Source organism: Thiomicrorhabdus immobilis, assembly GCF_021654855.1.
Classification (GTDB): Bacteria; Pseudomonadota; Gammaproteobacteria; order Thiomicrospirales; family Thiomicrospiraceae; genus Thiomicrorhabdus; species Thiomicrorhabdus immobilis.
Map to the genome: position 1 here is coordinate 1 of NZ_AP024202.1, position 57671 is coordinate 57671.

Here is a 57671-nt window from a genome sequence, read left to right on the forward strand (position 1 = left end):
AGCAGTGTCGTTATAGATTAAAAGTCGGTGTTTGAAAGTCTGCATGCCACTTAAGAAGTCGAGCAACAGATTTTCTATAGATTCTTTTGAGGATACAATTTTGTCATCACTTTGGACCCAAAGTCTTAAACACTTAGAAAACGATCTCAACGACCAGCAATTTCACACTTGGATTCGCCCTCTTCAAGCCATTGAAGAAGAGTCTGTGATTCGTCTATTAGCTCCGTCCACTTTTATTTTGGATTGGGTAAATAAAAAATTGATGGACAACATTCGTCAAGCCGTTGCCATCGCTGCACCGACTAATACTCCAGATGTGCAATTGGAAATTGGGGATTACGCATTGGAAGCGCTGGATGATCCAGAACCGACCGTGCCACAACCACTGCAAACCAAATCCAAGGAAGCGGCCAAACCTGAGGCCAAGAAAGACAGTGCGGTCACCAACAAATCGGGGATTAAGCACAATCTTAATACCAGTTTTACGTTTGAGACCTTTGTTGAAGGTAAAGCCAACCAGTTAGCCGCCGCCGCGGCACGCCAGGTGGCAGAAAATCCTGGCGGTAGCTATAACCCGTTTTTTATTTATGGTGGTGTCGGTTTAGGTAAAACCCACTTGATGCACGCCATCGGCAATAAGCTGATGAAAGATAAGCCTGACGCTCGCGTAGTTTATCTGCACTCTGAACGTTTTGTAGCCGATATGGTCAATGCGTTACGTCATAATAAAATTGATGAGTTCAAACGCTTCTACCGTTCATTGGATGCTTTATTAATCGATGATATTCAATTCTTTGCCAATAAAGAGCAATCTCAAGAAGAGTTCTTCCATACCTTTAATACCCTGTTAGAAGGCAACAAACAAGTCATCCTTACCAGTGACCGCTTCCCTAAAGAGGTAGATGGCCTTGAAGATCGCCTGAAATCGCGTTTTGGCTGGGGCTTGACCATTGCCGTTGAACCACCAGAATTCGAAATGCGTGTGGCTATCTTGCTTAAAAAAGCCTCTGAATTTGGTGTGGTACTGCCTGATGATGTGGCGTTTTTTATTGCCAAGCGCTTGCGTGGTAACGTGCGTGACCTAGAGGGCGCCCTAAAACGTGTTGGTGCTTATGCGCAGTTCACCCAGCAAGCCTTAACGGTTGAAGTGGTCAAAGAAGCGCTTAAAGATTTGCTGGCTTTACAGCAAAAAATGGTTACCCTAGAAAACATTCAAAAAACCGTGGCGGATTATTATAAAATCCGAGTAGCGGATATTTTATCGAAACGCCGTTCGCGTAATGTCGCACGCCCAAGGCAGATAGCCATGGGGATTGCAAAAGAGCTCACCAATCACAGCTTACCTGAGATTGGCGATGCGTTTGGCGGTAGAGACCACACCACGGTATTACATGCAGTTCGTAAGGTTAAAGAGTTGCGTGAAACCGATCATCATATTGATGAAGATTTTAATAGTTTAATTCGTATCATTACCAACTAGGACTCAAAAGGGCACTTGGCATGAAAATCACTTTAACTCGTGAAAATCTTTTAAAAGTTTTGCAAACCGTAGGCGGAGTGGTCGAAAAACGCCAAACCATGCCTATTTTGGGAAATATTTTATTTCAAGTTTCAGAAAACACCTTAACCGTCACCGCATCCGATTTAGAGATTGAAACACGTGCTCAAGCTGAACTAGAGTCATCTGAAGTCAGTCAATTCGCGATTACCCTTCCAGCCATGAAGTTAATCAATATCGTGCGTTCTTTACCGGATGGTTTGACCATTGTGTTAGATTTTGAAGAGTCTCGTTGTACTTTATCAGCCGGCCGTTCACGTTTTAAACTCTCCACTTTACCTGCTGAAGATTTTCCTACCATTGACCTTTCGCAAGCCGATATGTCTTTTGCGATGTCTCAGCACCAGTTAAAACAACTGATTCACCATTCAAGTTTTGCGATGGCGAGCCAAGATGTGCGTTTTTATCTGAATGGTATGCTGTTCGATATCAGTAACCAATCGTTACGTGTGGTGGCAACGGACGGACACCGCTTATCAACTTGCGCTACCGAATTGGCCATTGAAGGCCTAACGCCAACCCAAGCTATTTTGCCAAGAAAAGGCGTGTTGGAACTCTCTAAGCTAATTGGTGATGACGATACCTTGATTGAATTCGCGCTAGCTAAAAACTACCTCACGGTTCAATTTGAAGAGACGGTATTCACCTGTAAATTAGTGGATGGCCGTTTCCCGGATTATCGTCGTGTAATTCCGCAACATAATGACCAGCTTGTACAAACAGACCGTGAATTGCTACGCAGTTTATTACAGCGTGCTTCGATTTTATCGAATGACAAATTCAAAGGGATTCGTTTGGTATTGAGCAATAATTTGCTTGCCGTTAATGCATCCAATAGTGAACAAGATGAGTCGCATGAAGATATGGCCATTGACTACACCGGTACTGAGATGGAAGTCGGCTTCAACGTTAACTACATTTTGGATGTCCTTAACTCTATGCAAGAAGATTGCGTGACCATGCTGATGAAAGACGCCAATAGTAGTTGTTTGATTGAGACCACTACCGATGCGTGTCATTGTCAGCATGTAATCATGCCAATGCGCCTCTAGTATTGAGGTCTTTTGCCGATAAGGCTGCCACTTCCGCGTTAGAAAACGGTCATGTACAAATTGTACACTCCCTTTTTTCTGCCTTGAATTGACTAGCCTTATCAACAAAATCCCTCCAAACCCACTAGTTAAACATCAATCTCCACTCACTTTTCCCAACCCTCTTTTTAAACCAACCAGCAACCTAGCAAACATTTATGAATAAACCCCAGCTCGTCAGGATAGCAACCTATACCTCCGTAGTGATTGCCACTTTACTGCTTCTGCTTAAGGTCTATGCTTGGTGGTATACCGATTCGATTAGTATTTTGGCCTCATTATTGGATTCGGCGATTGATATTGCCGCATCGGTCATGATTGTTTTTGCGGTGCATATCGCACAAACCCCAGCCGATAAGGAACACCGCTTTGGCCATGGTAATGCGGAACCGCTCGCTGCTTTGGCGCAAAGCGTATTTATCTCCGGCTCGGCGATTTATCTCATCATCTATTCAATCGAACGCTTTATTCACCCTCAAGCCATCCAATCGGCGGATTTGGGATTGATTGTCATGGTGATCTCCCTGATGGTCACCTTGGGGTTATTGAGCTTTCAACGTTATGTCATCAAAAAAACTCAATCTACCGCCATCAAGGCTGATTCATTGCATTATCTATCGGATGTGCTTGCCAATATACTGGTGATTATCACCCTATGGTTCAGTGCCATCCAGTGGCTAGACCCACTGCTGGGTTTTGCCATCGCCGCTTGGATTTTTTACTCTGCGGTTCGTATAGCCATTGAGGCGGGTAATCAACTGCTTGACCATGAACTCCCTCAAGCCATGCGTGAAGAGATTAAACAAATCACGCTCGATACCACTGGGGTTCTCGGTATGAACGACCTACGAAGCTACCAGTCAGGGCCGAATAAATTTGTGCAGTTTGATTTAGAGCTTGATGACAATCTCAGCCTATTTGAGAGCCATAAAATCACCGAAAACGTCACCAAAAAACTCAGACATCGCTTTACCGATTTAGATGTCATGATCCACCAAGAACCGGCTAGCTTGAAACATGACAAATCTCACCATAACTGGGGTAAGGAGTAGCGTGACACAGTTAACCGAACTCAGCATTCAAAACTTTCGTAATTGTGCTTCGGCTCAATTTGAGTTTAGCCATGGCTTGAATTTGATTATTGGCAATAATGCAGCAGGTAAAACCGCGATTATCGAGGCCATTTGGCTACTGGCTACCGGGCGTTCTTTCCGTTCACAGAAATCGCATCACCTGATTCAACATAACAACTCTTCAGCGACACTGTTTTGCCAAACCCAATCCAGTCATAATGCAAACGATACCCACAAGATCGGTGTCCAAAAAACATTGGATAACACCCTACTGAGAATTGATGGTGAGACCGTTAAATCACACGGGCCGATTGCCAAACTATTGCCTATCCAACTGCTCACGCCGGAAAGTCATAAACTATTGGAAGAAGGGCCTAAAGCACGACGTCAATTTATGGACTGGGGATGTTTCCACCAGTCTGACGTGTTTATGAGCGCATGGCGTAATTATCAACGTGGTTTAAAGCAACGTAACCACGCCTTGAAAAAACGTCTGCCTAAAGAGCAAGTGCAATTGTGGGATCAAACCCTGGTGGATAGCGCCTTAAAAATAGATGAGATTCGTCAAGACTATTTAGAGGCTCTAACCCCTTATTTGGTGACGTTTTGCCAAGCGTTAATGCCAGAAATCGAATCTGAGGTGGTTTGCCAATATCGTGCTGGCTGGCCCAAAAGTAATGAAGATTTATTGGCTTTGTATCAAGGTAACTTTACCAAGGACTTGCAGCTAGGCCATACCCAATACGGTGCGCATCGTGCCGATATCCGCTTTAAGTTCAACAATCAAGAAGCGATGAATATTTTGTCACGCGGCCAACAAAAGTTGTTTGTCTGTGCGCTATTATTAGCTCAAGCCAGTTTGCATGAAAAGGTGGTGAACGAACCGGTGATCATGTTGATTGATGATTTACCTGCGGAGCTTGATGAAATTCACCGCACCAAACTGCTGGAACTATTACAAATCCTAAATATCCAACATATTATCACCACCACTTCAGAGGATTTGATTCCCGTTCTCAATCCTGACACTTACCAGGCCTGGTCAATTCAAACTGGCAAAATAACAGCCAAATAAGCTTATAGGCTTACCACCTAAATACCTGGTGATGGCTCTAAAAACCCACCAGGCTGGCAATAAATTCAACTTATTCTAGTTTCATTAATTTCTATAAGGTAAATTACTAGTTTTGCTAAAATGTTTTTGCAAAAAAATATAATAATAATCAGAAAAGGATATTTATGTCAGACCCAGTTGAAACTCCTCAACCAGTAGCAGCGTCAGAAGCCCCACAAGCTGAAATTAGCACTACGGTTCCAACCATTATCTATGTGTTGTTTTTGGCTAATTTCATTTTGCCGTTTACCAGCCTTATCGGCGTCATTATGGCGTATGTCAATAAAGGCGACGGCAATTTCCTAGACTCGCACTACCAGTTTCAAATCCGCACGTTTTGGATTGGACTGTTATATGCCATCGTAGGAATCTTATTAACCGCTGTTTTAATCGGTTGGTTAATCCTGTTGTTCTATGCCATTTGGATTATCGTCCGTTGTGTTAAAGGCTTTAAATATCTTGGTAAACAACAGCCAATGCCTGACCCGACTAGCTGGATGTTTGGGTAATATTTTCACCAAAAAAATGCACTAAAAAGGTCGCTCTGCGACCTTTTTAGTTTCTAAACCCTACCTAAACAATTTTTAACATTTTTTAAGATAATTCAACCCCTCTTAAACACCCAAACAGCATGACTTATATTGAATTTTCAATCCATTTTTTATTACTTTTATTACAGCACCCTTAACTTCATTTCTCACTACGCCAAATAAAGCATTATTTTCTTCATAAAAACAATATGTTACATCAAGCAAACACACGCCATATTGATTTCGCAAATTGGGGTGTTTTATGGTAAAATTTGACAACTATTTTAGTGATAAAAATAACCTGAGATTTTGAGTTTAAAAGCACTTTCAATCTCCATAAAAGAAATCGAGTTTTATGTCTGAAGAAACGCAATACGATTCCTCCTCCATCAAGGTATTAAAAGGCCTTGATGCGGTCCGTAAACGTCCTGGAATGTACATTGGTGATACCGATGATGGTTCAGGTCTACACCACATGGTATTTGAGGTTGTTGATAACGGTATCGATGAAGCCTTAGCAGGTCACTGTGACAAAGTTGTGGTCACCATCCATACCGATGGTTCTGTCTCTGTAAGCGATAACGGTCGTGGTATTCCGGTTGGCATTCACCCAGAAGAAGGGGTTTCTGCCGCTGAAGTCATTATGACGGTTTTGCACGCTGGTGGTAAATTTGATGATAACTCGTACAAGGTATCCGGTGGTCTTCACGGGGTAGGTGTTTCGGTGGTAAACGCCTTATCTGAAAAGCTCGACTTGATCATCAAACGTGAAGGCCATATTTGGAAGCAGTCTTACACGCATGGTGTGCCAGATGCTCCACTTGCATCGGTAGGTGAAACAGACCAGACTGGAACAGAAATCCGTTTCCTACCGAGTAAAGAGACCTTTACCAATGTGACCGAATTCAGCTTTGATTACCTGTTGAAGCGTCTACGAGAACTCTCTTTCTTAAACTCTGGTGTACACATCGAGTTAGTGGATAAGCGTGATGACCGTCATGAAGTCTTCCAGTTTGAAGGTGGTATCAAAGCGTTTGTTGACTATATCAATACCAACAAGCCGGTTATTCACGACAACGCATTCTACTTCTCAACCGTTAAAGACGATATTACCGTTGAAGTGGCGATGCAATGGTCAGAATCTTACCAAGAGTCGATTTTCTGTTTTACCAATAACATTCCTCAGCGTGATGGTGGTACTCACCTTTCCGGTTTTAGAGCGGCATTGACCCGTACTTTGAACAGTTATGCGGAATCGGAAGGCTTAAACAAAAAATATAAGATGAACGTTTCCGGTGACGATGCTCGTGAAGGTCTTGCCGCGGTTATCTCGGTAAAAGTGCCGGATCCTAAGTTCTCATCTCAGACTAAAGACAAACTGGTTTCTTCAGAGGTGAAGTCGGCGGTTGAAACCGCAATGAACGAAAAGCTTGCTGAATTCTTGCTAGAAAATCCAAAAGACGCGCAATCGGTATTCGCTAAGATTGTCGATGCAGCACGAGCACGTGAAGCCGCGCGTAAAGCCCGTGAAATGACACGTCGTAAAGGCGCTTTGGATATTGCCGGTCTACCAGGTAAACTGGCTGACTGCCAAGAAAAAGACCCTGCTCTTTCTGAACTGTACTTGGTGGAGGGTGACTCCGCGGGTGGTTCAGCCAAACAAGGCCGTGACCGCCGTACTCAAGCAATTTTGCCGCTTAAAGGTAAAATCCTTAACGTTGAAAAAGCCCGTTTTGACAAGATGCTGGCTTCTGCCGAGGTAGGCACCTTAATCACCGCTTTAGGCTGTGGTATTGGGCATGATGAGTACAATATCGACAAATTACGTTATCACCGCATCATTATCATGACGGATGCCGACGTGGATGGATCCCACATCCGCACGCTACTGCTAACGTTCTTCTACCGTCAGTACCCAGAGTTGGTTGAAAAAGGTTACATCTACATTGCCCAGCCACCACTCTATAAAGTGAAAAAAGGTAAGCAAGAAACCTACTTGAAAGATGATGGCGAACTTGAAAGTTACCTACTTCAGAATGCCATTGACGGTTCTGAACTGGTTACCGAAGAAGGTGCGCCAAGCATTAAGGGGCTAGCGTTAGAAACGCTCTCTAAGAGCTACTTCAAGACCAAACACACAATCGATCGTTTATCTCGTCGTTATAACTCGGTTTTCTTGAATATGCTGGTGGACAATCCGGAAATCAATAACGATGTCTTAAATGACTTAGATGCGCTAGAAAGTTGGATTGAAGGTATTTTACCGGCCTTAAAAGCCAGTGGCGAAATCAACAAAGTTGATTACAACCTGACGGCGGAACCGGCAACGGAATTAGACAGTAAAGGCAAGTTCCAAATTCGTCTACAACAGCGTGAACATGGAACTTTAAGCATGCAAGTATTTGATGCCGAGTTCTTTGCCTCTAAAGACTACGCACAAATCGTAGACTTAGGTAAATCATTACAAGGCCTACTTTCTAATAGTGCTTATATTCAACGAGGCGAGAAGAAACAGTCTATTTCTACCTTTAGCGAAGCGGTTGATTGGTTATTTGCCGAAGCCAAACGTGGTCAAAACATCCAACGTTATAAAGGTTTGGGGGAGATGAACCCAGAGCAGCTTTGGGAAACCACCATGAACGCAGAAGCACGCCGTTTACTTCAAGTGACCGTACGTGATGCCATGATTGCCGACCAAGTCTTCACCACCCTAATGGGAGATGAAGTTGAGCCGCGTCGTGATTTCATTGAGTCGAATGCATTACAAGTAGAAAACTTAGACATCTAAAACAAAACGTCGCTAAACGTATTTATTTTTGAAAATTGGGCGCATTTAGTTTCTAATATGCGTCACAAGTCTAAAGCTATAAAGAATTTATAAAGAAAAACACACAGTTACCAGGCCTGGTAACTGGTTAAATTTAGGAGACAGTTTATGTCAGTTCAACACCCTATCGTAACTGTTACCGGTTCATCTGGTGCAGGTACTTCATTCGTAAAGCGTGCTGTAGAGAAAATCTTTGACCGCGAAAACCTAAACGTAGCAATCGTTGAAGGTGATAGCTATCACAAGTACAGCCGTGCTGAAATGAAAGAAAAAGTGGCTGAATCAAAAGCGAACGGTGGCCCAGTACTTACTCACTTCTCAGAAGCGGCAAACGAGTTTGCTGAACTAGAAGCACTTTTCAAAGAGTATAAAGAAACCGCTACTGGTAAGCGTCGTTACTACATTCACAGTGACGAAGAAGCGGCAGAACATAATGCACGTTTAGGCGGAACCAATTATCAGTCTGGTGAATTCACTCCTTGGGAACCAATCCCAGAAGGAACTGACGTACTTTTCTATGAAGGTCTTCACGGGATGGTTAAACGTATGGATCACGGTCCAGAGGAAGGTATGCACAACGTAGCACAGTATGTTGATTTAGGGATTGGTGTAGCACCATCTATCAACATCGAGTGGATGCAGAAAATCTACCGTGATACAGCAGAACGTCCATATTCAGTACAACAAGTACGTGACACCATTCTTGAGCGTATGCCTGACTACATCGAGACAATCGTTCCTCAGTTCCACCGTACACACATCAATTTCCACCGTGTACCGTTAATTGATACGTCTGATCCATTCTCAACCATGTCTCCAGACGCACCAATGGGACCAGCACCAGAAGATTCATTAATCATCTGTCATGTTCGTCACCAGGATGTCGATCTAGAAGCGGTTAAAAACCAAATTGAAGGTGCGTTCTTACAAAATGCTGAAACGTTAGTTTGTAGCGGTTCACATATGGTTCAAGCGATGGATTTAATGATGACTCCAATCATCCAAAACCTAATTGCTAAAAAACGTGCTGCAATGGCAAAATAAACTAACCTTTATTAGCTTAGTTTAATTTGTACATGAAAAAACCCCATTAATTTGGGGTTTTTTTATACCTAAAATTTGACCATGACCAAAATCCTGCCCCGTTGAATTTAACGCAGGATTGCCATTTTGCTTTCAAGCCTGACTTCTCGTTGTAACCTACTCTCTATCTCTTTTTTAACCTTATCGATATGCTGTGTATCGATATCGTGGTCTGATAATAAAGTGACCGAGATATAAAGCGGCTTTTGACTTCTAATGGTTACATCCTGTAATTCAACTCCTCCCACATGCCAACCCTCTAAACTTGAAACAATGTTTTGCCTATCCACCAATTTAGCAAAGGCAAAACTCAATGGAATACTAACAATCAAGACAAAACCTAATGCATAAGCGACACCTTTTTTAGCCAAATGAAACGGGCTAAAACCCATCACCAAAAACGTTAAGGCGGCCGCCAAAACAATACCAAAAAGGTTGGTGATGAAGAGTAAAAATGCACCAGAAAAAGTTGACCAACTCAACCAAGCAATTCCGATAGCCGAAACCGCTAGTGGAGGTACAAGAGCGACCGCAATGGCGACTCCCGCTAAACTTTTAGCAACCTCAGAACGCGCATTTGCATAGGCCGCGGCAATGCCGGAGATAATCGCCACGGCCAAATCCAAAATAGTTGGACTTAATCGTGCTCCGATTTCACTATTTATTTCCTGCAAAGGCGTAATCAAACTAAGCAAAATACCAAAACCTAAGGCAAGTATCATTCCAATGGATAAGGTCTTTAAGCTCGAAGATATTAAGTCAATATTTTGTCGCAACACCCCCATCGATAACGAGATAATCGGAGCCATCAACGGAGCCAAAATCATCGCTCCAATAATCACAGGAGCAGAATTGGCAAACAACCCAACTGTCGCTAAAAGCGTCGAAAGCACCATTAAAACCAAATAAGATTGACTAACTTGTGAGTTTTCTTTTAAGTTTACAAAAGTCTCTTTGACCTCATCTTGATCAATATGATGAATCCAGGGTAGCGGTCTTTCAATCAACTCCTTTACAGCCTGCCCTTTAGGTAAACTAGAAACACTTACTGATTCTTTTAACTCTTTGACCTGTTCTTTAATGGGCAGCCTTTTACTCAACACCTTAAGTGAATTCGGCTTAACAACGACATCTACCGTTTCAGCAGTATAAGCAACGGCATCGACCGTATAAGGAAGTTCACATTGGCCAGAAATATGGATTGTTTTAGTTTTGATATGCCCGATATAGTTTGCTAAAGCTTGGGCGCCCTCTTTATTTGGAAAAAGACGGGAGAAGAAAAACCTCACGACTTCCGAGATACTTCTTGGCGCCAAGATAATGGTATTTAAGCTAGCCTTATCTTGCTCTGTTTCACCAATCACTTTTTTAGTGAAATCACTACCACTAGGCCTGTAAACAATGGTTATACCCAAAGCGGCAGTATTAACCGTTGCCCCCTTCTCTGTTGTTAATTTGAAAGGTAACAGGCTGGTCTTACTCAAACTCAGTGACATCAACGTTAGATACTTAAGCTTACTCCATAAACTGTTATCAATATTGGAAGCCGGTCGCATCATCGATGGATGCCCCAACATAACCGACCCTAAAACAAGGCGATCATTACAGAACAACAAGTCACTCAATACGGGTTCTTCAGCCGATTGGATATCCGCTAACGATTCTTCGATTTTTTTGGAAATGGGGAAGGTACGATAGAAACGATTCATATCTGGATGCGGTAAAAAACCGACATTCCAGTTATGTTCCGAAGCAAAGGGAATCAACTCATAGAGATCACTGTCTCCAAGCCAAAATAATACATTGGCACCATCAGGAAGCGAAAGCTTTTGCTTGTTTTGATAGGCTACAACGGGCCAATTTTCATCTAAAAAAGGACGGATACCACTTTCAAAAAGCGCTAATTTTTGTTCATCAAAAACAACCGTGTAGTGAGCGGTATTGGTCATAAGCATTCCAATCCATTTGTCAGTAATAACTTGATTATATGCGGATAATACGCCGATAAAAAATTAAGTGTTTAAATACCTGGTCAGAGATTAGTGTGGGGCAAGTTGAAGAGGGAATGAATTAATGGGGAAACAGAAGAGGAGTAGCATGAAGAAAATTAAGGGTGCTCACTGCACCCTCAATATTAGAACTTTTTTAGAAACGGTAAGTCACACCCGCTTGCAACATTGGTAAGAAATCATAATCAGCCACATCATCTTTAAGTTTGGCTTCTTCATCTTTCAAAGCATCATTAAAACCAGAACATGAACCAGGTACACTCTCTGTACAAGTACCACTAATACCTAAATTGGGTGAACCTGTAAAGAAAGCGCCAGCTTCAAACATAAACCCAAATCCTTTAGTAGGAGAGTGTCCCCAACCTAAACTCAATGTCGGTGCATTATCCCAAGCAAAATTAGCATTTACCGTAACATCACCACTGAAAGTATCGTTACCAACTGTTACACTTCCAGATTCACTACCATTGGCTTTCAACTCAAAATTATTAATGGCGTAACCCGCTGAAAGAAAAAATCCATTGGCAAATGGATGATAGTCTAAAGCTAAGCGGTGAATACCACCATCAGCCTTTACCTTATATAGAATTTCTGTATCAGATGACTTTTCAGAAACTCCCATGCCACCAGATAAAGCACCGCGGACTTGTAAAGATTGAGTAATAGGGTAAGAAAGTTCTAATGTAGCGCCAGAAAACGCACCGTAGTTTACCGCCACCCCAACATTATCCATTGCAATAACCGATTGAGAAGCAACCAACATAGCTCCTCCTAACAACGTGGATAAAACTTGTCTTTTCATAAATCTGTTTCCTTGATAAATTTCCAGAAATTATACTTATTAATACCCACAAAAACAGGTAACTACGAATAAAAATCGTCAATCTTACGTCTATCTCGTTTGGTTGGCCTGCCCGCCCCTTTTTCTCGATAACCCACCAAAGCCATATCGGCCGTGGGTTTTCTTTGGTTGAGCACTTCGTTATCGAGTTGATAAAGGGTTAAGGCTTGTTCCGCAGAACCTCGTTTGTCACTGACAACTAATACCGTCACCTCAACCTGGCGGTGTACTTGGGTGATTTTGAGTTTATCGCCAACACTTAAGGTTTTACTTGGTTTGGGTTTAAAGCCGTTCAGTTCAACCTTTCCGCCTTTAATCGCCTCCAAAGCGACTCCACGGGTTTTAAAAAAACGTGCGGCCCATAACCATTTATCAACTCTGAGTTTGTCCATAAAAAATTAAACCAAGTCTTCCAGCCAATCTTTAGGCGTTAAATAATTATAAATATTAGACTCTTCACTCCCTGGCTCTGGTTGATAGTCATATTTCCAAGTCACGACAGGCGGCATCGACATCAAGATGGACTCAGTTCGGCCTCCCGTCTGTAGACCGAAAATCGTACCTCGGTCAAACGCTAAGTTAAACTCGGCATAACGACCACGACGATATAATTGGAAATCTTTTTGACGCTCACCATATTCCATCTCTTTGCGTCGAGCGACTATCGGACGGTATGCCGTGATGAAGTGATTGCCGACTGATTGCATAAAGTCAAAACACTTATCAAAATCCCAACCAAAGGTTTCTGTATTCAAATCATCATAGAAAAGTCCACCGACACCACGGGTTTCATCCCGGTGTTTCAAATAGAAATACTTGTCACACCAGGCTTTATATTTTGGATAAATTTCTTCACCGAAAGGCTCACATGCCAATTTTGATTGCAAGTGCCAGTGCACGATATCGTTATCAAAAGGATAATAAGGTGTTAAATCAAACCCGCCACCAAACCACCAAACAGGCTCTTCACCCGCTTTTTCAGCGACAAACAAGCGGATATTAGCGTGAGAAGTGGGTACATAGGGATTACGAGGGTGAATAACCAAAGACACACCTAATGCTTGAAATGAACGACCCGCCAATTCTGGACGATGCGCGGTAGCAGATGGTGGTAATTTTTTCCCTTTGACGTGCGAAAAGTTCACACCACCCTTTTCAATCACCGTACCACCTTCCATTACCCTGGTACGGCCACCACCAGTCAGACCCATGGCACCTTCTTCGCCATCACGTTCCCACTCATCAATAATAAAGTCCATAGATCCATCTTCTTCAGCAAGCTGAGAACAGATATCGTCTTGTAAATTAAGTAAGTAGGCTTTTACGGCTTCAATATTGATGGTTGTGGCTGACATAATAAATCCTTTGAAAATGAGTCCTTCCATTTTAATCTGAATCAACCAGGAAAACCATGCTGTGAGCCATTTAACCTAATCTTAGCTAGTTATCTTGACAACATATCGCGACTCAAGCGGGCATGCTTTGTAATCTTAGCTCTTTTTAAATACCGATAATTTAGGCATAATCCAAATACCTACCCTTAAAAAGCTCTAAACTGAATTAATCTTTAAGGATTAAAATGAATAAAAATATTTGGACAGTCTATTATTTAATCTTGGTTATTAGCGCCATTGGCTTACTAGGGGCTAGTTATGCCAAGTTTTCAAGCGTCCATCAATACTTTTATGCTGAAAATGAAGCCTCAATAAAACTGTTAACCAAAAGTATCGAATCCAGCCTTACCGAGAATGAATTGCTGCTTGATATCTTAGGGTCAAGACTGCTTGAAAATAACCTTTATCAAGACACCCAAAAAACGCATCAACTCCTCAAACAGACACTGGCAACCAAACCAAGCCTGGCAGGTTTTGGCTTAATTGATCCTAACGGAAACTTTATCTCGGCAAGTGGTAATATCAATGCCTCGCTGCTCCCCAATTTACTGAACGCAAAGATCAGTAGGGAAGATTTTCAAAAAACCCTAAACAGCCACAATATGGTAATTGGCAGAAGTTATTTTTTTGCCGCACTTGATAGCTGGGTGGTGCCTTTAAGAAAGGCTTTAAGAGACAGCAATGGAAACGTCATTGCTGTTATAGGTACTGGCGTAAAACTTAAAGATATCTCTAGATTCACTGGCTTTACAAAAAATGAAAACAAAATATTAACGGTCATCAATCCAAACAACTATTACCGTGTATTTTCAAGTGATCTTGATCCTAGCCAATATCAAGAAGCCTACTCCCAACCTCTTCCTAGAAAAATTTTAAAATCATTAAATGATTTAGTGGTCGAAAAATACAAAATCACCCTTAACGATGTGCCGAATAAAATGCCCGACATTCCAATGAACGGAGAAAATTATGACAGCCTTACCGGCACTCATGTCATAGGTTCACTCCTATACAATTCAAAATATAATCTTTGGATTGTACTAAAAGAACCTTCTTCGCAGATTAGAAACCAACTCATAGGGGCTCTGTCACTCTATCTCTTTATATTTCTTGTTATTCATCTCACTTTACTATGGATGGTTAAACGCATTCATAGAAATGAATCACAAGCACGTGAAACACTAGAATATCAAGCAGAACACGATTCCCTTACCGCCTTGCATAACCGAAATTATTTAGAAAAGCACTTTTCTGAACTGATACAAAGTACCGATGAAGAAATAAGCTTATTGTTTGTTGACCTAGACAACTTCAAGCACATTAATGATACGTTTGGTCATTCAACCGGGGACAAACTGTTGACACTAGTTGCACAGCGCTTAGATAGCTTTGCCCGCTATTCACAACACATCATTAGGTTTGGGGGCGATGAATTTGTCATTGTTATGAAGGGACAAAGCCACCATGATTTTGACATCGCTAAACAGATTATTGAAACCATTGCCGTCAGCTATTTAATTGACGACTTGAGTTTCACTATCGGTGCCAGTGTTGGTATCGCAAGAGGTAAAGGTGGTTCTTGTAGTCTCAACCACCTATTAAGTCATGCCGATTTAGCCTTATACCAAGCGAAAACCAGAAAGAACTGGGTAGAAGTCTTTTCTGATGAATTAGAACTCAAATCCCAAAAAACCGCTGCCATTGAGCATCATTTAAGATCTGCTATTGAAGAGAACGAGATCTACCTCAACTACCAACCTCAACTTAACAACCAAACTGAACTTCACGGGGTAGAGTGTTTAGTGCGGTGGCAAAACTCTAGCTTAGGTTTTGTTCCACCTGATGAGTTTATTAAAATCGCCGAAGAAATGGGATTTATGCCGACCCTTGGTCACCACATTACCCGTTTAGCTCTCACAGAAATGGCGCAACTACAAAAACATTTAAATAAGCGTTTTCACATCTCAATCAACGCTTCAATTAAACAGTTTATGCAAGAGCAGTTCTTCGATGACTTTATGGATTGCGTGACCAAAAGCGGAATTCCCCCTAAATACATCACAATCGAGGTAACTGAATCCATCTTGATTGAAGATGTTAATTTCATACTATCAATACTCGACCAGTTCCGTAGAAAGGGCATCGCCATATCTTTAGATGATTTCGGAACAGGTTATTCCTCACTCAGCTTATTAAGAGAACTTCCTATTCAAGAACTTAAAATCGATAAGGTTTTTGTAGATGATATTTTAGATGACTCAAAAGATGCTTCCCTCGTTAAAAACATCATTAATATCGCGAATGAATTCGATATTGTCACTCTAGCGGAAGGGGTAGAAACTGTAGAACAATTTAATAAGCTACGTGCTTATGAATGTGATTTATATCAAGGTTATTACTTTTCCAAACCACTTGCTGTTAAAGATTTAGAAAAATATATCGAGAAGCATAATATCGTCTAAATAACCCTCCAAACATTCTCTATTTTTAACCTACCAGGCCTGGTAGGTTAAAAAAACACTATTTTCACATACAGGATTAACTATGAAAAGCCTTGTTCTGAGCGCTTTAATGTTCACAACATTACAAAGCTATGCCCAAACAAATAAAGACCCAATGCTCGATGAATTTCATAAATTCGGCATTACCCATTGTGATGAATTCATTCAAAAAAATACCGAGAACATGGGAAACTGGAAGTTTTTTATTGATAAATACTCCGGTGGAATTGATGGACCAAGCACCGAAGTTTCATTAACCCAAATTTCCGGCAAACCAGGGCAATCCTTTAAAACCGACTACACATTCATTCAAACCTTAAAACAATGTTTTTTACACAAACGTGGGAAAATTACCGCCTTTGATAGTTGCGCTAAAGCGGTTGACTCAAAAATTTGGACGCTTCAGTTTGACCTACCAAACTATGGCTACAAACGCTATACAGACTCAAAAGGCATTATTCTTTACACTAAAGAGCTGGAGTTAGGAGGCAAAAATGCCTGTTTGCTTGAGTACGAATTCCGCACTAAAGGGGCGCATAGCGTTGTGCGTAAATAATTGATTTAACATAAATCAACACCAATTTAAGCTTCAATCTCATATGAATTTGATTGGATTCATTTTTAAACTTAGGTATTCTGTTAGCACACATACTTAGACACTTCTTTTTAGAGAGGCACACGATGAATAGACTCAACCAAATCCATAACAAAACCGTGATCGCTTTACCCTTATTCCTGGCCTTGAATGCATTTAGCTTTCAAAGCCAGGCAGGCTGGCTTGACCAAGGTGCGGATCTATTAAAAAGTTTTCAAGAGAGCCAATCATCAAGCACAAATACAACAAGCAATTCCGCTCTTCCAAAAGACCTCTCTACAGAAGAGATACAAAAAGCCTTTAAACAAGCCTTAACTCAAGGTTCAGAAACGGTCGTCAACAAACTCAGTCTTAAAGATGGTTTCAACGCCGATCCCAAGATACACATCCCTTTGCCCGATTCCCTAAAAACGGTGCAATCCACCCTGAATCAGTTCGGTATGGGTAAATACATGGATGATGTAGAAACCAAACTTAACCGCGCGGCAGAAGCGGCCACACCGCAAGCTAAAGCGCTATTTCTAGATGCCATTAAAGAGATGTCTTTTGATGATGTGAAAAAGATCTACGAAGGACCAAAAGATTCGGCGACTCAATACTTAAAATCTAAAACCGCTCCTAGCCTTAAAGCCAAAATGGCGCCTATCGTCGAAAATTCATTGAATGAAGTGGGTGCCATCAGCGCCTACGATAAAGCCATCAGCAAATACAAAAACCTGCCTTTTGTACCTGACGTGAAAACAGACTTGTTAGAACACGTTGTCGATGAGGGAATGAACGGCATGTTTTATTACATCGCTCAGGAAGAAGCCGCCATTCGTAAAGACCCGATTAAACAGTCAACCGAACTACTGAAAAAAGTGTTTGGTAACTAAACGACTCAATTGAACCCTAGCCAACCAAGCGATAAAGAAGTAAAACGGACACTGTTATGCACCTAACCACCTTAATCAAACATAGCCTTTTAACCGCCACACTATTTAGCATGGTAGCTTGTACTTCAACCAGTACAAAACAGGGTACGGTAGGGGTTAAACGTGAACAACTTTTGCTTATTTCTCCCGCACAAATGACGCAAGGCGCTCAAGTTGCCTATAACTCGGTATTGAAAGAGGCGCAAACCGCCAAAAAATTAAATACCGACAGCGAAATGGTCAAACGAGTACGTCGCATTGCCAACAATATCATCCCTCAAACAGCCGTATTTCGTGACGATGCGCCGAAATGGGCTTGGGAAGTAAATGTACTCGAATCCGACCAATTAAACGCTTGGTGCATGCCTGGCGGTAAAATCGCTTTCTATACCGGAATCATCAATAAACTTAACCTCACCGATGCCGAAATCGCCGCCATTATGGGACACGAGATTGCACACGCATTACGTGAGCATGGCCGAGAAAGAGCCTCTGAACAAACCTTAACCCAAGTTGGTTTATCGGCCTTAAGTATCTTTACAGGTGTACAAGGGCCCGCTTTAGATGCCGCATCTATGGCCTTACAAGTCACGCTAACCTTACCTAACAGCCGAACCCATGAAGTGGAAGCCGATCGAATGGGGGTGGAATTGGCTGCTAGAGCGGGTTACAACCCTTATGCGGCCGTCAGTGTTTGGCAAAAAATGGAAAAGCAATCCAAAGGCGGGCAGCCTCCAGAGATCCTCAGCACCCATCCATCCCATACCAATCGTATCAAAGACCTTTCCAGGTACGCTAAAAAGGTAGAACCTCTCTATTTAAGAGCGATAGGCAAACGTTAATTTTGCAGGCTCAAGTATTATCTACAGCCGTACACTGACGCCCTAAAAATAGGGGGGGTTATTATTCAGGGAGGTTTTTTCTTGGTGGTTTTTGAAGAGAAGCAATTTCAGCGCAAAACCTGTCCGGTTTTAGCTTCTCTAATCTGAGTGGGCTTAAGTAAACCGCCCAATTCAGCAGAAATACAGAAAACCTGATTCTTGAACTCACGCTCAACCTCTTGACATGATATCGCGGGGGGATGGTTGGATAGATTGGCACTGGTCGAGACGATTGGCCCTCCAAAGGCCAAACATAACTGTTGCACAACCGGATGGTCTGACACTCGAATCGCCACCGTATCCCGACCGCCGGTAATCCATTCAGGCATAGTGGTTTTGGTATTTTGCTTTAGAGGCAATACCCAAGTCATAGGGCCTGGCCAGGTTTGCAAGACACTCTGCTCCCAATCACAACCCTGTAATTCAACCCAATCCAGAATTTGCTCGACATTTGCCGCTACCAAAATCACACCCTTTTCCATAGGGCGTTGTTTCACGTGGAACAGCTTCTCTACCGCCTGCCGTTTAAAAGGGTCACACCCCAAACCATACACCGCTTCTGTTGGATAAGCGATGACCTCGCCTTGTTTTAAAAGCTCAACCGCTTGGGTGATTTGAGATTGTGATACTGTTTTCAATGGCAACACCTTAATAACCAGAAACCTTACCTTCAAAAAGTAAAGATTAAAGCCGTTTTGAAAAGCGACCAGGCCTGGTCGCTTTATTAAAAAGAGTCTATTGGTGAAGCTGCAACACCCGTTTAAAGACATTCGGGTCTTTGATTTGTGTGATTTCACCTTCTCTAGGGATGTGTTTATCTTTTAAACGCGATAAGAAGAATCGCAGAGCGGCTAAACGTAAAGCGGCAGGCCAAGCGGCCTGTTCTGCCTCGGTTAATGAACGTTGGGTTTGATAGGCCGATAACATTTCATCTAGACGTTGCTGGTCAAATTCGATTTCAGCGGGATTATCAGCATGCACTCGACACCAATCATTCACCATGACCGCCAAGTCATACAACATTGGTGCATTACAGGCGTAGTACAAATCGATAATGCCGGTTAATGCATCGCCATTGAACATGGCGTTATCGCAGAACAAGTCGGCATGAATCACACTTTTTGGCAAAGCAGACCAATCGGTTTGTGCTTGAAACGCCAATTCAGATTCAATCATCTGGCGTTCATCCTCTTCAAGATACGATTGGATATCAGCAAAGGTGTTTTGCATCCAGTCGATATCACGATCGTTTGCCCTAACCCCTTCATAATGCTGTCCCGCGATATGGAAACGTGCCAACTGACCCCCCATCACACCGCATTGTGTAACAGAAGGATTATCTACCGTACTGCCGGTCAAACGCTCAACCAAGGCCGCCGGTTTACCGCACAACTCTTTTAAATAGCCGTTCGAATGGGTGGGAATCGGGTGCGCTGTAGGAATGTTATGCTCTGCCATAAACGCCATGATATTCAAGAAATAGGGTAATTCTTCAAATGTATGGTGTTCAAAAATCGTTAAAACAAATTGTTCTAAATGGCCATGTTTAATGGTATTGACAAAATAATTGGTATTTTCAATACCGGCGCTGATTCCCTCAAAGGAATCCAAAGTTCCGACATCATAATCTTCTAAAAAGGCCACTAATTGGTTTTCTTCAACGACTGTATAGACAGACATAGAGTAAAGTCTCGTAATTGGGTAAAATGATTTTTCAAATTTTATCACATGAGCATCTTAAATGACCGATTCCAATTCGCAAATTTCTTTTAACGCCGACAGCCCTTTTATTTTAGTGGACGGTTCATCCTATTTATTTAGGGCTTTTCACGCTATGCCACCTCTTACCAATGGTAAAGGCCAGGCAACTGGGGCGATTTTTGGCGTTATCAATATGCTGGGTAAACTGATTGAGCAGTACCAGCCTGAGAAAATGGCGGTTATTTTTGATGCCAAAGGCAAAACCTTTCGCCATGAGTTGTATGATGAATATAAGGCGCACCGCCCACCAATGCCGGATGAACTCAGAACACAAATCGAACCGATTCATGAAATTGTCAAAGCCTTGGGGTTACCCTTATTGGTGATTGATGGTGTTGAGGCCGACGATGTGATGGGAACCTTTGCCCACCAAGCTACCGAAGCCCAACACGACACCTTGATCTCAACGGGTGATAAAGATTTAGCCCAACTGGTGAATGAACATGTCACCCTAATCAACACCATGAACGACACCCTTTCCACTCCTGAAAGCGTATTGGAAAAGTTTGGGGTTCGTCCTGAACAGATCATCGACTACTTGGCTTTGGTCGGCGATAGTGCGGATAACATTCCAGGAATTCCCAAATGTGGCCCGAAAACCGCGGTTAAATGGCTGAACTCGTTTGGCAATATCGATAATCTAATCGCCAACGCCCCGATGATTGGGGGGAAAATTGGTGAGAACCTGCGCAATAACCTAGACCAACTTGTACTTTCTAGGGAACTGACTACCATTAAAGTAGACTGCGATTTGCCTGTTAGCCTAGACGATATTCAAAGAAAACAACCCGATTTAGAACGTTTACAAGAGCTCTTCAAAGAGTACGATTTACGCAACTGGTTAAACCAGGTGATGGCTGGGCACGCGCCTTTTTCAAAGTCCACAGGCGCGAAAGCCCATAGCCAAACAGTGCAGAAGAAAACCAGCAATAGCAGTGAAGAGCAAAGCCCTATAACACCGCAATCCACTCAAAATGCGCAACCATCAAATTATGAAACAGTATTTACCGAAGCGGAATTTGCAAAATGGATGGAGCTTATCCAGCAAGCGGAACTGTTCGCCATCGATACCGAAACCACCTCGTTGAATACCATGCAAGCAAAAATCGTAGGGATTTGTTTAGCGGTTAAAGACCCAGCAAGCACCGGTAATCTAGCCTGTTATATCCCGTTGATGCATGATTATGAAGGCGCTCCACAGCAACTTGATATCGACATGGTTTTAAATCAACTAAAACCCATCCTAGAAAACCCAAATGTCGCTAAATGCGGTCAAAATTTAAAATATGACTGGCATGTGTTACAGAACCACGGCATCGACTTAAAAGGCATGCAGTATGACACCATGCTCGAATCCTACTCGTTGAACAGCATTGCTACCCGTCACAATATGGATGATTTGGCACTCAAATACCTCAACCATCGCACCACCCATTTTGAAGAGATTGCCGGTAAAGGTAAAAAACAGCTGACCTTTAACCAAATCGAGATTGAAACCGCGGCCCATTATGCGGCTGAAGATGCCGACATCACCTTGCAACTACATCAAACACTTTGGCAACAATTAGAAGCAGAACCACCACTTAAAAAGGTATTTACCGACATAGAAATGCCTTTAATGCCAGTTTTGGCTCATATGGAACGCAACGGTGTATTGTTGGATACCGACATGCTGGCGATTCAAAGTGAAGAGATCAGTAAAAAACTCACTGAACTTGAACAAAAAGCGCATTTAATCGCCGGAGAAGTCTTTAACCTCAACTCTTCTAAGCAATTACAAACCATTTTGTTTGAAAATCTAGAGCTACCCATCATCAAGAAAACCCCCAAAGGCCAACCATCTACCGCCGAGCCGGTATTGGCCGAATTAGCCGATCAAGGCCATGAGATGCCTATCCTGATTCTAGAATACCGCAGTTTGGCCAAACTGAAGTCGACCTACACCGATTCCCTGCCCAAACAGGTAGACCCAAATACGGGTCGTGTTCATACCTCGTATATGCAAGCGGTAGCATCAACCGGACGTTTATCCTCAACCGAGCCTAATTTACAGAACATTCCAATCCGTTCTGCAGAAGGTCGTCGAATTCGTCAGGCTTTTATAACCAGGCCTGGTTATAAAATGGTGGCGGCGGATTATTCGCAAATTGAACTGAGAATTATGGCGCACTTATCGGGTGATGCCGGACTTTTGAAGGCCTTTTCTGAAGGCAAGGACATCCACCAGGCTACAGCCGCTGAAATTTTTGGTGTTCCGTTAGAAGATGTCACCACTGAACAGCGTCGCAGCGCCAAAGCGGTGAACTTTGGTTTGATTTACGGCATGTCGGCGTTTGGTTTAGCCAAACAGTTGAATGTAGGGCGCAATCTCGCTCAAGAGTATATAGATTTGTATTTCTCACGTTATCCTGGCGTATTGCATTATATGCAAGACACCAAAGAACAGGCTAAATCGACAGGTTATGTTGAAACCTTATTAGGTCGTAGACTGTATTTGCCGGACATCAACGCCCGCAACGGCCAGTTACGCCAATACGCTGAACGTACCGCTATCAATGCCCCTATGCAGGGAACGGCAGCCGATATCATTAAAACCGCGATGATACAAATCGAAAAATGGTTACAAACCTGTGGTTTTGATATCCAAATGCTCATGCAAGTGCACGATGAATTGGTGTTTGAAGTCGCTGAAGACCAATTAGATGCCGTAAAACCCGAAATTAAACGCTTAATGGAATCGGCTCTTGAATTGAAAGTGCCGTTGATTGTTGAAATCGGTGAGGGCAATAACTGGGATGAAGCCCACTAAACACGATACCCAAAATCCTTTACACAATCTTCTTTTGTGTAAAAACCTCTAATCATCTATGACTTAAACCTTTGGCCTTTATTTCCCTTAAGGGCCAAACATCCTAAACCTCGACTCAACAACCCTTATCAACTTGTTCTCCCTTGGAAAAATCTATACTTTTCACTTTATGTAATTTATTTACATTTTTATTGACAGTAAATGGCAAAAAATTTAATATTACAAATGTAAACGTTTAACATTTCTTATATAATAACCACAATGGAGATTTATCCATGAACATGATTTCTAACAAAATTGTTTTGAAAACCGCGGTTGGCGCTACTCTTGTTGCCGCCACTTTCGCTTCTATGGCAAGCATGGCGATGGACATGACAACAATGCAAGCTCAGCAAGAGCAAGTCATGCAAACACAAGGTAAAGTAGAAGCGATGACGCAGTCTATGGAAAAAATGCAGACCATGACACAAAACATGGAGAGAACCCAAGCGATGGTGCAAACAACCCAACAACTTAGGGTTCAGGAACAAGCACGCTTACATCAGCAAGATCAGGTTGAGCAAACTGAAACGACAACCGCAGATGCCGAAGCGACCGTGGTAAATTAATTTTTACTGCTGGACAAAGTGGCATGACACTAAATGCCACGATTTATTAAACTTAATTAAGATACAAAATGAATCACTCAATTTTTAAAATTATTTTGCTACCGGTTCTAATCCTGTTATTTGGAATGGTCGCTTTGAACTCAATCGCCCAAGCAGATGAGAACACTAAACTCACTACCGGCTTATTTTATATAGACGGGCAAAGTGACACCATCAATAGTGACAATGTCACATCGGTTTCGGTTCCATTAATGCTTTCCATCAAAAAGGATGAACTCTCTTTTGGTGTTTCGATGGCTTATTTATCGGTTAAAAGCGGTTCATTCAAAGAAAGCGGTTTGGGCGATACTTCTGTAAGCATTGGTTATGATTTAAACGACCAGTTTACTTTTAAATTAAAACAGAAGTTTGCCACTGGTGATGCCGATAAAGGTTTAAGCACAGGAAAAGATGACTCCTCTTTTCAGTTAGATTATTTTGCAAGCTTAGGAAACCAAAGCTCGATTTTTACAACATTAGGGTATAAATATGTCGGTAAGGTTGAAGGCTGGAATATGCAAGATAGCATCTATGCGTCTGTGGGTACCGGTTATGTCTATAACAATAAAACCAGTATCGGTATCAGTTTAGATTATCGTGAAAGTATTTTTAAAAATTTAGACGATCAATTAGGTTTTGCGGCTTTTGTTAGTAAGCCTTTAAATTCAACTTATAGCTTAACCGGCTTTGCTGGTTATGATGTCACCTCAACCAGTAGCATCGGTGTAAGCTTAACAACCAAATTTTAAAGTTTAGAAATATGACTCAAGAAACCGTAACTTCAGTAAAAGAAAAAGCTCTGGCCAAAGCATTAAGTACGATGCTTAGGCCTTTAGTGCGTTTATTAATCCATCAAGATATTACCTATATCGGCTTACTGAATTTGCTAAAACGAACCTATGTCGAAGTGGCTGAGGAATCGTTTACGATTGAGAGCAAAAAACTCACAGACAGTCGTATCAGTCTATTAACCGGCATTCATCGTGGTGACGTTAAGCGTATTCGCACTGAAAACCTGAATCAACCGACTGAAAAAGAGTTGAAAGCAAGCCTGAGTTCTCAACTTATGTCTATCTGGATGGGTCATCAAGGTTATATTGATGTGAATGGTGAGCCTCTGGCTCTGTTCCGCTATCAGCAGGACGGTAGCCCATCGTTTGAAGAACTGGTGTTCTCAGTATCTAAAGACAAACACCCGCGTTCGATATTGGACGAATGGTTAAGCCAAAATTTGGTGGAATTAACCACCGAAGATAAACAGGAAAAAGTTCAGCTTAAAAAAGCGAGCTATATTCCAGAAGAGGACTTTGAAGAAAAACTCTTCTTTGCCGGTAAAAACATCGGAAGCCATCTGACCACCGTTGCACACAACTTGGAAAACCAAATTCCCGCTATGTTTGATAGAGCGGTTTATTATTCGGGTTTAACCGAAGAGTCGATTCAGAAATTGGAAACGCTTTCCAATGAAAAAATGATGGCGGTTCTAACCGAATTAAACCAAGTGGCAAGTCAGCTTCAAGAACAAGACAAAAACGCTGAGCATGCACAACATGAGATGCATGTGGGGGCATATTTTTGCCAAACCTTGACAAAAAAACCTTCTGGTTCTGAAGATTAGGACAACACCCAATGTTGAGTTTACTACAACCATCAAGCCGCTTGATGACACAACTATTTAAAAACGGGCTGACCATTTTGCTGTTAGCCATGACGGTTTCAGCCTGCCAGTTGTTACCTACAGAACCCAGCAAACCTGCTGAAACCAAAATGGCCAGTAATTCCGGTTTTGGTGGAACAGGTAAATCACCTGTAGATGAAACTCAGATTGCCACTAAATCCGGATTTGGAGGCACGGGTAATGTCGCATCTACTTCAGGTTTTGGAGGTACAGGCATTATTGGAACCATCACCGAATTTGGTAGCATCTGGGTCAATGGTGTAGAGATTGAATACGATAGCGATGTCAAAATCAGTTCAAACGTCTCTGATCAAGAAACATTACAACTCGGTCAGCAGGTGGTGGTGGAAACAGAAACGGATAAAGCCCTACCGTGGACGAAAAATATTTATGTTTTCTATCCAATTGCAGGAAAAATCGAAGACGTTAAAGCCAACCAAATCATGGTTGATGGCAAGCTGATCTATTTAAACAATCAGACTCAATTGAGTGAAGGTGTTGAGCTTAAAACAGGTCATTTTGTAGCCATTAGTGGTTATCCAGATAATAACGATAACTGGGTTGCCACTCGAATCAGCAGCAACCCTAAAGCGGTGCATATTTATCAATTGGCGCCGGATGTGTCCTTTTCCGACAAGGTACAACATTTATTGATTGAAATCAGTAAACCGCAATTATCTGCCTTGAACCAATCATTTAAAGGTCTGCCGATTGCGATTATTGAAACACCTGGTAAGACTGAAACCAGCCAAAAATATCTGCTAAAAGCCGATATCAAGAAAGGTGAGATTACTCAATATCACCTGCTTAAACATAAAGCCGCTGCGGAAGAGCTCAAAAAACAGTCCTTACTTGAAAGTAGCCAGGCGGCCAAAAAAAAAATGAATGACTTTAAGGAGATGCATGAGATGCAAAAAAAGCAACGAGATATCCTGCAGAACCAAGTAGAGCAAGCACGGCAAATACAAGAACTGAAAGCGCAATTTGATAATATCAACGAGATTAAAAACAATATGTTCAATAACGCCAGATAAGCTTGTTATAAAGCCACCAGGCCTGGTGGCTTTTCTGGCTATAGAGTTCTGTAAAATATCTAAAAACCAAAAAGCCGCTTAAACATGAGTTTAGCGGCTTTGTCATTTGGTAAACCCGATAGCAGACCCCGTCTGATTTAACGGATTCTCTAAACTTAGTTAAATCGGCGAATGTTGCCTTTTGTTTTAGGCTTCTTACTACCTGGTCGAATTTTTTTGCTATCAACCGGTTCTTTTTTCTCTTTTGGTGGACGTTCATACTCCATCCACTCATCCAGTTTATTCCAGACCTCATTCAAGCCATCACGCTTCAAAGAAGAGAACAGCTGTGCGGTGGCGTGCGGATACTGCTCCTTGAGCAATTGTTTTAATTTCAACAACTCGGCTTTAGCTGGTCCTTTTTTTAGCTTGTCCGATTTGGTTAACAACACATGCACCGGTAAACCAATGGCTTTTGTCCAATCCAACATAATCAAATCGATTTCAGTCGGTGGTATACGTGAATCCATTAACAAGATTAACCCTTTTAAAGACTCCCTCTTTTCAATATAGGTGGTTAAACCGGCTTCCCAAGCGCGTTTCACCTTAACATTCACCTTGGCGAAACCGTAACCCGGTAGATCCACTAAAGCGCGAGTGTCATCAACCGTAAAAAAGTTGATTAGTTGCGTTCTACCTGGGGTTTTACTGGTACGGGCAAGTGTTCTTTGTGAGGTGATGACATTCAATGCACTCGATTTACCTGCATTGGAGCGTCCTGCAAAAGCGACTTCATGAGTCAGCTCATCTGGACATAAATCAATCGTTGGCACACTTTTTAGATAAGTCGCTTTTTGGTAAAGAGGATGTTGCATAGTCTTAAATTTAAATCCGTTAATTTTATAGGTTGGTTTTTTTAATTAGGTATCACCAAAAACCGATTGAAACCGCTTAAAACCCCTGTTTAAACTGGCTAAGATTTATTGAAAAACAATCAGAAAAGTTATAAGCAAATCAGTATCAAATTGATATTTTAATACTTTATCAATGATTTACATAAGTATATACTCTATCCTATTTTTTAACGAATTCTAATCTGGTTAAACATAAAACCGATTGCGCTAAAACCCTTTAAAAAACAAGGTTTAAACGCAATATGAAAATTTTTTCTTTATAAAACAGTGGCCTATATTTTTGTGCCTTTATAAAACAACCAGAGAATAATAACTAAATTGATACTATGACTGAACCGACACAAGTAGAAACTACGCCAAATAAAACGCCTTTGCAGTCCGAAAAAGGTCAAAACCAAACTAAAAATCCAAAAAAACCGAGTGTTTTTATGAATTTTTTGGGGTCGATGAACCTAGCCGTAACGTTATTGGTTATGCTTTCTATCGCCTCGGTAATCGGTACGGTTCTTAAACAGGACCAAAGCCTCCAGGATTACATCATTAAATTTGGACCTTTTTGGTCGCAAGTGTTCAATGATTTAGGGCTGTTTCACGTTTACGGCGCCGCTTGGTTTGTTTTGGTTTTGCTTTTCTTACTATTCTCAACCAGTGTTTGTGTCACACGCAACACCCCAGGCTTCTTAAAAGACATCAAGCAATTCAGCGAAAAACTCTCGAAGAACGCCCTTAAACACCAGCCTAATAATACGGTTGTTCAAAGCGCTTTACCGCTGGAGCAACAGCAAGGTTATGCTAAAGCGCTACTTGAACATAATGGCTATAAAACCAAAGTTCATCAACGTGATGATGGCAGTGTTACCGTAGCGGGTTTGAAGGGTCGCTGGAACCGTTTAGGTTATTTCTTCACCCATATTTCCATTATCGTTATTTGTGTCGGTGCGCTTTTAGACAGTAATCTACTGCTTAAATTCCGTGAATTGACCGGAGATTTAAAGCCTGAAACCCGCTCTGTCAGCTTGAATGAAATCCCAAAACAATCATGGCTAGGTAAGGACAACCTTTCTTTCCGTGGCTCGGTTAACGTACCTGAAGGTGAAAAAACCGATGTGCTGTTTCTACCTTATGAAAATGGTTACTTGGTTCAAAAACTCCCTTTCACCATCGTAAATGAAAACTTCCGCATCGAGTATTACGATACCGGTATGCCTAAATCTTTTGAGAGTGATTTGGTTTTGATGGCACCTGAGTTGGATGAACCTATTAGACAAACCATCGCGGTCAACCACCCTCTTTATTATAAAAACTATGCGATTTACCAATCCTCTTTTGGAGATGGTGGAACCAAGTTAAACCTGAAAATCCACCCACTATTATCGCCTATTGAAAACGCAATTAAACTGGATACCCAAATCAACGGTATCGAACCTTTAAAGACACCTGTTGGTACCTTTAAAGCTGAGTTTAACGACTTCAAAATGCACAATATCGTGCCTGCCACAGAAGAAGAGCGTAAGCTGACCGGCCATAAAATGCATAACAACGGCCCAACCATTATTTTTAAGGTTCGTAATGAGCAAGGTAAGGCGTGGGAGTATGAAAACTACATGTTGCCGTCTAAACAAGAAGATCGCTGGTTCTTTATGACAGGCGTCCGTACCAGCAATGCCGAACCATTCAGATACCTGTTTATCCCTGCTGACGCTCAGCGTAAGAAGGAACGTTTCTTCAAGTTCCTGACAAGCCTGAATAACCCATTAAAAGTCAAAGAGTTATTCACCAAGCTATACCCTAAAGATGAAACCATGTCGCAGCAGACATACGATATTCAAATTAAACTGTTACAGCAGCTCTTAATGCTATTCCGTAATAAAGGGTTCAGCGGTATTACCAATTTTGTAAACCAAAATGTTCCGGAAGCGGACCGCAAAAAAGTCTCGGAATACTATTTTGGACAGACCAGTTTTGCTCTACAGACACTTTATATGGATATCCTGATTCAGGAAGGTGTCGCCAAAACACAAGATGAAGAAATTTCGCAATTTGATAAAACCTGGTTCGAAGATGCGTTAAATACCGTTGCCGGTCTATCGGCTTACGGACCACCAATGTATTTTGAAATTGAAAACTTTAAAGAAATTCAATCGACTGGTCTGCAAATCACTAAATCGCCTGGTAAGGATGTGGTGTATTTTGGTAGTGCTATGTTGATTATCGGGGTGTTTTTCTTGTTCTACGTTAGACAGCGTCGTACTTGGATTCACATTCAACCAAAAACAGAAGACGATGAATCGGGTTCTGAAGTGACGATTGCTGCCAAAGACAATAAGAACTTACCTGAAACAACCAAAGAATTTGAATTATTAGTCAGCAAAATCCAAGACTATAATGCTAAATCAGAAAAACAAAAATCAGAAAATTCTCAACAAGAATAACTGGGGCGAAAATTATGCAAACTGAAAATTACATGGACGAATTTAAAGATTCAACAAAAACGTCTTTTTCCATAAGAGATATAGCTTGGGCTATCTTTGTTGCTTTAGGCGCGGTCTACGGCTGGCTCCAATATGGTAGCCTAATGGATGAATATGAAATTGGTATTCTAATCGGTACCACAATCGGCCTGATTGCTTTGGGTAAGATGTGGCCAAGCATTCAACAACTTACTCTTTGGGTGACCGGTTTAACTTTTATCGCTTTGTGGTCTTATCAAGCGCACGGCAATGTGATCACCGCCAATGAGCAAGCCTTTTTCTTGAAGTTCCTGGTATCCAGCCAATCGGCCATCATGTGGATGAGCGCTCTGTTCGTATTATCCACCGCCGCTTACTTTTTAGCTTTATTCAATAAATCTGAATTTACCGCTAAAACGGCAACCACTCTGGTATGGAGTGCCGTGACCTTTGGTTTAGTGGGCATGATGGTTCGTTGGAGAGAGTCTTACATCATCAACTTCGACTATGGTCATATCCCAGTCAGTAGCTTGTATGAAGTATTCATTTTGTTTGTGGTGCTGACCGGTCTGATGTATCTGTTTTATGAACAGCGTTATAAAACTCGTGCATTGGGTGGTTTTGTGATGTTGGTCATCAGTTCTGCCGTAGCGTTTTTACTATGGTATACCTTTGATAAACAAGCGCATGTGATTCAACCTTTAGTGCCTGCATTGAAAAGTTACTGGATGAAAATCCACGTACCGGCCAACTTCATTGGTTATGGCGGATTCTCCATTGCCGCAATGATCGGTTTGGCCTACTTATTGACCAATAAAGCTTTAACCAAAAACCCAAATAGCGTTTTTGCCAGCAAGATGCCCTCTTTGGAAGTGATGGACGATCTGATGTACAGAACCATCTCTTTAGGTTTTGCCTTCTTCACCATCGCGACCGTATTAGGGGCTATGTGGGCAGCCGAAGCTTGGGGTGGTTACTGGTCTTGGGATCCAAAAGAGACCTGGGCTTTGATTGTTTGGCTTAACTACGCCGCTTGGTTACATATTCGTATGTCTAAAGGTTGGCGTGGTGCGCCGATGGCTTGGTGGGCGTTAGTTGGCCTATTGGTCACCACTTTCGCTTTCTTAGGGGTAAACATGTTCTTATCAGGTTTACACTCTTACGGTGAACTGTAACTCTTAACTATAAAAGGATATGACTATGCAACGTAGAGCATTTTTAGCGGGCTGTGCCGGGTTATTAACCGCCAGCAGTTTTCCTGCTTTATCTGCCGATGGTTTTGGTTTGGTGGAAGGTGTGGAATACAAATTGGTTCCTCAGCCTCAACCCACCATTCCACACCCTAAGAAAGTGGTCGAAGTTTTTGGTTACTCTTGTCCGCATTGTTATCATTTGGAACCGAGTCTGAATGAGTGGTTAAAAGATAAGCCAGAAGACATCTATTTTGAACGTATGCCGGTGGTGTTCAATAGCCCTAACTGGATTTTTATGGCTCGTGTTTTCTTTACCGCCCAAGAATTAGGCGTGATTGAACAGTCACACACACCCTTTTTTGATGCCTTGCATAAAGACAAAAAAGAACTGTTCACCGTTGAAGCGATTGCCAAGTTCTTCACTCAGTTTGGCGTAAAGGAATCTGACTTCATCAATAACTTCAAAAGCTTTAAAGTCGATCAATTGGTACGTAAAGCAGGAAAATTGACCCGTGCTTACGGTGTTGAAGGGGTACCGGCCATTATCGTAAATGGTAAATACCTTACTGATGTTGGTATGAATGGCAGCCGCGATAAAATGTGGACTACCGTCAATACCCTTACCAATCAATAAGCGTTACTCACCTTATAGTCAAATCCTGATTATGCGAGGAGCAACTCCTCGCAATCTTACGTCTTTTACCCTTATCCCTATACCTTGCCCAACAATGGCCTTAAAAGCCGCAAAAGTTGGTAAATTAACTGACCAGGCCTGGTCATTTGTTTTGTTAGTCTTCATAATAAAGCCCATTACTTAAAACAAACACCAAGAAGTGGTTAAGCGTTATTTCCCGCTTCTTTGCTAATTACTAAATCTATAAGAAAGCGAGCAAGCTATGAAAGCGGCCAATCTATTTGTTAAATGCCTTGAAAATGAAAATGTCGAATATATTTTTGGCATTCCCGGTGAAGAAAACTTAGATATCATGGATGCGCTGCTCGATTCAAAAATCGATTTTATTACCACTCGTCATGAACAAGGTGCCGCTTATATGGCTGATGTTTATGGACGTTTAACCGGTAAACCTGGCGTTTGTCTCTCCACCCTTGGGCCAGGCGCTACCAACTTGGTTACCGGTGTGGCAGATGCCAATATGGATAACGCCCCATTGGTGGCTATTGCCGGGCAGGCGGGGACAACACGTCTACATAAAGAGTCACACCAAGTGGTCGATTTGGTCAGCATGTTCAAACCGATAACCAAATACGCCACCCAAGTTCTAGAACCGGAAACCATTCCCGAAGTGGTGCGTAAAGCCTTTAAATTAGCTCAAGCGGAAAAACCCGGGGCAACCTTTATCGACCTACCTGAAAACATTACTGAAATGGATACCGATGAACTGCCTCTTCCCGTCAGTACCAACCGTCTGACTTTTGCCGACAGAAGCTTAATCAAACAAGCGGCAGAATTAGTCAAGAGTGCCCATTGTCCGCTCATTTTGGTGGGCAACGGTGCAGTGCGTTCCCGTGCTGGAAAATACATCCAACAATTTGTAGAAAACCATAAAATCCCGGTAGTGAATACCTTTATGGCTAAAGGCATCATCCCTTTCTATTCAGATATGGCGATGGGTACCGCGGGTCTGCAAAAAGGCGATTATGAAAACGCCGGATTCGCTAAAGCCGACCTAATCATCTGTGTGGGTTTTGATATGGTGGAATACCACCCTCACCTATGGAATCCAAATCGTCAACATACGATTATCCATATCGATACCAAAAAGGCCGAAGTCGATAACCGCTATATTCCGGAAATTGAACTTATAGGTAATATTGGTCCTAACCTTGCCGCTTTAGGTGAAGCATTAACTGAAACTCTTGAAACCCCTATAAACTCAAGCCAAATCGAGTTTCATTTACGTGATGCGATGATTAAAGAGATGAATCGTTGCCGTAAAAGCGATGCTTGGCCAATGCTACCGCAAAAAATTATTTGGGATTTACGTACTGCCATGGAATCTGACGACATTGCGATAAGTGATGTTGGCGCGCACAAGATGTGGATGGCACGGATGTTCCGCTGTGATGAACCGAACACCTGTATTATCTCCAATGGCTTTGCCGGTATGGGAATAGCTGTACCTGGAGCAATTGCGGCAAAACTGGCTTATCCTGAGAAAAGCATTGTGGCGGTCACCGGCGATGCCGGATTTATGATGAATTCTCAGGAAATCGAAACCGCTTTACGATGCAATACCCCGATTGTCATTTTGATTTGGAATGACAGCCAATACGGTCTAATCGAGTGGAAACAAAAACGCCGTTTTGGACGTTCCGCCTATATTGATTTTAAAAATCCGAATTTTGTGGATTATGCCAAATCATTTGGTGCGATTGGGGTTCGTATAGAAAAAGCGGACGAACTGTTACCCGTTTTACAGACTGCATTGAAAACCCCAACCGTCACGGTAATCGATTGCCCGGTGGATTATTCTGAGAATGATCGTTTAACCCAACTTCTAGGTAATGTTTTATCGGAAATAGAAGATTAAAATCATCCTTAAAAAAACGTTAATGGTGCTAATCTAACGTTTGCTGATTTTTAAATATAGAACTGTAGAGGATACCTCATGATTTACATTGAACGTAACGCTCAGAATGACATAGAAAACATTCATTTTGCGCCTGGGCCTAACCTTGAAGAAATTAGCCTCCACGACCCAAAATTAAAAAAATATATTGAAACATCGACTGATAGCGAAGAACTTATTCAGAAAGTGCTTAATCAATTAGATTTGGATATGGTGCGTGTGATTGAAGACGTGATTGATATCATGATTGATAAAAATTTGATTTTGTTTACCGACTTGCCAGACCCAGTACAAAATAAAATCCTTTTCAAGAAAAGTATCCGTAACCTTTCTAACAACAATTCCATTATTGAAGATGAAGAGTTGATTAACTTCTAAAACAGGCTTTTTAGTTATTTTACACTGGCCTTGGATTTTTACATGGCTCTCAAAGCCGCTAAAAACTCAAAACCGTAGTTTTCCAATTTCTTCTCACCCACGCCGCTAATCGCCAATAATTCGGCATCGGTTTTAGGTCTTTTTTGTGCCATTTCAACCAGGGTGGCATCACCAAAAATCTGATAAGCGGGTTTATCTTCACTTTCGGCAATCTCTTTACGTAGAACTCTAAGTTCTTCAAAACAAGCTCTATCTTTATCCAATAGAGTCTCTTTTGAACTGCTACGTTTACCAGGCCTGGTCACTTTATTCAGTGTCTTTTTAGGAAACGCCAATTGAATCTCTGTCTTACCTTTTAAAACATCACCAGAAAGCTCTGTTAGCTTCAATACCGAATAGTTTTGGATATCTTGATAGATATACCCTAAATGGATCAATTGACGCAAAATACTCGACCATTCTTGCGCTGAATACTCTTTGCCGATTCCGTAAGTACTCAGTTGATGATGGTTTAAATTTCGAATGCGCTCATTATCCATACCACGCAATACATCAATGACCTGTTTAGCCCCGAACCCCTGCTGCATTCTGTAAATGCAAGACAAGGCCTTTTGAGCCGCCTCTTTACCATCAAATAAAGTGGGGGGATCCAAACAGATATCGCAATTACCGCACGCTTTATGGCTGGGTTCGGCAAAATAGTTCAGTAACACATTACGTCGACAGGTCTGCGCCTCGGCAAAATCGACCATACTCGATAACTTGAAATTCTCTAAACGACGTTGCTCTTCATCACTTACGTTTTCTACAAAATGTTTGGCGGTGGCGACATCTTGCATACCGAATAGCAACAAGGCTTCAGAAGGCAATCCATCGCGCCCTGCTCGGCCGGTTTCCTGGTAATAACCTTCAATGTTCTTTGGTAGGTCATAATGCACCACAAAACGCACATTGGGTTTATCTATGCCCATACCAAACGCCACGGTGGCCACCACAATATCGACTTCGTCACGGATAAACTGTTGATGCACTTTCTGCCTGATTTCGGAAGGTAACCCTGCGTGATAAGCTTTGGCGTTAAACCCCTCCTCTTTGAGTTTTTCGGCCACCTCTTCTACCCGTTTACGACTTAACGCATAGATAATCCCACTGACATTTGGCTGAGTTTCCAAAAAAGCCAACAACTGTTTCATAGGGTTACTTTTTTCCAGTACACGATAACGGATATTCGGACGGTCAAAACTGCTGATATGTACTTTAGGTTGGTGAAATTGCAACTTGTCGATGATGTCTTGGCGGGTCGCTCTGTCGGCGGTGGCGGTAAGTGCGATAAAAGGTACCGCAGAAAACCACTCTCTTAAAGCGCCCATTTGACGATATTCCGGTCTAAAGTCGTGACCCCACTGGGAGATGCAATGGGCTTCATCTATGGCAAACAACGCAATCGGTAGACTTTGCAAACGCTGGATAAAACTCTGGTTCAAAAGTCGTTCAGGGGAGACATACAGTAAATCCAACTGCCCGGAGTGCAATTGCGCCAACACCGCTTCTGCCGACTGCGCATCTAAGCTCGAATTGTAATAAGCGGCTGAAACCCCATTGGCCTGTAAAGCCGAAACCTGATCTTGCATCAAGGCAATCAAAGGTGAAACCACAATCGCCGTACCCTGCCTAAGTAAAGCAGGAATTTGATAACACAGCGATTTTCCGCCTCCGGTCGGCATTAAAACGAAACAGTCTTGGCCGGAGATTAAATCCTCGATAATCTCCTGTTGCTGGCTTCTAAAAGAGTCATAACCATAAACGGTTTGTAATACATTCAATGCAGAAGAGTGGCTCACTTTGCGGGAATATCCTTAAAAGCTAAATAAAGTGGTTAAAAGAGGCGCTAAAGTAGAGTATTCAACCATTAAATTCAAGTGATAAATCTAAATCACCAGGCCTGGTAGCAAACTAAAATGACCAACAATCAATCTAAATAAAAGGTCACTTCCTCGACAGTTTTACGTTTAGATTGGTTTTTTAGCTGACAATTTTCTTCAATATTACCCAAATACAAAGCTCCAATTAATTGGATTTGTGACGGTTCAATTGATAAATTTTGATAGGTTCTTGGATCATTGATAATCGGTCCAGTACTCCACTGCACCCCTATTTTTTGTTGCCAAGCCATCAGTTGAAAATTTTGAATGGCGCAAGCACAAGCTGCATAATCTTCTTGGCGAACGGTACTGTCTTGCGCCAAGACTTGACCTACCAATATCACCTGAGGAATGGCCATAAATTTCTCAAGCGCTTTTTGGTAAAAACCGGCATAACATTCAGTGTCTGTTTGAGATTTTTTACTGGCTCGGTTGTCTGCATAGACTTCCGCCAATCGGTTTTTAAGTTTTTCACCGACCACATAAAATTGCCAAGGCTGAGTCAATTTATGGTTAGGTGCCCAGATGGCCGCTTGTAAACAATTATTCAATTTAGTGTCATCCAGCGGATAAATTTCTTTATCTAAAAACTGATAACATGTACGTCTTGATTTGATTAAATTCAATAAGGATTCAGTATTGATTTGATTAAATTCCATCCAAAAAATATTCCTTTGTTTGTAGCCTATATTTGACTATAAGCCCTATGGATAACTTATGTATATTTGTGGATAACTATACATAAAATTGAAAACCGAAATTTTATCCACAATTCACGCACACTTACACACATACTTTATCAGAAACTATGCACACAGCTTAATCACAAACTAACTATTTGATAAAATACTCAAAATCTGACTTATCTACACAATTGTTTGTACTAATAAGAATAAAAAGAAGTTATATATAAAGAAAATATATACTTTACTTACCTAGCCAATTATCCACTACATTCAATAAATAACGACTTTAATAAAGACCTTTTTATGACATTAAATGAACTTAAATATATCGTAGCGGTTGCTAAAGAAAAACATTTTAGAAAAGCTTCTGAAATCTGTTTTGTTAGCCAACCAACTTTAAGTGTAGCGATTAAAAAGCTCGAAGATGAATTAGGTGTTACTCTATTCGAAAGACGTAAACAGGATGTTTTGGTTACCCCTATAGGTAAACAGATTATTGGCATTGCAGAAGAGATACTGGAACGTAGCAAAGATATCAAACAGATCGCTAAAGAAGCACAAGGGGATTTGACTACCGAACTGAAGATTGGCGCTATCTATACGATTGCCCCATATCTACTTCCTAAACTGATTCCCAGTTTTCATAAAATTGCCCCCAATATCCCTTTGGTGATAGAAGAAAATTACACCCATGTATTAGCCGATAAATTAAAATCCGGTGAATTGGATATTGTGATTCTCTCTTTGCCTTTTGATGAACCCAATATTGAAACTTATAATCTCTATGAAGAGACCTTTAGCGCCATTGTTCCTAATGAACATCCTTTGGCTAACAGCACTAAACCGGTTGACTTGGAAAGCTTAGAAGATGAAACTATCCTATTATTGGGTTCGGGGCACTGTTTTAGGGATCAAGTGGTAGAAGCTTTTCCTGGTTTGACCAATCTGAATTTACAAAATAGTCGTTTGCAAAAGACGTTTGAAGGCAGTTCATTGGAAACAATCCGATATATGGTTTCTTCAGGTGCTGGTATCTCCATATTTCCATGTACATCGCTCTCAGAACGCGATGAAGAGCTTTTTACCATTAAACCCATAAAATCCCCCGTTCCTAAAAGAACGGTTGCCCTTGCATGGCGTAAGACGTTTTCACGTATGCAAGCGTTAGAACTATTCAAACAGGCTATCGAATCCATCAAAATACCCTGTACACAGTCCTCACAATAATGAATAAAAGAATTAAAACGTTATGAAATTATTCCCCTCGCTACTATTAGCCTGTTTGATGTTTAGCCCGATGACTCATGCTGAAAGCGATTCGACTAAAGTTAATAAAAACCCCATGAATCCACAGGATCCATACGAATCTTTTAACCGAGTCATGTTTGATTTCAATATGGGGTTCAATGATACCTTCGGTAGACCGATTGCAGATGCTTATAACGGTATTTTGCCGCAACCAGCCAGAACAGGGATCAATAATGTTTTTGATAACCTTAAAACCCCGTTATCGGCGATAAACTGTTTTTTACAGGGTAAGGTCGAAGATGGTTTATCCGAGATTATGCGTTTTACCCTCAACAGTACCTTTGGTTTGCTTGGCTTATTAGATGTAGCCGAACCAGCAGGTTTAGAAGCTAAATATGAAGATTTTGGACAAACCCTTTTTCACTGGGGAGTGTGGAATGAAAGTAGCTATCTGGTTTTACCAATAGTGGGTTCTTATACCACACGAGAATTGGTAGGCGGGCTGAGTGAAAGTAGCGTTGATCCTATCTATGCTACGATTTTGGAAGATACCGATACATCCGGCCGTATTATGATTTTTATGGGTGATAAGTTTGTCAAATATACCAAAGTGGTAAAACTTCTTGAAGACATCAAATCACAGCCCGACCCCTATGTATTTAGTCGTGAGAGTTACTTACAGTATAGAACCAATCTTATTTTTGATGGTAAAGCCCCACAAGCTAATTTAGATGATTTTAATTTTGAATAAGCTTTAAAGAGTTGAAGTCAATGAATACACAAGCCGACAATAATATAGAGCTTAAAGAAACACTTCAAAAACAGAAGCTTTTGTTGGTTTTAGAAAATAACCTGAGCAGTAGTTTGGGTAACTTTGGGGTGGCGTTACTGATTACCCTGATTTTTGACCACTTTATGGACAATAACGTTGTTTATGGGTGGTTTTTTTATATGGTTTCGGTCTCTATATTACGGCTTTTTATCGGGAATCATCTCTATAAGACAATCCAAAAAAGGGAATATAAACCGGTTTTTGAACGGATTGTTTATGTGTTTGTGACATTAACCGCAATGGGTTGGGGAACGGCTTCAATTTTGTTTATCAACGCTGAAAATATCGACACGAACCCTTATTTGGCCATCGCCATTGCTGGAATTGTTGCAGGCAGCACCGCCTCACTTATTCCGATTAAAAAATACTTTTTCAGTTTTGTTGTTTTAGCCCTAGTGCCCACATTGTTTAGCTTTTTTGTAATGGGCGGCATTGAAAATTACTATTTTTCCTTGATGATCCTATTGTTCATTTTATTCATGTACAGAAACGGCAAGATTTTCAGTGCTAATATCTCACATAATTTTGAACTGATATATAAAAACCAAAATCTGATCGACAACCTCAAAATAGAAAAAAACAAAGCTTTGGAAGCCAGTGAACTAAAAAGCCAGTTTTTGGCGAATATGTCACATGAAGTGCGTACTCCAATGAATGCCATTTTAGGGTTTATTCATCTACTTAGAGAGAAAGAGGTCGATTCAAAAAAACTCAGTTATTTAGAAACGGTGATTCATTCGAGTGAGAATTTACTCAATATTATCAACGACATTTTAGATTTCAGTAAAATTGAGAGCAATCAGTTACCAATTGAAAAAAAATCATTCAATCCTAACGATACCCTGCAAAATTCATTGAACCTCTTTCAAGATGCTGCCGCGAATAAGAATATCCAACTAGAGTTTGTTTGTAAGAACACCCTGCCAAAAAATGTGATTAGCGATGAATTCAGGCTTGCTCAAGTCCTCAATAATCTACTCTCGAATGCGATCAAATTTTCACCTGAAAAAGTCAATGTCGTTTTGGAAGCGTATTACGATTTTGATAAAGGCGAATTATCGGTAACGGTATATGATGAAGGGATTGGGATTGCCGAAGAAAGACAAAAAGAGATCTTCAATGCCTTTTATCAGGTGGATGCCTCAACCACCCGCAAATATGGGGGAACCGGTTTAGGTCTATCGATTTCTTCCATGTTGGTAAAAATGTTGGGTGGAAAATTGGAAGTTGAATCGACTTTGAACAAAGGCAGTAAATTCTTTTTCAGTATCAAAGCTCCTGTCGATCAGGCGGTTCAAGTCAAACCTATTATTCAACAACAAATGGACTTTGAGGTAATCAATGGCCATGTATTGGTTGTAGAAGATAATTTACTCAATCAAAAACTAATCATCGCGTTACTAAATAAATTTGGTTTAACCTATGAAGTGGCCAATGACGGTATTGAAGCGGTTGCTGCTTATCAGAAAGATAAAAATGGCGAGTTTTCATTAATTTTAATGGATGAGAATATGCCTAATATGTCCGGTATCGAAGCGACACGCAAAATTCGTCAAATTGAAGCACAAGACAAAAAACCGGCCATACCGATTATTGCGGTAACCGCTAATGCTTTAGAGGGTGATAGGGAACGTTTTTTAACAGAAGGTTTTGATGAATACATAACCAAACCGATTAATGCCCGATTGTTGTATGAGGTTCTAGAGAAATACACGGATCATCCACAAAGCTAACTATTGTCACCAGGCCTGGTAACTTGCTGAACTATTTATAAAACCGATAAAAAAACCCCGATTTTTCGGGGTTTTTAGTTTGTGATTATCTATAATTAAATGAATTATTTAATCGTTATCAATTGGGTGAATGGGTTTAGAGATATAGCGTAGCCATATAAAGCCCACCACACCCGCAAATAATGAAGCGAATAGAATTCCTGTCTTAGCCTGCAATAACATCTCAGCACCACCTTCAGAGCCGTACCATGCTAATTCTGCTATGAAGATGGACATGGTAAAACCAATACCACCTAAAAACGATACCCCAAAGATTTGGTTCATAGTGGTATGTTTTGGCATGCTGGCAATTCCCATTTTTATCGCTAAAAAGGCCACACCGGCAATACCTATGACCTTACCTAACACCAGGCCTGCCATAACACCCATGGTGACAGGTTCGAATAATAGGGCTTGCATGCCATCAAAATGTAACGCAATCCCCGCATTCGCTAAAGCAAACAGTGGAATGACAATCAAACTGACCGGTAAATGGAAATCATGCTCTAAACGGTTAAGGGGAGCTTGTACCGCATGCACTGTATCTTCCATATGGTGTAAAACCGCTTTTTGTTTGTCATGTAATTCATGGTTTTCACCAATAGGGTATTGTTTGAATTTATCGGTTAGTTTGGCCATATGCTGGTCAAAGAATTGCGGATTGAATTTCGGTTTATGCGGAATAGCCAGAGCGGTTAATATACCGGCAATGGTGGCATGAACCCCTGATTCCAACATGAAAATCCACATTAAACCACCCATTAAAAAGTAAGGTAGAGGATGGTGAATCCCGAAGCGGTTAAAGACTATCAAAATACCGAAAATGGCAAACGCCATCATTAATGAAAACATATGGATCTGATCGGTATAAAACAAGGCGATAACGGTAACTGCCATTAAGTCATCGACAATCGCTAAGGCGACCAAAAACGTGACTAAAGCCACCGGAACTCTTCGTCCAAGCAAAACTAACGCACTGATTGCAAAAGCGATATCGGTTGCCATAGGGATTCCCCAGCCGTTCTGACTTGGTAGCCCTAAGTTGATGTAGTAATAGATTAAAGCGGGGGCTGCAACCCCACCTATAGCCGCCAATATAGGCAAAATGGCATTTTTAGGTTCGGAAAGTTCACCGCTTAATACTTCACGTTTTATCTCCAAACCGATGACAAAAAAGAACAGCGCCATTAAGCCGTCATTGATCCAGTGGTGGAGTGTGTGGTTGATACTGAAATCACCCAAACTCACCGCCAGTTTGGTATGAAAAATATGTGCATAGGTTTCACTGATCGGTGAGTTGGCCAAAATCAGGGCGACCACCGTCATAATCATTAAGACCAAACCGGTAGTGGTCTGTTGATGTAAGAAGTGTTCAAATGGAGTAGCGACCTTACTGAACATGCGCTCCCATGGAGCGAGAATTTTGTATTTTGGTATTGGTTTCATGTTATTAATTCTTTTTATTTCAATTGTTTCAAACCATTATAATACAGTGATTAATATGAATATAAAGGGTTAAAAATGAAAAACGTTTTATCGTTTTTGGGTTTAAGTTTAGGTTTATTGTTGCCAAGCTTAGGTTTTGCCAGCGAATCTCAAAACCTAATGGATTTAACCACTCATTGGGCAGGATTTGTAAGCTTAGGGATTTTTGTTGTGGCTTATCTGTTGGTGATGACAGAAGAGTTTTCACATTTAAGAAAATCCAAACCGGTTATCTTAGCCGCCGGTTTGATTTGGTCTCTAATCGCTTATGTGATGATCCAAAATGATATGCCGGATGTTGCCGAAGAAGCCGTTCGCCATAATATTTTGGAATTTGCGGAGCTGTTTTTATTCTTATTGGCGGCAATGACCTATATCAACGCGATGGAAGAACGCCAAGTGTTCAGTGCCTTACGTGGTTGGTTGGTTTCCAAGGGGTTTAGTTATAAACAACTTTTTTGGTTAACGGGGTTTTTAGCCTTTTTTATCTCTCCAGTTGCAGATAACCTAACCACCGCATTATTGATGGGGGCGGTTATCTTAGCCGTTGGCGCGAGTTCTCCAGCATTTGTCAGTTTAGGGTTTATCAACGTAGTGGTGGCGGCCAATGCGGGTGGTGCATTCAGTCCGTTTGGCGATATTACGACTTTAATGGTTTGGCAAAAAGGCTTGTTACATTTCAATGAATTCTTTGATCTGTTCATTCCTTCTTTAGTGAATTTTGTGGTTCCAGCTATCATTATGACGTTCTTTATTCCTAATGAAACGCCAGAATCGTTAAATGAAACGATCTCAATGCGCCGTGGTGCAAGACGTATTATGTTCCTATTTTTTGCGACTATTGCAACTGCGGTGTCAATGCATAACTTCCTGCATATGCCTCCTGTTTTAGGGATGATGATGGGCTTGGCCTATTTACAATTCTTTGCCTATTACCTAAAGAAAACCGGGGAGTTATCTTATGAAATGGGGAATACCGGCGAAGGCATGACTCATGGTGAAGCCAAACCGATTACCTTTGACATCTTCAACAAAATCGCCCGTGCCGAGTGGGATACGTTGTTATTCTTCTTTGGGGTTATTTTAGCGGTAGGCGGTTTAGGTACTTTAGGGTATCTGGCGATGGCTTCTGAAGTCATGTATACCCAATGGGGTGCCACCAACGCCAATATTGCAGTCGGTCTTCTGTCGGCCGTCGTGGATAACATCCCAGTGATGTTTGCGGTGTTGACCATGAATCCGGAAATGTCTTCAGGACAATGGTTGTTAGTCACTTTAACTGCAGGGGTAGGGGGTTCATTACTTTCGATAGGTTCGGCGGCTGGTGTGGCCTTAATGGGGCAGTCAAAAGGTCAATACACCTTCTTTAGCCATCTTAAATGGACACCAGCGATCGCTTTAGGTTATGTGGCGAGTATTTGGGTTCATACGATGATTAACAGCAGTCTGTTCTAATATTTAATTATTTAAAAATCTCAGTAAAACCGAAAAGGGCGTAAATATGAATTTACGCCCTTTTTTATGGTCTCGGATTTATTTCATCTTCAGTATTTTTCGATTCAATTTCCGTCTTTATCTCTTTAGGTTGGTAGAGGAACAGTGCAAGCGCGATGGTAATCAAATGTGCTTCAGGGTGGATCAGCAACCAATCACCAATAAAGCTGAGTTGAAGGATGCCTATCACAATGAAAGTCAGCATTAGGGTGTAGAGGAGCTTCATATTGGCGTGGTGGGTGCCGTTCTTATCCAGGCTCACAAAATATTTATCAACCAATAAAGTCAAGATAATAACCGGTAGCAGCGCATCAATCGGATTATCTAACCAATTCATGATATCTGAAACCGTAATAATCAATATCAATATTAGGATGACAAACGTCAGGGTAACGGTATGTTCCACAATTTTGTTTTTGTTGGCGACCAGTTTACGAATAAAAATGGTCGGTACAAACACCAAAGCCATGATAATCAGGCTTAAGACTATTTCATTAAAAGCCAATGCTAAACCCAGTAGAGCGGGGGTTAAAATGCCATGGGTTTCTATTTTGAACAGCGCTTTCAAAAAAGCGGTGATTAAAAGCGCAAAAGGCAGTGTGAGTAAAATTTTCAACGCATCTTGCAATTCTAAAGGGAGTAACTTCAGGTTATAAAACTCTTCGTAATTGAAAGGGGTGTTTTCGTTGAATTGGAAAGAGTCAATTTGTATGATTTCTTTAAGTTCAGTACCGTTTTTCAAGCTACTGAAATCATTCGAGTCTTTCGATAATGCAATCAAAGTCAAGGTGTTTTCCGCCCATAAATCGAGGGTTTGCCAATAGGTGCCATTATGAAATTCCAACCAACCTCGTTTGTAGGTTTTGTTTTCATAATCAACGCCTATTCCACAAACCGTACGTGCTGGAATATTCAAACTTTTCAAGCTGGCCAATAAATTTTGTTGTTGGGTCAGCCAGTTATTACATGTCGTGTTTCTGATTTTTTTGTAAGTTGGAAACTTACCCCAATATTTTTCATAGAGAGCAAGGTAATTTTGTAAGTGTTCAGCTGATTGGGTTATAGAATCAATAACGACTCCGTTTTCGATCAAGAAATCCTGAAATTTGGCAAAACGGCCTTTTTGGGAATCTTCAAGAGCGGTATATTTCTGATAATCATCTGGATTTAAAGGGTTAGCGACACGTTTCTTATCTTTTTTATCATGAGAAAAATTGTATTCCAATCGAATTATGCTTGGTTTTTTATCGCTGGCAATCAACACTAAACCGCGCTTCTCTCCCACCTTGTAGTTACGTTTGCTGATCCGCCAGCCGTTATAACTCATTGATTGAGATATCAAACGATTTTCTCGAGTAGAATAAGGCAAAGGCAACTGTATTTCGGTTTTATCCAGAATGGTTTTAGTCACCTCGTATTGCAAAGTCAATTTACTGTGCAGAGAGGGATTTGTGTCGGAAACTGGCAACCAAAACTGTTTCAAAATGAATATAAATACCGCTAGCCCGATTAAACTCAAAATCACTTTTTTATTTGCTGGGATCAACATGAATATCTTTGCTATTCTCTTGTTAAATGTTTTTGTCACGTTTTATGCGCCAAACCTGTATGCACAAAATATTATCGGCTGGTTAGAAAATATTACGTTAATTAATCAAGGTCAGCAATTAACTATTGCAGCTAAGATTGATAGTGGCGCTGATTACTCTTCCATTCATGCGGTTGATATAGAGATTTTTCAGAAAGTCAATCAAGATTGGATTAAGTTCAAAACCATTAATGATTTTGAAGTCGAAGCGCCACTTTATCGTTACACACAAATCAAAACCAAAAAGGTCGGTTTTCAAGATAGACCGGTGGTTAAATTAGAAGTGTGTATTGGCGATATCAGAAGGGTGATTGAAGTGAACTTGGTGGATAGAGAGCATTTTTCAAGACCAATGCTGGTCGGTAGAGAAGCTTTGTCAGGGTTTTTAATAGATCCGACTAAAACCGATTTATTAGAACTACAGCCTTGCACTAATAAACCGGCTAGCGAGTCATACAGTCATTAGATTACGAGTATTGATCTCGTTTTAATTTAGCCAAATACGCTTTGCGTTTTTCTGGAGGCATGGCAGCCAGCATTTTCTGCAGTTTTGCTTTTTGTTCGGCAGCATAATTTTGACTGGCTTGTGAAGGAGGTGCCATTTTCACGCCGCGTTTTTCAAGACTTTTGCGTTCCGCAATTTTATCTATTTTTTCTTTAAGGATGGCTGCGGTGAACGGTTTGACAATATATCCATCTACACCAGCTTGCGCCGCTTCCAAAATTTGGCTTCGTTTCTGTTCTGCAGTGATTAACATAAAAGGCATATCTTTTAAGTTTTCATCTGCACGCACACGTTTCAACAATTCAATACCGGTCATTTCTGGCATGTTCCAGTCACTGACAATAAAGTCATATTTTCCAGACTGAATCATTGGCCACGCTTTAGAACCATCATTTGCATCATCAATATTTGTAAAGCCAAGCTCTTTTAGAAGGTTGGTTACAATTCTGATCATGGTAGCGAAATCATCTACTACAAGAATATTTATGTTTTTATCGATTGCCATATCATTAGCCAATTTATGTGATGTGTATTTAATTTGTTCATTATAAATTTAGATGAATCTATATCAATAGATTTCATTGTAAATCTAGCTAGATTTATACCATAACACTTAAAAAATTGAATTTTATATAAAAATTAGCGGAAAAGGGCTACGATTAATTAGGTATTTAATGACATTAAAGGTGGGGAATTTCACAAAGTGGTGATGAAGTAACGATTGGTGTTTTGTAGGGATGATTACAGAATAAGACCCCATATATTGGGTTTTATTCTGTAATGAGACGATTTAAGCCGCTTTTTTAACCGCTTTTTTTGCGGCTACTTTGAGTTTTTTCTTGCTAGAAAGCTCTTTTTTTAGCATCTTTTTAGTGACTTTTTTAATAACCGATTTTGCATCTTTCTTTTTAATGTCTTTTTTAGCTACCGCTTTTTGAGTTGCTTTAGTTGCCGCTTTTTTGACTAATTTTTTCTTAATTGCTTTTGCCATTTTGAGTACCCAGTTATTATTGATTTGAATTCTTATAAAGTAATTATTACTAACTAATAGTAATAATATATATCTATAATAACTTTTATCATATTTATATGCCAATCAAATTTACCGATTCTATATAATAAGCACTTGTTTCTATGTAAATGGACTGTTAGATGACGTTTATTGAATTTAAAAAGCATCTGTTAGATGCTGAGATTTCTTTACCAAAATTTAGCAAATTAATTAAGGTAAGTGAAAAGAACCTACAGTCTTATAAAAAGAAAGGCGAGGTTCCTAATCCGATAGCCGTGATTGTGGCCTGTTTTGTGGAAATGAAAAAAGCCGGTCTAGACTATGCAGACATTGTGGATGGTTTAGAGTTAAAAGCGAAAACCAAAGAGGGTGTGGGTTTTGCCAAAAAGGCAAAAAAACCGGAATAAAAGCAATTTGTGTCAGCAAGTGATGCAGTAACCTAACTGATTGGTATAGCGGTTTTATCAACGACTTTCCTTAATACAAAGCTGGTATGCACACCACTAACTCCGGTAATTTGGGTGATGTGGTTCAGCAATAAATCTTGATAGGCCTCCAAGTCCTTAACCAGCACCTTCAATTGATAATCCGCGGTTTGCCCGGTTAACAATAAACACTCCAAAACATTTGGCATGGATTGAACGGCTTTTTCAAATTCTGAAAAACGTTCTTTGGTGTGTTTGTCCATCGAGATATGGATCAAGGCCATCAAATCCAATCCCAATCGTTTAGAATCCAATAAGGCTCTGTAGCCGGTGATTACTCCTTGTTCCTCTAAGGCTTTGAAACGTCTTAAACACGCTGAGGGAGACAAACCAATCTGATCGGCGATTTCTTGATTGGTCAGACGTCCGTTGCTCTGTAAGGCATTCAATATCGCCTTGTCGTAGTTATCTAATTTCATAAATTCACCTTTATTGGAATATTATTCTAATAATCTATATTAATTTGACAGTTAATACTATTAATTTTTATTTACATAGAATTGTTTGCAATAAAATATACCTGGCCTGGTAATAAAATAGTCATCATTAACCAGCCTGCAAAGCCGTAGAGATGAAAATGATGAATCCAGCAAAATACCAACGTACCCCAACCCCTCAATTGAGTAATCGTCAGTGGCCGAATAACTTTTTGACTAAGGCTCCTATTTGGGTAAGTGTGGATTTGCGTGATGGTAATCAGGCTTTAGCCAATCCAATGACGGTTGAACAGAAATTGGCACTTTGGCATCAGTTGATTGCTATGGGCTTTAAAACCATCGAAATCGGTTTCCCTTCAGCTAGCCAGCTTGAATTTGATTTTACCCGCCGTTTGATTGAGGAAAACTTAATTCCCGATGATGTCACCGTCCAGGTATTGGTGCAAGCTCGTGAACACTTGATTGAGCGTACTTATGAGTCTTTACAGGGTGTTAAGCAGGCGGTGATCCATGTTTATAACACCACATCCATCGTTCAGCGTGAGAATGTCTTTGAGAAGACTAAAGATGAAATTAAGGCTATGGCGGTACAAGGGGCGAAATGGGTTCAAGAATATGCCTTAAAGGCCGCTAAAACAAATCCGCATAGTAAATGGATATTCCAATATTCTCCTGAGAGTTTTTCACAAACCGAAACCGATTATGCGGTGGAGGTTTGTCAGGCGGTAATGGATGTATGGCAACCCACTCCTGAAAACAAATGCATTTTGAATTTACCTGCCACGGTCGAAAGCACTTCACCTAACCGTTTTGCGGATCAGGTGGAGTATTTTATTACCCACCTTAAAAATCGTGAATCGGCATTGATCTCGATTCATACCCATAATGATAGAGGCTGTGCGGTTGCCGCGGCCGAGTTGTCTTTATTGGCGGGTGCCGACCGTATCGAAGGCACCTTGTTGGGTAATGGCGAACGTACCGGTAATATGGATATTGTGACGTTGGCGATGAACCTATACAGTGAAGGCATCGATCCAGAGTTAGACCTATCGCAGCCGAATAAATGGGTGCCTGTGGTCGAAGAGGTGACACAAATTCAAACCCATCCTCGTCATCCATGGGTAGGCGATGTGGTTTATACCGCTTATTCAGGAAGTCATCAGGATGCGATACGTAAGTGTTTGTTGAAGCAAAAACCTGATGCGCCTTGGAATGTGGCTTATCTACCGATTGATCCTAAGGATGTCGGACGTGATTATGAAGCGATTATTCGTGTCAATAGTCAATCAGGAAAAGCAGGTTCGGCTTTTGTGTTAGCCCAGGAATATGGTTTGAACCTACCAAAATGGGTGCAGCTGGATTTTGCACCGATTGCACAAAATTTAGCTGAAAAGCAGGGTGGTGTAGTCAGTCATAAGGACTTGTATTCGGCTTTCAGTGAGCAATATTTTTTGACTGAAAACAATATTCAAATCAACCATTATCATTTGGATAGAGAGGGTGAGATCGAGCATCTTTCCTTAGAGGTGAATGGTGAGATTTGGCAAGGCAGTGGTACAGGGACTTTAAGTGCGTTATGTGATGCTTGGCACAAACGTACCGGGCACAGTGTCGATGTGATTGACTATGCCGAACATGCTTTGCACACCCTGGATGAAAGCCCAAATGGTGAACAGGGTAAAAACGCTCAAGCCATGGCTTATGTTTACTTACAACAAGATGACCGCCGCACTGTCGGTGTGGCGATTGCGAGAGATACGGTTTCTGCGATGGTCATGGCCTTGTTGAAAGGTTTAAACGCATAACGTATTTGTCACTTTTCATGTGAAAATCAATTAAACTCACCAGGCCTGGTGAGTTTAATTCTCGCCAAATCCAGCAAATCTTATCCTCCTTTTAATTAGGTATATCGTTAACCGATAAGGCTCCATAATGTTATTTGATACCGCTACTATACAACCATCGCAAATTTATCCTCTTTTAGTTGGTGGAATCATTCCACGTCCGATTGCTTGGGTTAGCACGCAGAATAAGACGGGTTTAACCAATTTAGCGCCTTATTCATTCTTTAGTGTGGCCAGTGTCAATCCACCTATTTTGACGATTACCAACATAGCTGGTGCAGATCGTTTGGCTAAAGATACCTTGGGTAATTTGTTAAAAACCGGAGAGTGTGTCATCAATATCGTAGCGATGGATCAGCTTGATGATATGAATCAAAGTTGTGCGGGCTATTCTCCCGAACACAGTGAAATCGATGAAATCGGTATTGAAACGGTTGCCAGTTCTCATGTTTCCCCGCCAGGAATAAAAGCATCCCCAGTACGTTATGAATGTACCTTGAGAGAGACATTGACGTTATCTGACAAACCCGCAGGCGGGGTGTTGGTTTTACTTGATGTTGTGGCGATCTATGTGGATGACAAAGTGGTTTTTGATGGGGTGATTCAAGCCGATTTACTTAATACGGTTGGCAAGTTAGGCGGTAATGGTTATTGCACTGTAGCTTGCGATATCGAGTTAGAACGTCCAGTTTTGTAGCTTGATTTTTGGGTTTCACGTGAAACAAAAAAACCGCCAGCTAATAATATAGAAGGCGGTTTTCATTACCTTGGTTCCACTATGGAACTAAAGGTATTCAGTACTTTTATTTATAGAAATATGCTTTCTTTGGATCGATATGGTAAGACCATTGTGCTCCAGAGTTTTTCCATCCGTTCACTAGGCGGAAACCTTTTTTATCACCTTCTTTGGTTTTAGAACCTTCAAAACCATCAGTCATGATGTAGACGTTTTTATAGCCATACTGCCATAACATTTTTGCAGCAGGTTGCGCACGTGAAGAACCTGAACGACACATCAATACATAAGTACTGGTCTCATCCGCACCTAATTCCGCCGCTTTATCTTCTAGTTCAGAAACAAACTTATCGTTGTTGATTGAACGGTAACGTGGTTTTTTAGCATCCATTTGATCGTATTTGAAGATAACAGATGGAATCATGATTTGCGCGGCTTCAGTATTACCAACAAACTGCCACTCTTCTGGAGTACGTACATCCACCAGAATCACTTTAGGGTCTTTTTTCATCATTTCGATGGTTTCTTTAGCGTCAACATAAAGCTCTTGAGGAGTGTGTTTTTTAGGGTCTTTTGGTGCAGGTGAAGCATGTGCCACTGAACATGCCATCAATGAAGTTAAAGCCGCCGTAGCTAACCATGTGGTTTTTTTCATTTTTAAATCTCCAATCAATTAAAAATATTACAATCAAACTCGGTATTCTGTATGAATCATTACTAATATAATTTGTAATTATATGTATGTATATTAAAAAATTATTATATTGGCATATGCTTATTCAATTACTGTCGATTGCCGATATTAATGGCTTTCTAATGATTATTAGCGGTATGATAAATTTGTGTTTCATTCAATGAAGTTAGCTGTATGTTTTTTAAGAAATTTGTTTTAGTTTTAGGGTTTATCCTGTTGATTCCTAGTCTGGCTCTGGCTGCTTCTGCGCCTGTTCAAAACTTAGATTGGTTTACTATGGTGATGTGGTTAACTGGCGGTTTAGCACTTTTTTTATATGGCATGGAGCAGTTAATCAAGGGATTGATGGTGGTTGCAGGTGACCAGATGAAAACCCTTTTGGCTAAACTTACTACCAATAGGGTCATGGGGGCTATCACTGGTGCGGGGGTTACTGCGGTAATCCAATCGTCATCGGTAACCAGTGTGTTGACAGTGGGGTTTGTATCCGCAGGTTTAATGAGTCTTAGCCAAGCTGCGGGCGTGATTATGGGAGCAAATTTAGGTACTACCGTTACCGCGCAGGTCATTGCATTTAAAGTGACTAATTTTGCCCTACTGATGGTTTCCGTTGGATTCGCCATTCAGTTTTTCTCTAAATACAACAGAAAAATTGCCCTTGGCCGGGTCATCATGGGATTGGGTTTAATCTTTTTTGGTATGAATGTGATGAGTGATGGGATGGCCCCGTTACGTGATTACCAACCGTTTTTAGAACTGATGACACAAATGCAAAACCCACTATTAGGGATATTGGTGGGGTTGTTTTTCACCGCTCTGGTACAGTCGTCTTCAGCAACCATAGGTATCATCATCGTGATGGCGAGTAACGGGTTTTTAACCCTGCCGGCAGGTATTGCTTTGGCGATGGGAGCTAATATCGGCACTACGGTAACGGCCTTGTTATCCACTATCGGTAAATCTAGAGAAGCCAAAAGAACGGGCTTTATCCACCTCCAATTCAATATCTTTGGGGTTCTGGTTTTTCTGCCATTTATTCCTGAACTTGCCCAGTTCGCAACCTATATCTCAAGTCATGATTTAGTGCAAAATCATCGAGATATGGCTTATTTGGCTGCCAATACCCCTCGTGAAATCGCTAATGCAAACACTATATTCAACCTGATTTGTCTGTTGATATTTTTACCGTTCATCCCAGCCTTTCTATGGCTTGCGCATCGTTTTGTACCCATAATCGATGAGGAGAAAAGTTCATCAGATTTCAATCCAGAGTTCTTGGATCATACTTTCCTTGCCACCCCGTTTATGGCAATGAACGCGGTGCAACTTGAACTTGGACGTTACCAAAAGAAACATGCTCTCTTTTATAAACGGGTGGTAAACCTGATTCAGCAACCCAATATTGATAAGCTTGCCAAGGAAGATTTGAATATCCAGCATTTCAGGTCTTATCAGAGAAAAATATTGGCTTATCTCGGTGGGTTGGGTCAAACCGAACTGACATTTGCCGAGCAAAACAAATATATAGAATTGATGAACGTGGTCAACAATCTAGAGTCAATGCTGGAAGCGCTTGAGTTCAACATTTTCAGCGTGTTGCATATGATGGTGCAAGGTGACCATAAACCGAGTGAAACCATGGTTCAGTTGGTTGGCCAGCTTTCAAACGAAGTGGGCAAATCGATTGATAACGCCATTTTAAGTGTCGCCAATGAAGACGATGAATTGGCGATGTCGGTGATAGCCATCAAGCCCACTATCGATGCTCTGATTCAAGACGCTTTGAAACATCAAGTTAAAAGGTTTCAAGCCACTGATGAACGTTTGACGATTTTTAGATATGAGATGCAGTTGATTGATGGGTTCAAACAATTACACACTTTGGCAAAAAGAATTTCACGTTTGGCTTTGGCCAATAAAGAGTTGAAACAAACGACATCGGTCAATGCTGATTCTCAACATGTTGATTGATGTAAAACCTCGTGATGATAATCTAATCTCTAATGTGCCAATTTTTTGCGATTCAAAAAAAATCGATAATTGCTTAAAAAATAGGCTTTCAAAAAATGTCCTATAAGCGGTTTTCTCAAACAAGGTAATGCAATGAATAGGGTTTTTGTCTGAAAACCCCATGTCGAGCTTTATTTTAAGGATTTTTATATTTTTTGTGGTTTGTAAATGCAAACCAAACTTTTTTAGGTTATTTACAGTTTCACGTGAAACCTGTTCAGTTTTTGATCACGCAACTGTTATTGTCTTTCTCAAAACGCTGTTTATCCATTTCGATTTCTGGTGTCTTTTCCAGAATCGGCTTTAATTGATTTAAATCCAATATATTTATATTGTCCTGCTTCAATGCGTAGTGCATCCAAACCCCGTCTCTCCAAGAATCAACAAGTCCAGAATTTTTCAAATACGCTAGGTGTCTAGAAACGGTGCTTTGACTCAACCCTAGGGTTGTAACCAGTTCGCAGACACATAATGAGTCTTTTTGTAAAAGCAGGTAAAGGATTCGTAGCCGAATAGGATCCGATAATGCTTTGAATGTTTGGCTTATGTTTTCAATGGTCATATTTAGAGACTCTATTAATTCTTTCCAGAAAGTTTAATTTAACACAAATTTCATATAAATGTGTATATCCGTCTATGCGGATATGTTATATTTATATCCAATTATATACAAAATGGTATCAGGTGGTGTTCATGTTTGATTGGTTTGATGCATTGGGTAATTGGGTCGCTTTCCAGTTGTTGGGGTTGGGGAGTGAGTCACAGCTTGGGTTGGCTGTGCAGTTTTTTATTATGGATACCGCCAAAATATTCTTTTTATTGGTTGCCGTCATCTATTTAATGGGGTTGTTGAGAGCTTATGTTTCAACTGAACGTGTGCGTCAGTTGGTTGCTGGTCGTCCTAAGTGGCAGGCACGTTCATTGGCTATTACATTAGGCAGCGTGACTCCTTTTTGCTCATGTTCATCTGTTCCACTATTCATTGGTTTTGTGGAGGCTAGAATACCTGTTGGAATTACCTTTGCCTTTTTGATTGCCAGCCCAATGATTAATGAAGTCGCAGTTGTCTTATTAATCTCAATTTTAGGTTGGGAAGTGGCTTTGCTTTATGTTTTAGCAGGCCTGGTTGTTGCGTATGTGGGGTCGATAATCATTGAATGGTTTAAGCCGGAACGCTGGGTTGAATCCTATGTTTGGGATATCAAAATGCGTCAACAACAAGAAGAAATGGCCCATGCTGGTGGTTTTAATCAACGTCACGACTTTGCTTGGAATGAAGTTAAAGTAATCGTTAAGCGCATTTGGCACTGGGTATTTATTGGTATCGCATTAGGTGCGGTTTTTCACGGTTATGTTCCTGAGGAGTGGGTTACCGCTTATTTAAGTGATGCAACCGACTGGTGGAGTGTGCCAGCAGCGGTGTTGATGGGTGTGCCACTCTATTCCAATGCGATTGGTGTTATCCCGTTTATTGAGGCGATGATTAATAAAGGTGTACCCATTGGTACAAGTTTGGCATTAATGATGAGTATTGCTGCACTTTCCTTGCCTGAGTTGCTCATTTTACGCAAGGTCATAAAATGGCAAGCCTTAGCTGTATTTGTTGGAGTGCTCACTGTGGCGTTTATTTCGGTTGGTTATTTATTCAACTATTTATTTTCTTAGTAGGTAAAAATGGATCTTAAAGTGTTTCAACAAATTTTATATGCTCAGCCGGAACAAACTGTGTTGAGATTAATCTCATATAAAGAACTCAACTTAATTAACAAAAGGAAGTAAAAATGAAAGGTAATTTAATGGTGCGTTCAATGACGCTTTTAATTTTAGTGGCTATCGGTTTGGCGCATATTTCTGGTCAAACCAATTTACTATCCGTTAACTGGTTATGGTTAGCCATTTTGCCAGCGTTTATGGGTTTTCAAGCGACCTTTACGGGTATTTGCCCTGCTGTGTTAATAGGAAAATTATCTAAAACTGGTGAGTGTTGTCCTGGTGGTAGTTGTGGTACCAGCAAGCCAGCAAGCAGCCAAACCGAACAAAAAAGCGGTTCATGTTGTGGCAGTGAAAACAGCACATTAAAAGAGAAATCCGTCAGTTGTTGTGGTTCTGATGCAAATAGCCAAACTGAAAAAAGTGGTGGTTGTTGTGATACAAAAGAGGATATAGCGACTTCAAGTGGTTGTTGTTCTAACCAGAGTGATGCTATTGAAATTAAGGTTTTAGGAACAGGGTGCGCTACTTGCGAAAATACCATGAAGTTGATTAGTGAAACCGCTAAAGAACAAGGGGTTGATGTGACAATCATTAAAGTTGACGACGTCGCTGAGATTGCTAGTTATGGTGTTATGAGCACACCAGGGATTGTAATCGGCGACCAAGTCTTGCATGCAGGTGGAATGCCAACTAAACAAGCGGTTATTGAGTGGTTGAAACCATAATAGGTTTGCCAATAATAGCGATTTTGGGAGTTTGCTATGTATAACGTTTTATTTATTGATACTGAAAACGCAACCCGAAGTATTGTTGCTGAAGCTTTATTGAACCATTGGGGTAAGGGGAAGTTTCAAGCTTACAGTGCAGGGAGTGAGCCTATCAATGATATAAACCCTCATGCGCTTGCGGTACTCAAGAATGCCAATCTCTCTGTAGCGGATGCTTATCCTAAAGGCTTGGATGTATTTTCGGGTGACGATGCTCCGCAAATGGATTTTGTATTCATTCTATGCGATAAGGTCCGTAATGAGGTTTGTCCCATCTGGCCTGATCATACGATTACCGCGGTTTGGGATATAAACATTCCTACTGCGGATGATTTGTATATCGACGCGGTCAGAGAGGTATTGCATAGCTTGGAAGCCCGAATACAGTTATTCATACAACTTCCTATTGCTAAACTGGAGCATTTGAAACTGAAACAAGCTGTGGCTGAAATCAGTCAACAATAAATAATCAATAGGCATGGACCATCAATGAAAAAAATTAGAATTGCTATCAATGGTTTTGGGCGAATGGGTCGTTTAGCGATGCGTATGGCGTACGACTGGCCGGAAATCGAAATTGTACATATCAATGAAATCGCTACAAATGCCGAAGGCTCGGCACACTTACTCAAATTCGATTCGGCGCACGGTCGCTGGCATCACGATCCTCTTGCTGAAAACGGCAAAATTAAAATCGGTGATGACTTGATTGGTTATTCAAGCAACCTGGTTATTTCGGATACGGATTGGGGTTCTATGGATTTGGATGTGGTCATTGAATCCACTGGTGAGTTCAGAACCAAGGCTCAAGTCAATGCCTATCTGGACCAGAGTGTGAAACAAGTCATTGTGGCCGCTCCTATGAAAGAGGGTATTAAGAATATTGTCATGGGAATCAATAATGGGGTTTTTGAGCCAGGCCAGGACCCTATCATTACCGCGGCCTCTTGTACCACCAATTGTATCGCCCCGGTTATTAAGGTGATGCATGAAAAATTGGGTATTAAGCATGGCATGATTACCACTATGCACGATAGAACCAATACCCAGAAAGTGGTGGATCATGGGCATAAGGATTTGCGCCGAGCACGCGCGAGCTTCGAATCCTTGATTCCAACATCAACCGGTTCGGCTACGGCAATCGGCACCATTTTTCCGGAGTTGAACGGCAAGCTCAATGGCTTGGCGGTGCGTGTTCCTTTTATGAATGCGTCCTTGACGGACTTGGTTCTGGAGATGCAAAGCGAAACTACGGTTGATGAGGTTAATGGCTTATTGCAGGAAGCGTCACAAACCTATTTAAGTGGTATTTTAGGGTTTGAAACACGACCATTGGTTTCAGTGGATTACGAGGGTGAGACATGCTCAAGTGTTATCGATGCACCCTCGACCATGGTGGTGAACGGTACCCAGGTGAAACTCTTGGCTTGGTATGATAATGAAATCGGTTATGTAGTGCGGATGATGGAGTTGGCGGTTAAAGTCGCCAAGGCCAACAGGTTCCACGTGGAACATTAATTTTGTAAAGTTTCAAGTTTGCCGTTTACAATCCTGACAGGCCTGGTTAATCTGCTTTTAACCAGGCCTGTTTAGTTATAACCAAGTGATAAATAGGCAATTCTATAGAAAGGCAATAATCATGAATAGCACACAACAATATGCTCTCGTTACTGCAAACTATTGGGCATTTACCTTAACCGATGGTGCCTTGCGCATGTTGGTATTACTGTTTTTTTATCAGCTGGGCTACAGTCCTTTGGCGATTGCCATGTTGTTTCTATTCTATGAGATTTTTGGAATAGTGACCAACTTGGTAGGTGGTTGGCTGGGAGCACGACTGGGTTTAAATGTCACCATGAATATCGGCTTGGCATTGCAGGTTTTGGCCTTGGTGATGTTGACCGTACCTACCGAATGGCTGGGTGTTGCTTATGTGATGTTGGCGCAAGCTTTGTCCGGTATTGCCAAAGACCTCAATAAGATGAGTGCAAAAAGCAGTATCAAATCCTTAGCTAGTGATAAAGATGGCACCTTATATCGTTGGGTCACTTTGTTGACGGGTTCAAAAAACGCTTTAAAAGGATTGGGTTTCTTTTTAGGAGCCTTGCTGTTGGAGTGGGTCGGTTTCGCGAATGCCATGTGGATTATGGCAGCTGTTTTAACACTCTTTTTAACGGTTTCCATGATTTCTTTGGATAGTGGTTTAGGCAAGTCTAAAAACAAATCCAAGTTTACGGAAATGTTCTCCAAGTCAGCCGTTATCAATTGGTTATCGGCGGCAAGATTCTTCCTGTTCGGTGCACGAGATGTTTGGTTTGTGGTGGCATTGCCAATCTATTTACAGAGTGTATTGGGATGGAGTCACGCGGAAGTGGGTGCTTATATCGCTTTGTGGATTATCGGCTATGGCGTTATCCAGGCAAGTACTCCTAAATTGATGCAGTCCCATAAAAAAGGCAATCCAACCGCATATACAGCGATGAAGTTAGCCTTGGCTTTAGCTTTGGTTCCATTGCTGATGGCTTGGCAGTTAAGTGTAAATCCGCAATGGATTATTGTTATCGGTTTGGGGATGTTTGGTTTGGTCTTCGCACTG

50 protein-coding genes and 1 pseudogene (1 of these 51 running past the window's edge) are annotated in these 57671 nt (G+C 41.1%); 35 read left to right on the forward strand and 16 right to left on the reverse strand.

The features are described 5' to 3' along the window. Positions 1–100: 100 nt before the first annotated feature. From dnaA to L6421_RS00035, 7 genes are all read left to right on the forward strand, one after another. A complete protein-coding gene (gene dnaA / locus L6421_RS00005; protein ID WP_375540378.1) occupies positions 101–1480 on the forward strand; it encodes a chromosomal replication initiator protein DnaA in 1380 nt (459 codons plus the stop codon). Between the two features lie 20 nt (positions 1481–1500). Further along, entirely contained in the window at positions 1501–2610 is a 1110-nt protein-coding gene (gene dnaN / locus L6421_RS00010) for a DNA polymerase III subunit beta (RefSeq protein WP_237261923.1), read from the forward strand. Between the two features lie 197 nt (positions 2611–2807). Then, entirely contained in the window at positions 2808–3701 is an 894-nt protein-coding gene (locus L6421_RS00015) for a cation diffusion facilitator family transporter (protein ID WP_237261924.1), read from the forward strand. Between the two features lies 1 nt (position 3702). Further along, a complete protein-coding gene (recF, locus tag L6421_RS00020; RefSeq protein ID WP_237261925.1) occupies positions 3703–4797 on the forward strand; it encodes a DNA replication/repair protein RecF in 1095 nt (364 codons plus the stop codon). Between the two features lie 164 nt (positions 4798–4961). Continuing rightward, a complete protein-coding gene (locus L6421_RS00025) occupies positions 4962–5345 on the forward strand; it encodes a DUF4870 family protein (protein ID WP_237261926.1) in 384 nt (127 codons plus the stop codon). A gap of 376 nt (positions 5346–5721) precedes the next feature. Further along, positions 5722–8154, forward strand: a complete 2433-nt coding sequence (gene gyrB / locus L6421_RS00030; protein ID WP_237261927.1) for a DNA topoisomerase (ATP-hydrolyzing) subunit B — start codon at positions 5722–5724, stop codon at positions 8152–8154. Positions 8155–8301: 147 nt separating this feature from the next. Then, on the forward strand, positions 8302–9237 hold the full coding sequence (locus L6421_RS00035; protein ID WP_237261928.1) for a phosphoribulokinase: 936 nt from the start codon (positions 8302–8304) through the stop codon (positions 9235–9237). A gap of 107 nt (positions 9238–9344) precedes the next feature. Here the strand turns inward: L6421_RS00035 and L6421_RS00040 are convergent, their stop codons facing one another. The 4 genes from L6421_RS00040 to hemF form a co-directional block, all read right to left on the reverse strand. After that, positions 9345–11231: a DUF389 domain-containing protein gene (locus L6421_RS00040; RefSeq protein ID WP_237261929.1), complete on the reverse strand. Its 1887-nt coding sequence runs from the start codon at positions 11229–11231 to the stop codon at positions 9345–9347. Between the two features lie 190 nt (positions 11232–11421). Then, positions 11422–12087, reverse strand: coding sequence for a hypothetical protein (locus tag L6421_RS00045; RefSeq protein ID WP_237261930.1), 666 nt, complete (start codon positions 12085–12087; stop codon positions 11422–11424). Positions 12088–12149: 62 nt separating this feature from the next. Further along, entirely contained in the window at positions 12150–12518 is a 369-nt protein-coding gene (locus L6421_RS00050) for an Hsp15 family ribosome-associated heat shock protein (protein WP_237261931.1), read from the reverse strand. Between the two features lie 6 nt (positions 12519–12524). Further along, positions 12525–13481 carry an oxygen-dependent coproporphyrinogen oxidase gene (gene hemF, locus L6421_RS00055; protein WP_237261932.1) on the reverse strand — a complete coding sequence of 319 codons (957 nt, stop codon included), beginning with the start codon at positions 13479–13481 and terminating at the stop codon, positions 12525–12527. Between the two features lie 224 nt (positions 13482–13705). Here hemF and L6421_RS00060 point away from each other — a divergent pair, with 224 nt between their 5' ends. From L6421_RS00060 to L6421_RS00075, 4 genes are all read left to right on the forward strand, one after another. Then, a complete protein-coding gene (locus tag L6421_RS00060; protein ID WP_237261933.1) occupies positions 13706–15982 on the forward strand; it encodes a bifunctional diguanylate cyclase/phosphodiesterase in 2277 nt (758 codons plus the stop codon). 82 nt (positions 15983–16064) lie between these two features. Next, positions 16065–16577, forward strand: coding sequence for a hypothetical protein (locus L6421_RS00065; RefSeq protein WP_237261934.1), 513 nt, complete (start codon positions 16065–16067; stop codon positions 16575–16577). A gap of 125 nt (positions 16578–16702) precedes the next feature. Further along, positions 16703–17491: a DUF4197 domain-containing protein gene (locus L6421_RS00070; RefSeq protein ID WP_237261935.1), complete on the forward strand. Its 789-nt coding sequence runs from the start codon at positions 16703–16705 to the stop codon at positions 17489–17491. 56 nt (positions 17492–17547) lie between these two features. Beyond that, positions 17548–18372 (forward strand): M48 family metallopeptidase, encoded by an 825-nt coding sequence (locus L6421_RS00075; RefSeq protein WP_237261936.1) that lies wholly within the window; start codon positions 17548–17550, stop codon positions 18370–18372. A 107-nt stretch (positions 18373–18479) separates the two neighbouring features. On the opposite strand, the gene tsaC is transcribed toward L6421_RS00075, so the two are convergent. Together tsaC and L6421_RS00085 are read right to left on the reverse strand one after the other, a co-directional pair. Then, positions 18480–19049, reverse strand: a complete 570-nt coding sequence (gene tsaC / locus L6421_RS00080) for an L-threonylcarbamoyladenylate synthase type 1 TsaC (protein ID WP_237261937.1) — start codon at positions 19047–19049, stop codon at positions 18480–18482. Positions 19050–19146: 97 nt separating this feature from the next. Then, positions 19147–20091, reverse strand: a complete 945-nt coding sequence (locus L6421_RS00085; protein WP_237261938.1) for a homoserine kinase — start codon at positions 20089–20091, stop codon at positions 19147–19149. A gap of 61 nt (positions 20092–20152) precedes the next feature. On the opposite strand from L6421_RS00085, the gene polA reads away from it, so the two are divergent. The 5 genes from polA to L6421_RS00110 all read left to right on the forward strand — a co-directional run bounded on the left by polA (position 20153) and on the right by L6421_RS00110 (position 26340). Next, entirely contained in the window at positions 20153–22981 is a 2829-nt protein-coding gene (gene polA / locus L6421_RS00090; protein WP_237261939.1) for a DNA polymerase I, read from the forward strand. 275 nt (positions 22982–23256) lie between these two features. Beyond that, the gene (locus L6421_RS00095) at positions 23257–23589 is read left to right on the forward strand and encodes a hypothetical protein (protein WP_237261940.1); all 333 of its coding nucleotides are present in this window, start codon (positions 23257–23259) and stop codon (positions 23587–23589) included. 68 nt (positions 23590–23657) lie between these two features. After that, positions 23658–24377 carry a hypothetical protein gene (locus L6421_RS00100; RefSeq protein ID WP_237261941.1) on the forward strand — a complete coding sequence of 240 codons (720 nt, stop codon included), beginning with the start codon at positions 23658–23660 and terminating at the stop codon, positions 24375–24377. An 11-nt stretch (positions 24378–24388) separates the two neighbouring features. Beyond that, the gene (locus tag L6421_RS00105) at positions 24389–25246 is read left to right on the forward strand and encodes a DUF6502 family protein (protein WP_237261942.1); all 858 of its coding nucleotides are present in this window, start codon (positions 24389–24391) and stop codon (positions 25244–25246) included. 11 nt (positions 25247–25257) lie between these two features. Continuing rightward, on the forward strand, positions 25258–26340 hold the full coding sequence (locus tag L6421_RS00110; RefSeq protein ID WP_237261943.1) for a DUF5666 domain-containing protein: 1083 nt from the start codon (positions 25258–25260) through the stop codon (positions 26338–26340). A 155-nt stretch (positions 26341–26495) separates the two neighbouring features. Here L6421_RS00110 and yihA read toward each other — a convergent pair whose 3' ends face one another. Continuing rightward, complete coding sequence (gene yihA, locus L6421_RS00115) at positions 26496–27194, reverse strand: ribosome biogenesis GTP-binding protein YihA/YsxC (protein ID WP_237261944.1); 699 nt, start codon at positions 27192–27194, stop codon at positions 26496–26498. A gap of 365 nt (positions 27195–27559) precedes the next feature. Between yihA and L6421_RS00120 the strand changes: the two genes are divergently transcribed. The 5 genes from L6421_RS00120 to L6421_RS00140 all read left to right on the forward strand — a co-directional run bounded on the left by L6421_RS00120 (position 27560) and on the right by L6421_RS00140 (position 33845). Then, positions 27560–29665: a cytochrome c biogenesis protein ResB gene (locus L6421_RS00120; RefSeq protein ID WP_237261945.1), complete on the forward strand. Its 2106-nt coding sequence runs from the start codon at positions 27560–27562 to the stop codon at positions 29663–29665. Positions 29666–29679: 14 nt separating this feature from the next. Continuing rightward, entirely contained in the window at positions 29680–30858 is a 1179-nt protein-coding gene (gene ccsB / locus L6421_RS00125; protein ID WP_237261946.1) for a c-type cytochrome biogenesis protein CcsB, read from the forward strand. 25 nt (positions 30859–30883) lie between these two features. Continuing rightward, positions 30884–31510, forward strand: coding sequence for a thiol:disulfide interchange protein DsbA/DsbL (locus L6421_RS00130; protein ID WP_237261947.1), 627 nt, complete (start codon positions 30884–30886; stop codon positions 31508–31510). Between the two features lie 262 nt (positions 31511–31772). Further along, positions 31773–33428, forward strand: coding sequence for an acetolactate synthase large subunit (locus L6421_RS00135; RefSeq protein WP_237261948.1), 1656 nt, complete (start codon positions 31773–31775; stop codon positions 33426–33428). Positions 33429–33506: 78 nt separating this feature from the next. Then, entirely contained in the window at positions 33507–33845 is a 339-nt protein-coding gene (locus L6421_RS00140; RefSeq protein WP_237261949.1) for a hypothetical protein, read from the forward strand. A 38-nt stretch (positions 33846–33883) separates the two neighbouring features. On the opposite strand, the gene recQ is transcribed toward L6421_RS00140, so the two are convergent. After that, the gene (recQ, locus tag L6421_RS00145; RefSeq protein ID WP_237261950.1) at positions 33884–35686 is read right to left on the reverse strand and encodes a DNA helicase RecQ; all 1803 of its coding nucleotides are present in this window, start codon (positions 35684–35686) and stop codon (positions 33884–33886) included. Positions 35687–35814: 128 nt separating this feature from the next. Continuing rightward, entirely contained in the window at positions 35815–36426 is a 612-nt protein-coding gene (locus L6421_RS00150) for a nitroreductase family protein (RefSeq protein ID WP_237261951.1), read from the reverse strand. 330 nt (positions 36427–36756) lie between these two features. On the opposite strand from L6421_RS00150, the gene L6421_RS00155 reads away from it, so the two are divergent. The 3 genes from L6421_RS00155 to L6421_RS00165 are packed head-to-tail and all read left to right on the forward strand — an operon-like array spanning position 36757 to position 40266. Further along, positions 36757–37680 (forward strand): hydrogen peroxide-inducible genes activator, encoded by a 924-nt coding sequence (locus L6421_RS00155; protein WP_237261952.1) that lies wholly within the window; start codon positions 36757–36759, stop codon positions 37678–37680. A gap of 22 nt (positions 37681–37702) precedes the next feature. Beyond that, complete coding sequence (locus L6421_RS00160; protein ID WP_237261953.1) at positions 37703–38452, forward strand: MlaA family lipoprotein; 750 nt, start codon at positions 37703–37705, stop codon at positions 38450–38452. 20 nt (positions 38453–38472) lie between these two features. Beyond that, complete coding sequence (locus L6421_RS00165; RefSeq protein WP_237261954.1) at positions 38473–40266, forward strand: ATP-binding protein; 1794 nt, start codon at positions 38473–38475, stop codon at positions 40264–40266. Between the two features lie 108 nt (positions 40267–40374). Here L6421_RS00165 and nhaA read toward each other — a convergent pair whose 3' ends face one another. Beyond that, the gene (gene nhaA / locus L6421_RS00170; protein ID WP_237261955.1) at positions 40375–41751 is read right to left on the reverse strand and encodes a Na+/H+ antiporter NhaA; all 1377 of its coding nucleotides are present in this window, start codon (positions 41749–41751) and stop codon (positions 40375–40377) included. A gap of 75 nt (positions 41752–41826) precedes the next feature. Between nhaA and nhaD the strand changes: the two genes are divergently transcribed. Further along, positions 41827–43245, forward strand: coding sequence for a sodium:proton antiporter NhaD (nhaD, locus tag L6421_RS00175; protein ID WP_237261956.1), 1419 nt, complete (start codon positions 41827–41829; stop codon positions 43243–43245). A 64-nt stretch (positions 43246–43309) separates the two neighbouring features. On the opposite strand, the gene L6421_RS00180 is transcribed toward nhaD, so the two are convergent. Beyond that, positions 43310–44833 carry a 7TM domain-containing protein gene (locus tag L6421_RS00180; RefSeq protein WP_237261957.1) on the reverse strand — a complete coding sequence of 508 codons (1524 nt, stop codon included), beginning with the start codon at positions 44831–44833 and terminating at the stop codon, positions 43310–43312. On the opposite strand from L6421_RS00180, the gene L6421_RS00185 reads away from it, so the two are divergent. Further along, entirely contained in the window at positions 44832–45338 is a 507-nt protein-coding gene (locus L6421_RS00185) for an ATP-dependent zinc protease family protein (protein ID WP_237261958.1), read from the forward strand. The genes L6421_RS00180 and L6421_RS00185 overlap by 2 nt on opposite strands. Before the next feature lie 163 nt (positions 45339–45501). Here L6421_RS00185 and L6421_RS00190 read toward each other — a convergent pair. Then, positions 45502–45882 (reverse strand): annotated as a pseudogene (locus L6421_RS00190) (response regulator); the annotation flags it as partial. 285 nt (positions 45883–46167) lie between these two features. Beyond that, positions 46168–46368: a hypothetical protein gene (locus L6421_RS00195; protein WP_237261959.1), complete on the reverse strand. Its 201-nt coding sequence runs from the start codon at positions 46366–46368 to the stop codon at positions 46168–46170. A 161-nt stretch (positions 46369–46529) separates the two neighbouring features. Here L6421_RS00195 and L6421_RS00200 point away from each other — a divergent pair, with 161 nt between their 5' ends. Continuing rightward, positions 46530–46796 (forward strand): hypothetical protein, encoded by a 267-nt coding sequence (locus L6421_RS00200; protein WP_237261960.1) that lies wholly within the window; start codon positions 46530–46532, stop codon positions 46794–46796. Between the two features lie 32 nt (positions 46797–46828). On the opposite strand, the gene L6421_RS00205 is transcribed toward L6421_RS00200, so the two are convergent. Beyond that, positions 46829–47293: an Lrp/AsnC family transcriptional regulator gene (locus tag L6421_RS00205; RefSeq protein ID WP_237261961.1), complete on the reverse strand. Its 465-nt coding sequence runs from the start codon at positions 47291–47293 to the stop codon at positions 46829–46831. A gap of 158 nt (positions 47294–47451) precedes the next feature. Between L6421_RS00205 and L6421_RS00210 the strand changes: the two genes are divergently transcribed. Continuing rightward, positions 47452–49116: a 2-isopropylmalate synthase gene (locus tag L6421_RS00210; protein WP_237261962.1), complete on the forward strand. Its 1665-nt coding sequence runs from the start codon at positions 47452–47454 to the stop codon at positions 49114–49116. Positions 49117–49243: 127 nt separating this feature from the next. Beyond that, positions 49244–49852, forward strand: a complete 609-nt coding sequence (locus tag L6421_RS00215; protein WP_237261963.1) for a flavin reductase family protein — start codon at positions 49244–49246, stop codon at positions 49850–49852. 106 nt (positions 49853–49958) lie between these two features. On the opposite strand, the gene L6421_RS00220 is transcribed toward L6421_RS00215, so the two are convergent. After that, positions 49959–50546 carry a rhodanese-like domain-containing protein gene (locus L6421_RS00220; protein WP_237261964.1) on the reverse strand — a complete coding sequence of 196 codons (588 nt, stop codon included), beginning with the start codon at positions 50544–50546 and terminating at the stop codon, positions 49959–49961. Between the two features lie 213 nt (positions 50547–50759). On the opposite strand from L6421_RS00220, the gene L6421_RS00225 reads away from it, so the two are divergent. Continuing rightward, complete coding sequence (locus L6421_RS00225) at positions 50760–52556, forward strand: Na/Pi cotransporter family protein (RefSeq protein WP_237261965.1); 1797 nt, start codon at positions 50760–50762, stop codon at positions 52554–52556. Positions 52557–52812: 256 nt separating this feature from the next. On the opposite strand, the gene L6421_RS00230 is transcribed toward L6421_RS00225, so the two are convergent. Continuing rightward, positions 52813–53157, reverse strand: coding sequence for an ArsR/SmtB family transcription factor (locus tag L6421_RS00230; RefSeq protein ID WP_237261966.1), 345 nt, complete (start codon positions 53155–53157; stop codon positions 52813–52815). A 131-nt stretch (positions 53158–53288) separates the two neighbouring features. Here L6421_RS00230 and L6421_RS00235 point away from each other — a divergent pair, with 131 nt between their 5' ends. The 5 genes from L6421_RS00235 to arsJ all read left to right on the forward strand — a co-directional run. Continuing rightward, complete coding sequence (locus L6421_RS00235) at positions 53289–54260, forward strand: permease (protein ID WP_237261967.1); 972 nt, start codon at positions 53289–53291, stop codon at positions 54258–54260. Between the two features lie 116 nt (positions 54261–54376). After that, complete coding sequence (locus tag L6421_RS00240) at positions 54377–55033, forward strand: thioredoxin family protein (RefSeq protein WP_237261968.1); 657 nt, start codon at positions 54377–54379, stop codon at positions 55031–55033. 36 nt (positions 55034–55069) lie between these two features. Next, a complete protein-coding gene (locus tag L6421_RS00245) occupies positions 55070–55540 on the forward strand; it encodes an arsenate reductase ArsC (RefSeq protein WP_237261969.1) in 471 nt (156 codons plus the stop codon). Between the two features lie 24 nt (positions 55541–55564). Next, positions 55565–56593 carry an ArsJ-associated glyceraldehyde-3-phosphate dehydrogenase gene (locus L6421_RS00250; protein ID WP_237261970.1) on the forward strand — a complete coding sequence of 343 codons (1029 nt, stop codon included), beginning with the start codon at positions 55565–55567 and terminating at the stop codon, positions 56591–56593. Between the two features lie 121 nt (positions 56594–56714). After that, a protein-coding gene (gene arsJ / locus L6421_RS00255; protein ID WP_237261971.1) for an organoarsenical effux MFS transporter ArsJ crosses the window boundary here: on the forward strand, positions 56715–57671 show its 5' portion. The gene runs 231 nt beyond the window's last position; the window shows 957 of its 1188 coding nt (coding positions 1–957); the start codon lies at positions 56715–56717; its stop codon lies off the right edge, out of view.

Excerpts from the sequence above, each read along its gene's own strand:
- dnaN (WP_237261923.1), top strand. The coding sequence starts at position 1,501 with ATGAAAATCACTTTAACTCGTGAAAATCTTTTAAAAGTTTTGCAAACC.
- L6421_RS00015 (WP_237261924.1), top strand. The coding sequence starts at position 2,808 with ATGAATAAACCCCAGCTCGTCAGGATAGCAACCTATACCTCCGTAGTG.
- L6421_RS00025 (WP_237261926.1), top strand. The coding sequence starts at position 4,962 with ATGTCAGACCCAGTTGAAACTCCTCAACCAGTAGCAGCGTCAGAAGCC.
- gyrB (WP_237261927.1), top strand. The coding sequence starts at position 5,722 with ATGTCTGAAGAAACGCAATACGATTCCTCCTCCATCAAGGTATTAAAA.
- L6421_RS00035 (WP_237261928.1), top strand. The coding sequence starts at position 8,302 with ATGTCAGTTCAACACCCTATCGTAACTGTTACCGGTTCATCTGGTGCA.
- L6421_RS00040 (WP_237261929.1), bottom strand. The coding sequence starts at position 11,231 with ATGCTTATGACCAATACCGCTCACTACACGGTTGTTTTTGATGAACAA.
- L6421_RS00045 (WP_237261930.1), bottom strand. The coding sequence starts at position 12,087 with ATGAAAAGACAAGTTTTATCCACGTTGTTAGGAGGAGCTATGTTGGTT.
- L6421_RS00050 (WP_237261931.1), bottom strand. The coding sequence starts at position 12,518 with ATGGACAAACTCAGAGTTGATAAATGGTTATGGGCCGCACGTTTTTTT.
- hemF (WP_237261932.1), bottom strand. The coding sequence starts at position 13,481 with ATGTCAGCCACAACCATCAATATTGAAGCCGTAAAAGCCTACTTACTT.
- L6421_RS00060 (WP_237261933.1), top strand. The coding sequence starts at position 13,706 with ATGAATAAAAATATTTGGACAGTCTATTATTTAATCTTGGTTATTAGC.
- L6421_RS00065 (WP_237261934.1), top strand. The coding sequence starts at position 16,065 with ATGAAAAGCCTTGTTCTGAGCGCTTTAATGTTCACAACATTACAAAGC.
- L6421_RS00070 (WP_237261935.1), top strand. The coding sequence starts at position 16,703 with ATGAATAGACTCAACCAAATCCATAACAAAACCGTGATCGCTTTACCC.
- L6421_RS00075 (WP_237261936.1), top strand. The coding sequence starts at position 17,548 with ATGCACCTAACCACCTTAATCAAACATAGCCTTTTAACCGCCACACTA.
- L6421_RS00085 (WP_237261938.1), bottom strand. The coding sequence starts at position 20,091 with ATGTCTGTCTATACAGTCGTTGAAGAAAACCAATTAGTGGCCTTTTTA.
- polA (WP_237261939.1), top strand. The coding sequence starts at position 20,153 with ATGACCGATTCCAATTCGCAAATTTCTTTTAACGCCGACAGCCCTTTT.
- L6421_RS00095 (WP_237261940.1), top strand. The coding sequence starts at position 23,257 with ATGAACATGATTTCTAACAAAATTGTTTTGAAAACCGCGGTTGGCGCT.
- L6421_RS00100 (WP_237261941.1), top strand. The coding sequence starts at position 23,658 with ATGAATCACTCAATTTTTAAAATTATTTTGCTACCGGTTCTAATCCTG.
- L6421_RS00105 (WP_237261942.1), top strand. The coding sequence starts at position 24,389 with ATGACTCAAGAAACCGTAACTTCAGTAAAAGAAAAAGCTCTGGCCAAA.
- L6421_RS00110 (WP_237261943.1), top strand. The coding sequence starts at position 25,258 with ATGTTGAGTTTACTACAACCATCAAGCCGCTTGATGACACAACTATTT.
- yihA (WP_237261944.1), bottom strand. The coding sequence starts at position 27,194 with ATGCAACATCCTCTTTACCAAAAAGCGACTTATCTAAAAAGTGTGCCA.
- L6421_RS00120 (WP_237261945.1), top strand. The coding sequence starts at position 27,560 with ATGACTGAACCGACACAAGTAGAAACTACGCCAAATAAAACGCCTTTG.
- ccsB (WP_237261946.1), top strand. The coding sequence starts at position 29,680 with ATGCAAACTGAAAATTACATGGACGAATTTAAAGATTCAACAAAAACG.
- L6421_RS00130 (WP_237261947.1), top strand. The coding sequence starts at position 30,884 with ATGCAACGTAGAGCATTTTTAGCGGGCTGTGCCGGGTTATTAACCGCC.
- L6421_RS00135 (WP_237261948.1), top strand. The coding sequence starts at position 31,773 with ATGAAAGCGGCCAATCTATTTGTTAAATGCCTTGAAAATGAAAATGTC.
- L6421_RS00140 (WP_237261949.1), top strand. The coding sequence starts at position 33,507 with ATGATTTACATTGAACGTAACGCTCAGAATGACATAGAAAACATTCAT.
- L6421_RS00150 (WP_237261951.1), bottom strand. The coding sequence starts at position 36,426 with ATGGAATTTAATCAAATCAATACTGAATCCTTATTGAATTTAATCAAA.
- L6421_RS00155 (WP_237261952.1), top strand. The coding sequence starts at position 36,757 with ATGACATTAAATGAACTTAAATATATCGTAGCGGTTGCTAAAGAAAAA.
- L6421_RS00160 (WP_237261953.1), top strand. The coding sequence starts at position 37,703 with ATGAAATTATTCCCCTCGCTACTATTAGCCTGTTTGATGTTTAGCCCG.
- L6421_RS00165 (WP_237261954.1), top strand. The coding sequence starts at position 38,473 with ATGAATACACAAGCCGACAATAATATAGAGCTTAAAGAAACACTTCAA.
- nhaA (WP_237261955.1), bottom strand. The coding sequence starts at position 41,751 with ATGAAACCAATACCAAAATACAAAATTCTCGCTCCATGGGAGCGCATG.
- nhaD (WP_237261956.1), top strand. The coding sequence starts at position 41,827 with ATGAAAAACGTTTTATCGTTTTTGGGTTTAAGTTTAGGTTTATTGTTG.
- L6421_RS00185 (WP_237261958.1), top strand. The coding sequence starts at position 44,832 with ATGAATATCTTTGCTATTCTCTTGTTAAATGTTTTTGTCACGTTTTAT.
- L6421_RS00180 (WP_237261957.1), bottom strand. The coding sequence starts at position 44,833 with ATGTTGATCCCAGCAAATAAAAAAGTGATTTTGAGTTTAATCGGGCTA.
- L6421_RS00195 (WP_237261959.1), bottom strand. The coding sequence starts at position 46,368 with ATGGCAAAAGCAATTAAGAAAAAATTAGTCAAAAAAGCGGCAACTAAA.
- L6421_RS00200 (WP_237261960.1), top strand. The coding sequence starts at position 46,530 with ATGACGTTTATTGAATTTAAAAAGCATCTGTTAGATGCTGAGATTTCT.
- L6421_RS00205 (WP_237261961.1), bottom strand. The coding sequence starts at position 47,293 with ATGAAATTAGATAACTACGACAAGGCGATATTGAATGCCTTACAGAGC.
- L6421_RS00210 (WP_237261962.1), top strand. The coding sequence starts at position 47,452 with ATGATGAATCCAGCAAAATACCAACGTACCCCAACCCCTCAATTGAGT.
- L6421_RS00215 (WP_237261963.1), top strand. The coding sequence starts at position 49,244 with ATGTTATTTGATACCGCTACTATACAACCATCGCAAATTTATCCTCTT.
- L6421_RS00220 (WP_237261964.1), bottom strand. The coding sequence starts at position 50,546 with ATGAAAAAAACCACATGGTTAGCTACGGCGGCTTTAACTTCATTGATG.
- L6421_RS00225 (WP_237261965.1), top strand. The coding sequence starts at position 50,760 with ATGTTTTTTAAGAAATTTGTTTTAGTTTTAGGGTTTATCCTGTTGATT.
- L6421_RS00230 (WP_237261966.1), bottom strand. The coding sequence starts at position 53,157 with ATGACCATTGAAAACATAAGCCAAACATTCAAAGCATTATCGGATCCT.
- L6421_RS00235 (WP_237261967.1), top strand. The coding sequence starts at position 53,289 with ATGTTTGATTGGTTTGATGCATTGGGTAATTGGGTCGCTTTCCAGTTG.
- L6421_RS00240 (WP_237261968.1), top strand. The coding sequence starts at position 54,377 with ATGAAAGGTAATTTAATGGTGCGTTCAATGACGCTTTTAATTTTAGTG.
- L6421_RS00245 (WP_237261969.1), top strand. The coding sequence starts at position 55,070 with ATGTATAACGTTTTATTTATTGATACTGAAAACGCAACCCGAAGTATT.
- L6421_RS00250 (WP_237261970.1), top strand. The coding sequence starts at position 55,565 with ATGAAAAAAATTAGAATTGCTATCAATGGTTTTGGGCGAATGGGTCGT.